Origin of the sequence: Actinoplanes sp. KI2 (assembly GCF_025630775.1) — a bacterium.
Classification (GTDB): Bacteria; Actinomycetota; Actinomycetes; order Mycobacteriales; family Micromonosporaceae; genus Actinoplanes.
Genome location: NZ_JAOSZE010000021.1, coordinates 1 through 56,135, shown reverse-complemented (window position 1 = coordinate 56,135; position 56,135 = coordinate 1). Strand labels below are relative to the sequence as shown.

Here is a 56,135-nt window from a genome sequence, read left to right as displayed (position 1 = left end):
GGCACCCACGTGACGGATCGACGGGTCCGGACATTCCGGGCGAAGCAGGTGCGGCTGCACTCGGACGGGATCGTCGCCTACGCGGACGGCGAACGGATCGGGCCCCTGCCGCTGGAGATCACCTGCGTGCCGGGGGCGCTCCGCCTGCTGCGTTAGCTTTGCGTCGGTAGCGGTTCGGTTGCTCCGGTGGCCTGCCGGTCAGATTGTTCGGGGGCGGCCGATCGTGAGGGTATGCCGATCAACTCGCTTCGTCAGTTCTCCGGCGCCGCCTCCACCGCCTACACCACCGCCCGCTCGACGTTCAAGGCGATGGCCGAGGCCGCGGTGCCGCCACCCGAAACGGCCGCCGCCACCGCTGAGGGGCTCGCGCCCGTCGCGCCGGTGCGACCGTCCGGGGATGCCCTGCGAGGGGCCGAGCGCACGCTCCTGGAGAAGCGCCGGGCGGGCGCTCGCAAGGGCGTCAGCCTCGACTCGTACGCGTAAGGCGGGCGCGGGCTTTCCGCGTACCCGCAAGGGTTGCTCTCAGGCCGGGCAACCGGCCAGGGTGAGCGCCGCGGTCAGCCCGTTGGGCCGGCCCGGTTCGGAGGCCGGCAGCACCAGGGCCGCCAGGCCCGCCTGCACCGCCCCCGCATCGGCGGGGGTGTCGCCCACCATCAGCGTCCGCTCCGGGTCGGCGCCCAGCATGCCGCAGGCGCGCAGGAAGATCGCCGGATCGGGCTTGGTGCGGCCCAGCTCGAAGCTCAGCGCGAACGCGTCGACCATCCGGTCCAGGCCCCAGGCCGCGAAGTGCGGGCGGATGTCGAAGCCGATGTTGCTGACCACCGCCACCTTGATGCCGGCCTCGTGCAGCGTGCGCAGGGTGGCCTCGGTGTCCGCGTAGGGCAGCCAGCCCTCCGGGCCCAGCAGCCGGTCGTAGAGGGCGTCGGCGAGGCCCTCCACGCTGGTCGCCACGGTCGCGGCCAGGCCTGTGTAGGCCGCGCGATGGCTGTCCGCATACAGATCACGGCCGGCCCAGTGCTCCGCCAGCTGGGGCGGCACCCGGGCCGGCAGCGGCCCCCCGGGCCGCCCCGCCATCACCAGCCGGTCGGCCAGCATCGTGGCCTTGGCCCGGTCGAGCTCGTGGCCGCAGGCCACCGCGGCCGCCTGCACCCACTGGATCGGATCCTCCACCTGGGCCAGCGTGCCGTGGAAATCGAACAACACGGCGTCGACCTGACGGGACGGCCGATGGGGAGGGTGATCGGTCGATTCCACGGCTTCCGGCACGGGTGCACCTTACCCACCCGGTCCGACAGTTCGAGACGCAACCGGCCGCGCTGCAACTTGTCACACGCTCGCATTAGCCTTGTGGTCATGACGAGTCCCGCCGAACGATATGCGGAATCGAAGCGGCGGGCGGCCCGGCAGGCCGAGTTCCCGGCGCTCGACGACTTCATGCTCGATGTCGGCTTCGACCTGGACGATTTCCAGCGGTCGGCCTGCGAGTCCCTCGAACGGGGCAGCGGCGTGCTGGTGTGCGCGCCGACCGGCGCCGGTAAGACGGTGGTCGGCGAGTTCGCCGTGCACCTCGCGCTGCGGGCCGGCGAGCGCAAGTGCTTCTACACCACCCCGATCAAGGCGCTGTCCAACCAGAAGTATCACGACCTCGTCGAGCGGTACGGCCCCGACAAGGTCGGCCTGCTCACCGGCGACAACGCGATCAACGGGGACGCCCCGGTGGTGGTGATGACCACCGAGGTGCTGCGCAACATGCTCTATTCCGGCTCGGCCTCGCTCAAGGGGCTGGCCTATGTGGTGATGGACGAGGTGCACTACCTGGCCGACCGGTTCCGCGGCGCGGTCTGGGAGGAGGTGATCATCCACCTCCCGGCGTCGGTGACCCTGGTCTCGCTGTCCGCGACGGTCAGCAATTACGAGGAGTTCGCCGACTGGCTGGTCACCGTGCGCGGCGAGACCCAGGTGGTGGTCAGCGAGCACCGGCCGGTCCCGCTCTGGCAGCACATGCTGGTCGGCCGCCGCATGTTCGACCTGTTCCACGACGCCGACGCGGCCCGCAAGCACGACGTGCACCCCGAGCTGCTGCGCTACACCCGCGAGATGGAGCGCCGGCTCGACCTCACCGACCGGTCCTACGGGCCCGGCAACCGCGGCCGGTCCCGGCGCTGGCAGCCGCCGCCGCGCGCCGAGGTGGTCGACCGGCTCGAGCGGGCCGGGCTGCTGCCGGCGATCCTGTTCATCTTCAGCCGGGCCGGCTGCGATGCGGCCGTCCAGCAGTGCCTCGCGGCCGGCCTGCGGCTCACCGACGCCGACGAGCGCGCCGAGATCCGCCGGATCGCCGACGCCCGGGTGGCCGGCATCCCGCGGGAAGACCTCTCCGTCCTCGGCTACTGGGAGTGGCTCGACGGCCTCGAGCGGGGCATCGCCGCGCACCACGCCGGCATGCTGCCCGCCTTCAAGGAGGCGGTCGAGGAGTGCTTCGTCCGCGGCCTGGTCAAGGCGGTCTTCGCCACCGAGACCCTGGCCCTGGGGATCAACATGCCGGCCCGCTGCGTGGTCCTCGAGCGGCTGGTCAAGTTCAACGGCGAGGCCCACGTCGACCTGACCCCGGGGGAGTACACGCAGCTCACCGGCCGGGCCGGGCGCCGCGGCATCGACGTCGAGGGCCACGCGGTGGTGCTGTGGAGCCCCGAGGTCGACCCGCGGCACGTGGCCGGGCTCGCGTCCACCCGCACCTACCCGCTGCGGTCGTCCTTCCGCCCGTCGTACAACATGGCGGTCAACCTGGTCGGCACCGTCGGCGCCGCGCAGGCCCGCGACCTGCTCGAGTCCTCGTTCGCCCAGTTCCAGGCGGACCGCTCGGTGGTCGGGCTGGCCCGCCAGGTGCAGCGCAACATCGACACCATGCAGGCGTACGGCGAGGACGCCGCCTGCCACCACGGCGACTTCGACGAGTACTTCGCGATCCGGGTCGCCATCGCCGACCGGGAGAAGGCGCTCGCCCGGCAGGGCGCCTCGGCGCGGCGGGCCGCGGCGGTGTCCTCGCTCGAGCGGCTGCGGGCCGGCGACGTGATCCGGGTGCCGCAGGGCCGGCGGGCCGGGCTCGCGGTCGTGCTGGAGGCGCCGGCCGGCGGGTTCGGCGAGCCGCGGCCGCTGGTGCTGACCCAGGACCGCTGGGCGGGGCGGGTCAGTCCCGCCGACTTCCCGGGGGAGGTGGAGGTGCTGCAGCGGATCCGCGTACCCAAGCACTTCAACCACCGCAGCCCGGCGGCCCGCCGCGACCTCGCCGCCCAGGTCTCCGCCACCGGTCTCGACCGGCACGGCGGTGGCCGGCGCGGCCGGCGGGCCGGCGCGCCGACCGGGGAGGACGCCGAGATCGCGCTGCTCAAGGTGCAGATGCGGCAGCATCCCTGCCACGCCTGTCCCGATCGGGAAGAGCACGCCCGCTGGGCCGAGCGGCGGCACCGGCTGCAGCGCGACACCGACGCCCTGCGGGACCGGGTGGCCGGCCGCACCGGGTCCCTCGCCCGGACCTTCGACCAGGTGTGCGCGGTGCTCGGCGAGCGCGGCTACCTGTCGCCCGAGGGCGAGGTGACCGACGCGGGCCGGATGCTCGGGCGGATCTGGTCCGAGGCCGACCTGCTGGTCGCCGAGTGCCTGCGGCAGGGCGTGTGGGAGGGGCTGGCCCCCGACGAGCTGGCCGCCACGGTGTCGATGGTGCTGTACGAGTCGCGCCGCGAGGGCGACGACCGGGCCTCGGTGCCGAAGGGGCCGATCACCGCGGCCGTGGACGCCTGCACGAAGCTGTGGGGCGAGATCGCGGCCGCCGAGGCCGACCACGGGCTGGCTCTGACCCGCGAGCCCGACCCGGGCTTCGTCTGGCCGATGTACCGGTGGGCGCGGGGCGAGCCGCTCGCCCGGGTGCTGGCCAGCGGGCACAACTACGACGCCGACATGCCGGCCGGCGACTTCGTGCGCTGGGCGCGGCAGGTGCTCGACCTGCTCGGCCAGGTCAAGGACGCGGGCGCCGCCTCGGAGGGGATCCGGGCGGTGGCGCGCAAGGCGATCACGGCGGTCAACCGGGGAGTGCTGGCCTACCAGGGTGAGCTGTAGGAGGTCCTGGTGCATACTCCTTACCCATGAGTAGCCGGGTATGGGGTACGCCGCAGTTCGTGCTGCGTGCGGCGATCGTGGTGTGCGGGGTTGTCGGGCTGCTGATCGGGGATCACCGGATCGTCTACTTCACGGCGCAGAGCAACCTGCTGGTGCTCGCGTACTTCGTGGGGGCGCTCTACTGGATGACCAAGCGGGCGACCGTGGAGCCGCCGGCGCCCCGGTGGCGCGGGGCGATCACGCTCTGGATCCTGATCACCTGCCTGATCTCGCATTTCCTGCTCAACCACGGCGAGAACCCGCTGCCGGGCCTCGCGGCGTCCGGCGCCGGGGTGGCGGTGGCGAACTGGTCGCTGTTCCTGGTGCACTACGTGGTGCCGGTGCTCGCGCTGATCGACTGGGTCGCGTTCGGCCCGCACCGGGTCGTCCGGTGGCGGGATGTTCCGCTCTGGATCGCCTACCCGCTCGGCTACGGGGTGCTGATCGAGGTGCGGGGCGCGCTGTTCCCGGCCGTGCCGACCAAGTACCCGTACTTCTTCCTGGACCCGGCCGGGCACGGATACGGCTGGGTCGGTGGGCAGTTCGTGCAGCTGGGGATCATTTTCGGCCTGCTGGGAGCAGCCGTGGTCGGCCTCGACCGTCTCGGAGCGGCGGCCGGACGGCGGCGCCGGGCGGTCGCTCCGGTCGCTCCGGTCGCTGAGAGCCTGCCCGAGCCGCGGCAGGCCGAGTCGTCCCTCGGCTGAGACCGAAAGAACCCTCGGTTGAGACCGAAAGAACCCTCGGCTGAGACCGAAAGAACCGGTGACGGCGGTTGCCGTCACCGGTTCCTCGGAGTGCGCGGTCAGACGCCGATGCGGCCGAACCGGACCTCCTTGGGACTCCAGATCTTCGCGAGGCGGATCCGGTCGCCCGGCTTGGGCGCGTGCCAGACCCGGCCGGCGCCGGCGTAGACCGCCACGTGGTAGGCGTGCTTCCCGGACACCCAGAAGACCAGGTCACCGGCGCGCGCCGCGCCGCTGCTGATCCGGCGGGCGGTGCGGTACTGCTGGTCGGCCGTGCGGGGCAGATGGATGTTGACAGCCCGGTAGGCGTAGCTGGACAGGCCGGAGCAGTCGAACGCCACCGGGCCCTGGGCGCCGCGGCGATACGGCTTGCCGTGCTGGGCGCCGGCCGCCGCGACGATGCGTGCGCCGCGTACCCGGGCGATCCGGATGGCGGCGGCCCGCACCGCGGCGGCGCGGGCGGCCGGGGAAGAGGCGACGGCGCCGGCCTGGTGCGTGGCGGCCGGGGCGGCGGTGGCCGCGTGGGCGGGGGTCGGGGCGGCGGTGGCCGCGTGGGCGGGGGTCGGGGCCTCCATCAGGCCGAGTATGGACATCAGGACGACAAACGCCCAGGTGAGAACGTTTTTGGGCAGCGCGGAGCGCACGTGGTGGGACACGACGATTCCTGATCCCTCAACCGCCTGCGAGGTTAGCTGTCGGGTTGGGCCTGAAGGCAGCCCGTCGCGTGTGCGACCTCACCCCAAAGCCGGCGTCGGAGCCGGACCGGAATGGTTCCCCCGCTCCCGCCCACTGAAGCTTCCTTGTCGGAGACATGGACCGCGCGCGGTGGGCGGGACTCGGCGTCCGCGGGCGGTGTGGCGGCCGGCCCGCTGTGACAGCCGGGGGGCAGCACCAGACCCCATCGGGGCCGGCTCGCGGGGCCATAGCGATTGCGGGTCTTGCTACCCGACGGCTACCCGTGAATCGGGGCGTCCAGCCCGGTCAGGGGCAGACCGGACCCGCCCCAGGCCAGCGAGATGATTTCGGCCGCAATCGCTACGGCGGTCTCCTCGGGCGTGCGGGCGCCGAGATCCAGGCCGATCGGTGCGGACAAACGTGACAGCGCCGCTTCGGACACCCCGGCCTCGCGCAGGCGGCGCATCCGGTCGGCATGGGTGCGGCGGCTGCCCATCACGCCGATGTAGCGGGCGGGAGTGCGCAACGCGACCTCGAGGAGCGGCACGTCGAACTTCGGGTCATGGGTGAGCACACAGAGCACGGTGCGCTCATCGACCGGCGTGGACTCCAGGTAGAGATGAGGCCATTGGACCACCAACTCGTCAGCGGACGGGAAACGCTTGCGGGTGGCGAACACCGGACGGGCGTCGCAGACGGTGACGTGGTAGCCGAGGAAGCTGCCGATCCGGGCCACCGCGCCGGCGAAGTCGATCGCGCCGAAGACGATCATCCGAGGTGGTGTGAGGTACGTCTGGACGAACACCTCGACATCGGCCATCCGCTGCTCGCCGTGCTCGCCGAGGTGGACCGTGCCGGTGGCGCCGGACGACAGCATACCGGCGGCGACCTGCTCGGCCGCCCGGTCGAGTCCGGCGTCGCCGAGCGAGCCGGCCACCCGGGACGGCCAGATGACGAGCTGGTTGTCGCCGAGCGAGACGGTCGCGACCGGGTGGCCGGCCCGGATCGCCGCGAGAACGTCGTCCAGGTCGGTCAGGGCCACCGAGGGCTGAATCATGACCTCGATCGTGCCGCCGCACGTGAGTCCCACTTCGAACGCGTCGCCGTCGCTCACGCCGTACGTCTGCTGCTGGGCCTTTTCGGTCTGGATGACCTCCTCGGCGGCGGCGTAGACGGCGCCCTCGACGCAGCCGCCGGAGACGCTGCCGAGGACCTCGCCGCGCTCGTTGACGGCCATCGCCGAGCCGGGCCGGCGGGGGGCCGAGTTCCAGGTGCGCACGACCGTCGCCACGGCGAAGGCGATGCCCTCGGCGCGCCAGGCGGCCAACCCGTCCACGATGTCCCGCACGGCCATACCTTCCGCGATCAAGAATGGCTCGTCAACGGCCAGTTAAGGCATCCCTTAGGTACCTGTTGACTTGGATCACGAGCCGCGCGAGATTCCTTCAGATTCTTGGAGGTGCAGCGTGCAGGTGCCGGCGCCGTTCGAGTACGAACGTGCCACCAGTGTGGACCAGGCCATCGGGCTGCTGGAACGTCTGGGCAGCTCGGCGCGGCTCGTGGCGGGCGGGCACAGCCTGCTGCCGATGATGAAGCTGCGGCTGGCGAACTTCGAATATCTTATCGACATCAACCCGTTGCACGATCAACTCGGCTACGTCCGGGTGGGCGGCGACGAGGTGCGGATCGGCGCGCTGACCCGGCATCGGGAGCTGCTGGAGTCGGACGAGCTGGCGGCCGCGTTCCCGATCTTCCGGGACGCCGAGCGGGTGATCGCCGATCCGGTCGTGCGCAACCGCGGGACGCTGGGCGGTTCGCTCTGCCAGGCCGACCCGTCGGAGGACCTGTCGGCGGTGTGCGCCACGCTGGACGCGCACTGCGTGATCCGCGGGCCGCGCCTCGAGCGGGTCGTCTCGATGGCGGAGTTCCACGTCGGGCCGTACGAGACGGCCGTCGGCGACGACGAGATGCTGATCGAGATCCGCGTTCCTCGCCGTCCCGGCTCCGGAAGCGCCTACGAGAAGGTCGAGCGGCGCGCCGGGGACTGGGCAGTGGTGTCCGCGGGCGCGGCTGTCTGGCTGAGCGAGGACGGAACGATCGCGGACGCTCGCGTCGGCCTGGCCGCGGTGGGTCCGAACACCACCGGAATCCCCGAGATCTCGGACGCACTCCGGGGGCAGGTGCCGGACGAACACCTCTACGAGCGGGCCGGGGAGATCGCGGCACGCAGCTGCGACCCGGTCACCGATCAGCGCGGCAGCGAGGAGTACAAGCGGCACCTCGCGGACGAGCTGACCCGCAGGACGTTGCGCACGGCTGTCGAGCGGGCGAGGAGCTGAACCGATGCAGGTCACGATGACCGTCAACGACGTCGAGGTCACCCGGGAGATCGAGGGGCGCCTGCTGCTCGTGCACTTCCTGCGGGACGAGCTCGGCCTGACCGGCACCCACTGGGGCTGCGACACCAGCAACTGCGGCACCTGCGTGGTCTGGCTGGACGGTGAGCCGGTCAAGTCGTGCACCGTGCTCGCCGCGATGGCCGGGGGCCACGAGGTGCGCACGGTCGAGGGCTTGGCGACCAACGGCGAGCTGGACCCGATCCAAGAGGGCTTCATGCAGTGCCACGGCCTGCAGTGCGGGTTCTGCACGCCGGGGATGATGATGACCTGCCGGGCGCTGCTCGACCGGAACCCCGACCCGACCGACGCGGAGATCCGGGAGGCCATCTCCGGCCAGATCTGCCGCTGCACCGGGTATTCGACGATCGTTCGCTCGGTTCGCTGGGCATCCGTGCACGAAGCGTCGAAAGAGGTCACGGCATGACCACGGTGCAGGATCCGAAGTTCACCGACTTCCACGACAACGACCAGAAACCGGTCGGCTTCGGCCGGATGTTGCGCAAGGAGGACCCGCGCTTCATCCGGGGCCGCGGGCGGTACACCGACGACATCCAGCTCCCCGGCATGCTGCACCTGGCGATTCTGCGCTCGCCGTTCGCGCACGCCCGCATCGTCAGCGTCGACACCAGCGCGGCCGAGGCGTCACCCGGGGTCAAACTCGTCGTGACCGGAGCGATGCTGGCCGAAAAGGGTCTGGCGTGGATGCCGACCCTCTCCAACGACGTCCAGGCCGTCCTGGCGACCGACAAGGTGCGCTTCCAGGGGCAGGAAGTGGCGTTCGTGGTCGCCGACGACCGGTACCACGCCCGGGACGCGCTGGAACTGATCGAGGTCGACTACGAGGTGCTCGAACCGCTGGTCGACGCCCGGCGCGCGCTCGATCCGGACGCGCCGCTGATCCGGGACGACCTGCAGGGCAAGGAGAACAACCACATCTTCGACTGGGAGACCGGCGACGAGGCGGCGACCGAGGCGGTGTTCGCCGCGGCCGACGTCGTGGTCCAGGAGGACATCGTCTACCCGCGGGTGCACCCGGCGCCGATGGAGACGTGCGGCGCGGTCGCCGACTTCGACGCGGTCGAGGGCAAGCTCAAGCTCTGGTCGACCACGCAGGCGCCGCACGCGCACCGGACCCTCTACGCGATCGTCGCCGGCATCCCCGAGCACAAGATCCAGGTGATCTCGCCGGACATCGGCGGCGGCTTCGGCAACAAGGTGCCGATCTATCCCGGGTACGTGTGCGCGATCGTCGGATCGATCCTGACCGGCAAGCCGGTCAAGTGGATGGAGGATCGGTCGGAGAACCTCATCTCGACCGGATTCGCCCGCGACTACATCATGCGCGGCGAGATCGCGGCCACCCGGGACGGCAAGATCCTGGCGATCCGCACCAACGTGCTCGCCGACCACGGCGCGTTCAACGGCACGGCCGCGCCGGTCAAATACCCGGCCGGCTTCTTCGGCGTGTTCACCGGCAGCTACGACCTGCAGGCCGCGTACTGCAAGATGACCGCGGTCTACACCAACAAGGCACCGGGCGGCGTCGCGTACGCCTGCTCGTTCCGGATCACCGAGGCGGTGTACCTGGTCGAGCGGATCGTCGACTGCCTCGCCGACGAGCTGGACATGGACCCGGCCGAGCTCCGGATCAAGAACTTCATCCAACCCGACCAGTTCCCGTACGAGACGAAGACCGGCTGGGTGTACGACTCGGGCAACTACGAGCCCACCATGCGCCTGGCCATGGACATGGCCGGGTACGCCGAGCTGCGCAAGGAGCAGGAGGAGAAGCGGGCCCGGGGCGAGCTGATGGGCATCGGCATCGCGTTCTTCACCGAGGCGGTCGGCGCCGGTCCGCGCAAGCACATGGACATCCTCGGCCTCGGCATGGCCGACGGCTGCGAGCTGCGGGTGCATCCGACCGGCAAGGCCGTGGTGCGGCTGTCGGTGCAGTCCCAGGGCCAGGGGCACGAGACCACGTTCGCGCAGATCGTCGCGGAGGAGATCGGCATCCCGCCGGCCGACATCGAGGTCGTGCACGGCGACACCGATCAGACGCCGTTCGGGCTCGGCACCTACGGCAGCCGATCGACCCCGGTCTCCGGCGCGGCGGCCGCGCTGGTCGCCCGGAAGGTGCGGGACAAGGCGCAGCTGATCGCGTCGGCCATGCTCGAGGTGTCGGTCGCCGACCTGGAATGGGTGAAGGGAGCGTTCCAGGTCAAGGGCGATCCCGGCAAGTCGGTGACCATTCAGGACATCGCGTTCCGGGCGCACGGCGCGGGCGACCTGCCGGACGGCGTCGAGGGCGGTCTCGAGGCGCAGATCTGCTACAACCCGTCCAACCTCACGTACCCGCACGGCGCGTACATCTGCGTGGTCGACATCGACCCGGGCACGGCGCAGGTGAAGGTGCGGCGCTTCATCGCGGTCGACGACTGCGGCACCCGGATCAATCCGATGATCATCGAGGGCCAGGTGCACGGCGGTCTCACCGACGGCGTCGGCATGGCGCTGATGGAGATGATCGCGTTCGACGAGGACGGCAACTGCCTCGGCGCGTCGCTGATGGACTACCTGATCCCGACCTCGCTCGAGGTGCCCGACTGGGAGACCGGCTTCACGGTCACGCCGTCGCCGCACCACCCGATCGGGGCCAAGGGCGTGGGCGAGTCGGCCACCGTCGGCTCGCCGCCGGCCATCGTGAACGCGGTCGTCGACGCGCTCAAGCCGTTCGGGATCCGGCACGCCGACATGCCGCTCACCCCGTCCCGGGTCTGGGACGCGATGCGCGGCCGGGCCACGCCCCCGATCTAGGACACTGAGGAGCCGGCAATGAGCATCTCCGCACGCGTGCATGAGCTGACCGGTCAACGTCGGCCGTTCGTGCACGCGACCGTGGTGCGCGCGCAGGCGCCCACCTCCGCGGTGCCGGGCGACGACGCGGTGATCCTCGCCGACGGGTCCATCGAGGGCTTCGTCGGCGGGGTCTGCGCGGAGACGTCGGTGCGGGCGGCCGCCCTGGACACCCTGCGCGACGGCAACACGGTGCTGCTGCGGGTCCTGCCGAGCGAAGCCGAGCAGTTCCCGTCGGTGCCGGGCGCCCAGGTCGTGGTCAACCCGTGCCTGTCCGGCGGGGCGATCGAAATCTTCCTCCGCCCGGTGTTCCCGCGGCCGCTGATCGGGGTGGCGGGCGAGTCGACGCCGATCGGCGCGGCGGTGGTCTCGCTCGCCGGCTTCCTCGATTTCGAGGTCACCCCGCCGATGGCGTACGCCGGAGCCGGCGCCGTCGTGGTGGCCGGTCTGGGGCGCGACGACGAGGCGGCCATCCGCGCGGCTTTGGACGCGGGGGTGCCCCTGATAGCGCTGATCGCCAGCCGGACGCGGGGCAGGGCGGTACTCGATTCCCTGGGGTTGACGCCCGACGAGCTCGCCCGGGTCCGCCCGCACGCCGGGATCGACATCGGGGCCCGCACCCACAAGGAGATAGCCCTCTCGGTGCTCGCCGAGATCGTTCGTGAGCTGCGGGGTCCGGGGCTCGAGACGGTGCAGCGCCGATCGATTCCGCTCACCGACGTGTCGCCGGCCACCGCGATCGACCCCGTGTGCGGGATGACCGTGGTGGTCGGGGACGAGACGCCGCATGCGGTGGTCGACGGCGTGGAGTACTGGTTCTGCTGTGCGGGGTGCCGGGATCGGTTCGCGGCGGCGTGATGACCGTCTGTGGGCTGGTGCTGGCGGCCGGCGGGTCGCTGCGCCTCGGCGAGGCCAAACAGCTGCTGCCGTTCCGCGGGCGTACCCTCCTGGACGCCACGCTGGACATGGCACGGGCCTGCGCGTTCGATCAGAACCTGGTGATGCTCGGCGGCTCGGCCGCCGAAATCCGTTCCCGAGCGGATCTGACCGGGTTCACCGTCGTGGACAACCCGGATTTCTCCAGCGGATGTGGATCCTCGGTGCGGTCGGCCGTCAGCCATGTCCGGGCCGATGCGCTCGTGCTGCTGCTCGGCGACCAGCCCGGAGTCGATCCGGCCGACGTGCGCCGGGTGATCGAAGCCCCGGCACCGATCGCCGTGTGCCGCTACGACGACGGGCTCGGGCATCCGTTCCGGTTCCGGCGTGCGTGTTTCGGATCGCTGGCCGAGCTGCACGGCGACAAGGCGGTCTGGAAGCTGCTGCACTCGGGAGCCTTCGCGGTGACCGAGGTCGCCGCGGCCGGCCCGGTCCCGATCGACGTCGACACCCGCGAGGACTACCGGCGGCTGCTCGCGGGGGAGAGCCGGTGAACGGGCCGGACGAGGTCCGATCGAGGCTCGACGCGGTCGACTATCTCGTCGACGACGGGCTGGCGATGGCCGTCTTCCTGGCGCTGCGACTGGGCAAGCCGCTGCTGCTGGAGGGCGAGCCGGGGGTCGGGAAGACCGCGGCGGCCAAGGCGCTCGCGCAGGCTCTCGACACGCCGCTGATCCGGCTGCAGTGCTACGAGGGGCTGACCGCCGGCGAGGCGCTCTACGAGTGGAACTACCAGCGGCAGCTGCTCGCCATCCGGCTCGCCGAGGCGCGGCGCGAGCGGCTGGCCGACGACGACCTGTTCACGGCCGAGTTCCTGCAGGAAAGGCCGATCCTGCGGGCCGTGCGCCATCGCGGGCCGACCCCGCCGGTGCTGCTGATCGACGAGATCGACCGGGCCGACGACGAGTTCGAGGCGCTGCTGTTCGAGTTCCTCGGCGAGGCGTCGGTGACGGTGCCCGAGCTGGGCACGTTCACCGCCGAGCGCCCGCCGATCGTGGTGCTGACCTCGAACCGCAGCCGTGAGCTGCACGACGCGCTGCGCCGCCGGTGCCTCTACCACTGGATCGAGTTCCCGGCGCCGGGCCGGGCCGCGGAGATCGTGCGGCGGGCCGTGCCGGGCGCCACCCACCCGCTGATCGCCGACGCGACCGAGTTCATCGGCCGGGTACGCCGGCTGGAGCTGGACAAGGCGCCCGGGCTGGCCGAGACCATCGACTGGGTGGCCGCGCTCGCCGCCCTCGGCGCCACCGAACTCGCCCCCGACGACATGCTGGCCACGCTCGGCACGATCGCCAAGACCCCCGACGACCGGCTCGTCGTCGCCGGTGCCGTCCACCAGGAGACGCCATGAAGATCACGAACGAGTTCACCGTGCACACCCCGCTCGAGCGCGCCTGGCAGGTGCTCACCGACCTCGAAGGCGTCGCGCCGTGCATGCCGGGGGCACAGCTCACCGGCGTCGAGGGCGACACCTACCGGGGCAAGGTGAAGGTCAAAGTCGGCCCGGTGGTCTCCGAGTTTGCGGGGACGGCCCGATTCGCCGAGAAGGACGAGGCCGGCCACCGCGCGGTGATCGACGCCAAGGGCCGGGACGCGCGGGCGGGCGGCAACGCCGCGGCCCTGGTCACCGCGGTGCTGACGCCGGACGGCGAGAGCACCCGGGTGAGCGTCGACACCGATCTGAAGATCAGCGGGAAGCTGGCCCAGTTCGGCAGCGGCATGATCAAGGAGGTGTCGGGGAAGTTGCTCGCCCAGTTCGTGAGCAACTTGGAGGCCAAGCTGGCCGCCGACGAGGCCGGGCCGGAACAGGCCGAACCCGACGAGCCCGAGTCGACAGTCGCCACGTCCGATCGGGTTGCGTCCGAACCGGTCGCGACGGTTCGAGACGCCGCCCCGGCCCCCGTAACGGCCCCCGTAACGGCCGCCGCGCCGGTGAGCACCGAGGAACCCGAGCCACTCGACCTGCTCGGTGTCGCCGGGAGCTCGATCTACAAGCGAGCCATCCCGGTCGTGGTCGGCGTGCTCGTGATCGGCGCGGTCATCGCCTGGGTCATCGCCCGGCGCTGAACCCGACCCGGCGCATCGAGTCATGACCGTTGAGCGGGGCGGTGCGCCGGCACCGTTGCTTCTGCGCGGTGCCGATCGGGCCGCGTTCGTCGTGGCGTTCGTCGAGCGGTTGCGATCGGCCGGCGTCGGTGCGGGGCTGACCGAAACGGACGACTTCGTGCGGGCGCTCGGGGTCAGCCCGCCGACCTCGCGGGAGACGCTCTACTGGACGGCGCGGATCGCCCTGCTGCGGCGGCAGGAGGACCTGATCCCGTTCGACCGGGTGTTCTCGGCCGTGTTCGATGACACCCCGCCGTTGCCGTTGACCCGCGCGGCCGAGCGCGCGGCGCGGCAGGGCGAGGCGAACGTCCCGGTTCGGGGCGGCGGCGATCGGTCGACCGTGCACGGCGGCGGGCTGCCGTGGGCGACGTTGCCGGCCGCCGGTGCCGTCGACGAGACCGAGAGCGGACAGGATCAACTTCGGCTGCCGGAGCTGCGGGCCAGTGGCCTGGCCGCGCTGGCCGAGCGGCCGTTCGAGGAACTGGACGCCGGGCAGACCGCGCTGCTCGGGGAGGCGTTGAAACAAGCGCTTACCCGGTGGCCCACCCGGCGGTCGCGGCGGCATGCGGCCGATCCGGCCGGCCGGCGGGTCGCGTTGCGGCCCACGATCGCGGGGGCGCGGCGGACCGGGTGGGAGGCGGTCACTATCGTTCGCGAGCGGCCGGTGCGGCGGCCTCGGCGGGTGGTGATGCTGTGCGACGTGAGCGAGTCGATGCGGCCGCAGGCGGCGGCCTATCTGCAGCTGATGAGGGCATTCGCGACCGTTGGTGAGGCGGAGGTGTTCGCCTTCGCCACCACGCTGACCCGGCTCACCCCGGCGCTGCGGCAGAGCTCGGCCCGCGCGGCGATCGAGCAGGCAACCACGGCCGTCGGCGATCGGTTCGGCGGGACCCGGATCGCCTCGAACCTGACCGCCCTGCTCGACTCGCACCACGGCAACGCGCTGCGGGGCGCGATCGCCGTCGTCGCCTCGGACGGGTGGGACAGCGAGCCCGCCGAGCGGATGACGATGGCGATGCGCCGGCTGCGCCGCCGGGCGTACGCGATCATGTGGTTGAATCCGCGCGCCGGCGCGCCTGGCTTTCGGCCCGATGTGGCGGCGATGGCCGCGGCCGCGCCGTTCTGCGATGCCCTGCTCCCGGCGGCGACCTTCGCCGACCTGATCGAGGTCGTGCACCGCGTGGGCGATCCGGCAAGCGCGGTCGGACCACGAGGAACCTCCCTCAGGGGTGCATGACCGCGCCCTTCACGACCTTGTCGACGACGTTGCGCGGGCCGTACACGGCCAGGCCGACCAGGTCGAGGCCGGCCGCGCCGACCGCCCGGACCGCGGCGCGGTTGTCCCGGTCGTTCCCGGTCGCGAACAGATCCGACGTGAAGACCGCGGTCGGCAGCGCGCGGCCGACCGCCCGCTCGTGGGCGGCCCGGAGCACCTCCTTGCCGGCCTCGAAGACCAGCACCGGCTGGCGGAACATCGGCAGGTACGGCACGTCGTCGGCGTCCCGGTACGGCGCGCCGATCACCTCGCCGACGGTGGTGCCCAGCCCGCTGACCAGGAAAGCGGTCACGTTCAAGCGTTGCCAGGTCAGCAGGTCGTCCCGCAGCAGGACGGCGATCTTGGTGTCGAAGCGTTCCATGGACCGATCGTGCGCGGACCGGTCCCGATCGTTCTTGTACGATTTTGACGTGTCGGGCGCCCAGTTCGCGGCGTGGCGGCCACGACTGGACGGCGTGGTCGAGGTGCTCAGCGCCCACTTCACCGGGCACGCCTACCCGATGCACGCGCACGACACGTGGACGCTCCTGATCGTCGACTCGGGCGCGGTCCGATACGACCTCGACCGGCACGAGCGCGGTTCGTTCGGCGAGGTGGTCACGCTGTTGCCGCCACACGTGCCGCACAACGGATCGTCGTCGCACCCGTTCCGCAAGCGGGTGCTGTATCTGTCGCCGGAACAACTCCCGCCCCGGCTGATCGGCGCCTCGGTCGACCGGTCCGACTTCCCCGACCGGCGGCTCCGGACGATGATTTCCACGCTGCACGAGCTGATCGGACAGCCGGGCGAGGAACTGGCGGCCGAGAGTCACCTGGCCGAGATCACCGAGCGGCTGCGGGACCGGCTCGGGCATCCCGAGATCACCGGGCGGGTCGACCGTACGCCCGCCCGCAAGCTCCGCGATCTCCTGGAGCAACGCGTCGTCCCGGGCATCTCGTTGCGGGAGGCCGCGGGCCTTCTGCATTTCCACCCGGCCTACCTGGTGCGCTCGTTCCGGGCCGAGTTCGGCATGTCGCCGCACCAGTACCTGATCTCCCGCCGGGTCGACACAGCCCGCCATCTGATCCTGGCCGGCCGCCCGCTCGCCGCGGTCGCTACCGAGAGCGGCTTCTACGACCAGCCCCACCTGATCCGTCATTTCCGTCGCATCCTGGGTGTCAGCCCGACGGGCTTCGCGCCGGCCCGTTGATCGTCTACTCTCTACCGGCCCGGCCTGACGTACGCCGGTCGATATCGGGGAGACGGAGAGTCGATGCAGGAAAAGCTTCAGACGCGCGCGTTCGGGATCGTCGCCGCGTCCCTGCCGGAGGGTGAGCGGCCGCTCGTCGCGGCGCGCGCGCTGGTCGGCAAGTTCGGCGCGAGCCGGATCGGCACCCTCGCCAGGAACAGCGCCGTCGCGGTCACCGCGGGTGCGGCCGGCGTCGCGGTGGCCTCGGCCGGCGGCAAACAGTTCGTGGTGGTCACCGACCGCCGGGTGATCTTCTTGAACCAGACCTTCATGGGCGGGCCGGGCCGGACCGTGATCGGCGCGCTCGCCCGCGATCAGGTGTCGCTGGCCGAGGCCAAGTTCGGCACGATCAGCGTGCTGCGGCTGGCGTTCGACGGCGGGGAAGGTGTGTCGCTGACGTTCCCGCGCATCGACAAGAAGAACGCCGAGCAACTCGCCGCGGCCCTGACGCCGGCCGGCTGACCGGTGCCCCGGTCCGATCGGTCACGGCGATCGGACCGGGACACCAAGCCGGGACACGAAGCCGCCGCGGTCGGATCGGGCCGGGGATCCTCAGCTCCAGAGCGTGACGTGCACCGACGGCCGGAAATGACCGACGTTGACCCCGGCGCCGCGCATCATCGCCTGGATCGCCCGCGGTGTCGCCGCGAAGCGCGCGAGCTCGGCCGCGGCGGTCGGCGGATCGGGCAGCGTCATCGAGTGCCACATCGTCTCCAGGCTCGCGTACGGTCCGGGCAACTGCACCAGGTGACCGCTTCTGACCTCGGGCGCGACCGTGAACGACAGCGCCGGCGCCACGCCCTTGCCCCGTTTCGCCTCCTCGAGCGCCGCCGCGTGACTCTGGAAGATCTGCTGGTGTCCCTCGGGTACGGCCAGCCGCCGCAGCATCGCCGGGATCGAACCCAGATCGGCCACCGCCGACGGGCCGAGCAGCCAGGTCTGATCGCGCAGCTGGGCGGCCGACGCGCGTACCCCCGCAAGCGGGTGATCCGGACCGGTCACGACGACCACCCGGAAGTTCATGACCGGCCGGCACACGAGGCTCGCATCGGCGGCCGGCCGCGGACCGATCGCGATGTCGACACTCCTGGTCATCAGCAGCGCCTCGAACGCCGACGGGCTGCGCACGCTGAGCTCCACGTCGAGATCGTCGGCGCGGCCCGCGAACAACTCGATCAGGCCGGGCGCGGCGTGCTCGGCGAACAGCGCGGACGCGCCGACCCGCAGCAGCCGGCGGCCCTTGCCGGCCGAGCTGACCTCCAGCACCGTGATGTCCTGCAGGCCCAGCATCTCGGCGGCCCGGCTGGCCAGCCGCAGGCCGCCGGGGGTGAACGCCAGCCCGACCGCGGCCCGGGTGAACAGCTGGTCGCCGAGCTCCTTGCGCAGCTGTCCGATGTGCAGCGAGATCGCCGACTCGGAGACCCCGAGCTCGGCCGCGGCCAGCTTCACCGACCCCAGCCGGACGACGGCCGAGTAGGCGCGGAGCTGCGTGGGGGTCATGTGTCGAGTCTGCCGCGCGGAACTACGGTTTGCGGCCGACGGCGGCCAGCATGCTGATCCGGCTCGCGTCCACGCCGTCGGTGCTCGCGGCGCCGCTCGGCCGCCACTCGGTGGCCAGCGCGACCCCGGGCGCCGCCAGCTCGAGCCCCTCGAACAGGGCCTCGAACTCGTTGCGGTCCCGCGGCCAGACGTCGCTGCGCCCGGCCGCGAGCATGCCGGCGTACCGCTCACGCTCCTCGGCCGGCAGGTAGTCCGTCGTGAAATGCGTCGCGGCGAGATAGCTGCCGGAGGGAAGGGCGTCGAGCAATTTCCGTACGAGCGGCTGCGCGGCCCCCTCGCCGGGGATGAAGTGCAGGATCGCCACGAGCATCAGGGCCACCGGCTCGCCGAGGTCGAGCGTCTCGCGCAGTTCGGGGGAGGCCAGGATCGTGGCCGGGTCGCGCAGGTCGGCCTCGATGTAGGTGGTGCGACCCCCGGGAGCACTGGTCAGCAGCGCCTGGGCGTGCACCATCACCATCGGGTCGTTGTCGACGTAGACCACGCGGCTGTCCGGGGTGATCCGCTGGGCGACCTCGTGGGTGTTGTCGGCGGTGGGCAGGCCGGTGCCGATGTCGAGGAACTGGCGGATCCCGGCGTCGGTGGCCAGGAACTGGACCATCCGGCCGAGGACGTCCCGGTTGGCGCGCACGCCGGCCCGCATGCCGGGGAACTTCTTCTCGATCTCGTCGCCGGAGGCGCGGTCGGCCGCGAAGTTGTCCTTGCCGCCCAGCCAGTAGTTGTAGCGGCGCGCGGGGTGCGCCACCGTCGCGTCGATGCCGGTCTCCCCGATGGTCATGATCGCGATTCTATTGTGGAAGCCATCCAGGTGTGCACCCCCTTCTTGACGCAACCGTGCGGTTGCTATAGCTTGAGTAGCAACCAAGTGGTTGCTATAGAAGGAGACATGTCATGGCATTTCCCGACCGGATCGAGCGCAAGCTGGAGCTGCCCCACCCGCCCGAGCGGGTGTGGGCGGCGCTCACCACCGCCGAGGGCCTCGGCACCTGGTTCGGCAACGAGGCGACGATCGACCTGCGCCTCGGCGGCCAGGCCACGATGACCTGGACCAGCGGCGACAAGGCCACCTTCACGGTCGAGCTGCTCGAGCCGCCGCGCGTGTTCGGCTACACCTGGAACATCAGCGGCCTGCCCGCCGACGACCCGCGCCGGACATACGTGGAGTTCACGCTCGAGCCGACCGGCGCGGGCACTACCCTCACCGTCGTGGAGAGCGGATTCGCACAACTGCCCGAGGACGCGCACGCCAAGGCGTTCGGCAGCAACAGTGACGGCTGGACGAGCGAGCTGGGCGAGCTGGCCGCGTACCTCGATGGCCTTTCCTGACCTCGAGGCGACGGCCCAGGAGGTCTTCGCCGCCCTGGCCGATCCGACGCGCCGGCAGATCCTGGCCGCGCTCGCGTCGGGCGGCCCGGCGACGGCGACCGACCTGGCCGGCCGTCTGCCGATCACCCGGCAGGCCATCGCCAAGCACCTCGGTCTGCTGGCCGAGGCGGGCCTGGTGGTGGCCGAGCCGGGGGAGCGGCGGCGGGTGCGCTACCGGCTCGACTCCGGCCCGATGAAGGTCGCCCAGCAGTTCCTGGCCGCGCTGGCCCGGGACTGGGACGGTCCGCTCGCCGCGCTGCGCGACCATCTCGGCACGCATTGATAAGCTTCGATTAGGTCAACCACAGTGTATTCATAGACTTCAATGTTCTCCTGCCTTCTTCCGACCAACGGCAGGAGGAAACAGACCCATGAACAACGAAGAGTACGTCCGGGAGGTCCACGACAAGGGGTTCCTGTTCGACCGGCGGCGCCTGCTCGGGCTGCTCGGCGGCGCGGGCGCGCTGGCCGTGGCCGGCGGCAGTGGGCTGCTCGCCGGCGGGGCCGAGGCCGCGGCCGCCGCGTGCGCCACCGAGGTGGAGTCGGAGACGGCCGGTCCGTTCCCGGCCGACGGCTCCAACGGCCCGGACGTCCGGGTGCTCAGCGGCATCGTGCGCAGCGACATCCGCCCGTCGTTCGGCACCTCGACCACCGTGGCGCCCGGCGTGCCGTTGCAGTTCAGGCTGACGGTCTCGAACCTGAGCTGCGCGCCGCTGGCCGGTGCCGCGGTCTACGCCTGGCACTGCGACCGGGCCGGGCGGTACTCGCTGTACTCGTCCGGGGTCACCAACGAGAACTACCTGCGCGGCATCCAGGTCACCGACTCCACCGGCACGGTGAGCTTCACCAGCATCTACCCGGCCTGCTACTCCGGCCGGTGGCCGCACATCCACTTCGAGGTGTACTCGTCGCTGGCCAACGCCACCAGCGGGGCCGGTCCGATCCGCAAGACGTCGCAGATCGCGCTCCCCGAAGCCATTTCCAAAACGGTGTACGCGTCGGCCACCGGGTACTCGCAAAGCGTGACCAACCTGAACCGGATCACGCTGGCCTCGGACATGGTGTTCGGCGACGATCTGGCGGCGCGCGAGATGGCCACGGTCACCGGCAGCGTCTCGGCGGGGTACGTGGCGTCGCTCGCGATCACCGTCGACCCGACGAAGACCGAGTCGGGCGGCGGGCGCCCGTCCGCGTGATCTTTCCCCGGTCGTCCCGCCCGGATCAATCGTCCCGGTCCGGGCGGGACGCCGCCGTCACCATCTCGTCCAACCTGGTCAGTGGGTCGGCCGTCATGCCACGCAGGTAGTCGTCGTGCCAGATCCGGAAGGCGGCCACCGAGCAGGCCACCAGCAGGCGCAGCCGCCAGTCGGGCTCGGCTTCCCCGCGGCGTGCGGCCAGTTGCCGGCTCAGTTCCAGCTCGCGTTCGGGCGGCACCCCCTGATGGGTGGCGCTCAGATGCGGCGACTGCCGGATCACCGCACGCAGGGCGCCGAGCCAGTCCCGGTGGTCGATCACGAAGATGCCCAGCTCGTGGATCGCCTTCCGGAGCGCCGCCGAGTCGGACATCTCGGGCGGCGCGGCGGCGATCTGCCGGGCGACCAGGCTGGTCATGTACCGCACCGGCTCGGCGATCACGTCGTCCTTGCCGGTGAAATAGCGGTGGAAGGTCCGCGGCGCGATCTCGGCGGCCGCGCAGATGTCGGCGACGGTCACGTTGTCGTACCCCCGCTCGATGAACAACCGCCACGCCGTCTCCGCGGTCAGTACGCGACTGCGCTCCCGCTTGCGGTCCCTCAGCCCGGTGATCGGCCCTCTCCCTCCGGCTCCGGGCCATCGTATGTGACCCCGGTCTCAGCGCGTCTCTCCGATGCCCAATGCGCAACTTTCTTGTGGCACCCTCTGCCTCGTGGCACATTCTGCCACCAAGAGAGGGAGCCCGATGTCGCAAGCCGTTGATCTGGCCGCGCCCGCCGAGGGCGCGGCGGGGGAGAAGAAGACCTGGACCGGCCGCCAGGTCGTGATCCTGCTGGTCATCGGCGTCGGCGCGCTGATGGTCTCGCTCACCCAGTCGCTGCTGGTTCCGGTGCTCGGCGAGCTCGCCGTCGACCTGCACACCGGCGGCGACGGCGTCGCCTGGCTGCTCACCTCGACCCTGCTGGTCGGCGCGGTCGCGGTGCCCGCCTTCGGCCGGCTCGGCGACCTGTACGGCACCCGCCGGATGGTGCTGGTGGCGCTCGCCGCGCTGGTCGTCGGCTCGCTGATCTGCGCGCTCTCCGACGACCTCACCTGGATGATCGTCGGTCGTTCGGTGGTCGGCCTCTCCGTCGCCACCGTCCCGCTGAGCATCAGCCTGATCGGCGTCACCCTTCCCAAGGAGCACGCGGGCGCCGGCATCGCCCTGATCAGCGCTATGCTCGGCGTCGGCGGCGCGCTCGGCCTGCCGCTGGCCGGCGTGATCGCCCAGTACGCCGACTACCACACGCTGTTCTGGGTCTGCGTGGCCGGCGGCCTGCTCGCCATCCCCGGCATCGTGCTGCTCGTGCCCGAGCCGATCCGCACCGCGACGGGCCGGATGGACCTGATCGGCACGGCTCTGCTCGGCGGTGCGATGCTCGCGTTGCTGCTCCCGCTGGCCCAGGGCGACTCGTGGGGCTGGACCGATCCGAAGACGCTCGGGCTGCTCGCGCTCGCGGCCGTCCTGCTGATCGTCTTCATCCTGGTCGAGCTGCGGATCAAGTCGCCGCTGGTCGACGTGCGCACCACCGCCCGTCCGTCCCTGCTGCTCACCAACCTCGCGTCGCTGTGCGTCGGCTTCGCCCTGTTCGCCACGCTGATCGGCACCGCCACCTACGTGCAGGCCCCGGCGGTCACCGGCTACGGCTTCGGCAAGTCCATTCTGGTCGGCGGCCTGTGCATGCTGCCGGGCGGCATCGCGATGCTGCTGCTCAGCCCGCTGTCGGCGAAGCTCCGGCCGCGCACCGCGCTCATCATCGGCTCGCTGATCATCGCGGTCGGCTTCGCCGGCCGCATCTGGCTCACCGGCAGCCTCTTCCAGGTCATCCTGGGCGCGACCATCGCGGGCGCGGGCACCGGCATCGCGTACGCCGCCATGCCCGGCCTGATCATCCATGCCGCGCCACGCTCCGAACTGGCCGCCGCCAACGGTCTGAACGCCCTGTTCCGCAGCGTCGGCAGCAGCCTGGCCAGCGCGATCGGCGGCGCCATCCTGGCCGCGAAGACGATCGACCTGGCCGGGCACGCGCTGCCGTCGCTGGGCGCGTACCAACTGCTGTTCGTGATCTGCGCGGCGTCCGCGGTCATGGCCGCGCTGCTCGCGATGTTCATCCCGGTGCACGCGAGCACGGCCGACGCCGCTCTGCCGGAGGAGTGACGTCGTGGCCACGTGGCTCATCCGGCGCACCTGAGCGCGGCCGACGCCGAACGAGCGACCCGTCCTCGAGGACGAGATCTGTGTGATCCGGGCCGAGCATTTCTTCGTCCGCGCCCGCCTGGTCATCCCGGTGACCGACGCCGACGAGGACTTCGTGTGGGGCGTCTGGGTCTCGCTGAGCCGGGCCAACTTCGGCCGTCTGCTCGACCTCTGGACGACCGAGGGGCGCGAGAGCGAGCCGGCCTACTTCGGCTGGCTCTCCACGACGCTGCCCGCCTATTCGGAGAGCACGCTGCGGCTGAAGTCCGAAGTGCACACCGATGTGGTGGGCACCCGCCCGCACGTCGTGCTGGAACCGACCGACCACCCGCTGGCGGTGGAGCAGCGCACCGGCATCACCGTGCACCGCGTGCACGAGATCGCCGACCGGATGACGCGGTAGTCGGCCGAACGCGGCGGCGATGCCGCCGCGTCGGGCAAACGGCATGTCGCCTTTGTTTGGTTGTCGCGCTCGGGCCAGGTGGCGGGCCCAGCGTCGGGAGGCACTGTTCCGCCTTCCCGGGGGTGACAAGTCATGTCCGAACTGTCCCGTAGAGAGTTTCTCGGCACGGCGGCCGCCGCGGCCGTCACCGCGTCGTTGTCCGGCGCCGTCGCGGGCTCCGGCGCCGCCGAGGCCGCGCCGCGAAAGCCCGGCTGCCACGGCGACCTGCGCGACATCAAACACGTCGTGGTCGTCATGCAGGAGAACCGGAGCTTCGACCACTATTTCGGGTCGCTTCGCGGCGTCCGCGGCTTCGGCGATCGGTCGACCATCCAGCTGCCCGGCGGGAAGACCGTCTGGGAGCAGCCGGCCGGCGAGGCGACGCAGTATCCGTGGCGGCTCAGCGGCGCCGAGGAGTGGGGCGGCGAGGCGCCGCCCAGCCCGGAGCTCGGCGCCGCGAACTACGGCGGGACCAGCCACGGGTGGGCCGACCAGCACGGCGCCTGGTACGGCGGGCTGATGAACGGGTGGTACGCGGCCAAGGGCGGGCCGACCACGCTGGGCTACCTCGATCGGCGGGACCTGCCGTTCCACTATGCGCTGGCCGACGCGTACACGATCGGCGACGCCTACCACTGCTCGGTGCTGAGCGCGACCGGTCCGAACCGGACCTATCTGTGGAGCGGCACGATCAATGCCGATCAGAAGCACGGCGACTTCATCGCCTACTCCGGCGGCGACGAGCTGGGCAGGTTCCTGCCCTGGAGGTCGTACGCCGAGCAGCTGCAGGCGGCCGGCGTCACCTGGCGGGTCTACCAGTGCGAGGACGACTACGGCGACAACGGGCTCGAATACTTCGACACGTTCGCGAGGCTCGACCCGGCCCAGGGCGGGACGGCCGCGCCCGGAAACGTCTACTACGACAACGGCGTGCGGAACGTGCCGGAACCGGTCACCGGTCTCGCCGGCAATGCCGACAACATCAACAACGCGATCCGATCCGACGTGCTCGCCGGCAACCTGCCGCGGGTGAGCTGGGTCGTGAACAACCAGTTCTTCTCCGAGCACCCGGTCACCGCTCCGAGCAACGGCGCGTACTTCCTGCGCGGCCTGCTCGAGGCCCTCAACGCCGATACCGAGGTGTTCGACTCGACGCTGGTCATTCTCAACTACGACGAGAACGATGGGCAGTTCGACCACGTTCCGCCGCCGGCGCCCGCCCCCGGGGAACCGGACGAGTTCGTGGCCGGCACCCTCGACGCGTACGGGATCACCGCGCCGGTCCCGGTCGGGCTCGGCTTCCGCGTACCGCTGCTGCTGATTTCGCCCTGGACGCGCGGCGGCTGGGTGACCTCGGAGGTCTCCGATCACACCTCGGTGATCCAATTCCTGGAGAAGTGGACCGCGGCGTTCGGCCGGCCGGCGATCAGCCCGAACATCAGCACCTGGCGGCGCCGGGTCTGCGGCGACCTGACGGCCGCCTTCGACTTCTCGGCGCCGGTCTACGGCATGCCTCCGCTTCCGCGGACCGGGGCCCTGGTCCCCGAGGTCGAGTACGACCCACTGCCCGGCGACAACGCGATGCCCGTCCAGGAGGGCGGGACGAAGCGGTCGCGTCCACTGCCGTACCAGCCGAACGCGAACCTGATCGGGTTCACCGGCTCGACCGCCCGGCTGGCGTTCAGCAACGACGCCCCGTTCGTGAGCAAGGCCAGTCACTTCGCGGTCTACGACAACCTCGCCGGGCTCCCGGCGCCGGCCGACTACCCGGCCGCGTTCCCCGGTCAGTACACGGTCGGAGCCCGGCGGACCGCCACCGGCGACGGGCCGCTGAACGGGACCGCCTACGACCTGACCGTGATCGGGCCCAACCGGTTCCTGCGCCGCTTCGCCGGGGACACCGCGAGCGCCGGCCGGGACCTGCGGGTGGCCGCGTCCTACTACGAGGGCCGCCCGGCCGGGACGCCGAAGCTGCGGCTGACGCTGCACAACGACTCGGCCGCGCCGGTGACCTTCACCGTCGCGCACAACCACTACATCACCGGGCGGCCGCAGACCGTACGGGTCGCCCCGCACAGCGCCCGCACCTGGAGCGCGGATCCGATCGAGCAGAGCCACGGCTGGTACGACGTGACGGTCACCGCCGATCGCGACGCCGGGTGGTCGCAGCGGCTGGTCGGCCACCTGGAGACCGGAAAGCCCAGCATCTCGGGCTGACGATCACCTGGCGTGCGGCCGCCGGCCCGTGGGTCTATACGGTGGGAGACGTGCCGAGTGATGTCTTCGTCCGGGCCGCCGGAGAGGCGGGCGTGCCGCCGGGCCCGCGCGAGGGGGAGGCCTGACCGGCGCCGGGGCGCCCGCCGCGCCCCGGCGGTTCGCCGCCCTGCGCAATCCGGATTGCCGCCCCTATCTGTTCGGCGCGGCGCTGGCGATGATGGCCGACAACATCGAGCACGTCATCACCTATTGGCAGCTGTGGCAGAAATTCCATTCGCCGGCCCTCGCCGGGTTCGAGGTGATCAGCCACTGGGTGCCGTTCCTGCTGTTCTCGGTGTACTTCGGCGGGCTCGCCGATCGGTTCGACTGCCGTCGGGTCATCCAGGCGGCGCAGGCGCTGTTCATGCTCGTCTCGGTGCTGTGGGGCGTGCTGTTCGTGACCGGCACGCTGCGGATGTGGGAGGCGTGCGTCCTGCTCGTTCTGCACGGCCTCGCGGGCTCGCTGTGGGGGCCGGGCGAACAGCTGATGCTGCACGATTTCGTCGGCGACGAGGAACTGCCCAGCGCGGTCCGCCTGAACGCCACCTTCCGCAGCCTGGGCGTGCTGTTCGGCCCGGTGGTCGGGTCGGCGTTGCTGCTCGGGCTCGGGCCGTCCGCCGGCATCTTCGCGAACGTGCTGTTCTACCTGCCGCTCATGCTTTTCCTTTTTCGTACGCGTTTCACCGGTCACACCCGGGACGGTGGCGTGGTGCAGCACGAACGGGTCGGCGTGCTCGGCTCGTTGCGCGTCCTGCGCGCGATACGCAGCAATCGCACGCTGGTCAGCATGATTGTGCTCGGCGGCCTCGGATCGTTCTTCGTCGGCGCGTCGATGCAGTCGTCGATGCCCATTTTCGCGCAGGACCTGGGCAGCGCGGGAACGGCGTACGGCATCCTGCTTTTCGCCAACGGCGCCGGTGGGGTTCTGGGCGGCCTCGTGCTGGAGGCCACCGGATGGATTCGGGCAACCGTCGGCGCCGCCGTCCTGAGCACCCTGGTGTACGGGGTGAGCACGCTTCTGTTCGCGGTGGCGGGTTCGTTTCCGATCGCCGTGCTGCTGCTGGTGATCGGCGGGGTGGCCAATCTGGCGTCGATGTCGATCGGTCAGACGGTCGTGCAGCTGCTGGCGCCGCCGGGCGACCGGGGCAAGGTGATCGGCGTGTACGGCGTGGCGGCCAACGGTCTGCGCTTCGGCAGCGGCATCACGGTCGGCCTGTTCGGCGCGGTGGTCGGGGTGCACTGGTCGCTGGGCGTGAGCGCCGCGGCCCTGTGTGCCTGCACACTGATCGTCGCCATCCCGGCGATGCGCCCGCACGTGGGCGGCTGATCAGGCGCGGTCGCGGCTCGCGTCGGTCACCGTGTTCGTCAAGCGGCGGACGATCTCGGCGGTCCGGGCCAACTCCTCGTCGCTGAACTCCGTCGCGGCGTCGTGCATCCGCCGGCCCAGCGGCACGAAGAACGCCGAGGCCACGGTCATGGCGGTCTCGCTCATCCGCACCGTCACGCGGCGGCGGTCCTGCGGATCGCGGGTGCGCCGCACGTGCCCGACCGCCTCGAGCCGGTCGACCAGCGCCGTCGCGGCCGCGGGGCTCAGCCGCAGCCGCTGGGCCAGCTCGCCGACCGTGATCGGGTCGCCGGTCGAGGTGCCGGTGCTGATCCACATGATCGCATTCAGATCGCTGCGGCCGAGGCCGTGCGCGCGGGCGAACACGTCCACGAAGACGTCGCTCTCGACCGTGAAGCGGCGCAGCGCGTCGATCAGGTCGTCCATGACCGTCTCGCGGTCCGGTTGCGTCGGCACGCCGCTCATTCTATCGTTTCCACGGTCGAATAATTCGCTCGTCGAAACATTGGGGAATGCCATGCTTGCCCGACTGCTGACCACCCGGCTCGGGGTCGTCGTAGTCCTGCTGATGACCGTCCTGTTCGCCGGTTTGGTCTTCGCGTTCTCCCCGGCACAGCCGGCCAAGAAACCCGCCGACGGCCTGCCCGCCGGCGCCCAGTCGACGGCGGTCACCGAACTGCGCGATCGCTTCGCGAGTGGCCGATCCAACAGCGCGGTCCTGGTCAAGGAGGGCAGCGACGCTGTCGCGGTCCTGACCGGGGCGGCGGAGACCCTCAGAACCGTTCCCGGCGTCGACGCGGTCGCCCGCCCGGTCGCCGCGCCGGACGGTCAGGCCGCGATCGTCGTCGTCCAGTTGCGGCCGGGCCTGACCGATGACGCCGAACACGCCACGATCGACCGGATCCGATCGGCGGTGCCGCAGGTCCAGGTCACCGGCGGCGCCGCGGTCGGGCGGGACATCTCGGCCGCCTTCGACGGCGCCGACTTCACGCTGCTGATCGCCACCGCCGCGGTGGTAGCGATCCTGCTGCTGGTCACCTATCGCAGTCCGATCCTCTGGATCGTTCCCCTGCTCGTGATCGGTCTCGCCGACCAGGTGACCGCGAAACTGCTGCCGTGGATCGCCCAGCTGGTGGGGGAGCGGACCGACGCCTCGGTGGCCGGCATCGTCTCGGTGCTCGTCTTCGGCGCCGGCACCGACTACGCGCTGCTGCTCATCTCCCGCTATCGCGAGGAGTTGCGGCGCGACTCATCCCCGGCCGAGGCGACGCGCCGGGCTGAGGCGATGCGCCGGGCCGCGGCGATGCGCCGGGCCTGGCGGGCGGCCGCCCCGGCGATCACCGCCAGCGCCGGTACCGTGCTGCTCGCTCTGCTCACGCTGCTCGCCGCGCAGGTCACCGCGAACCGCACGCTCGGCGTGGCAGCCGCGGCCGGCGTGCTGGTCGCCCTGCTGTTCGGCCTGTTCGTGCTGCCCGCGGCGATCGTCGCCCTGCCGCGCGGCGTCTTCTGGCCGAAGGTGCCGCGGGTGGGCAGCGCAGACCCGACCGCGACCGGATTCTGGGCGCGGGTCGCGCGAGGTGTCGGCCGGCGCCCGGGCACGGTGCTGGCGATGGGCCTCGGCGTCCTCGCCGTCTTCTCGGCCGGCCTGCTCACCATCGATGTCGGGCTGGACCAGAGCGAGCAGTTCCGGTCGCGGGTCCCGTCGATCGTCGCCCAGGAGACGCTCGCCCGGCACTTCCCGGCCGGTGCCGCCCAGCCCGCCATCGTGGTCACCGACGCGGCGCGGGCCGAGAGGGTGGCCGCCGAGCTGCGCATGACGACCGGGGTCGCCGGCGTGCTGCCCCCGGAACGGTCCAGTGACGGGAGCCTGGTTCAGTTCGGCGTTCAGCTGACCGATGCCCCCGGCACGCCTGCGGCCGACCGTACCGTGGAAAGGATCCGCAACGATCGGGAGGTGCTGGTCGGCGGGGAGCCGGCGACCGAGCTGGACAAGCGCGTGGCGAACCGGCGGGACGTGCGCGTGGTGATCCCGCTGATCCTGGCGGTTGTGCTGGTGGTCCTGATCGCGTTGCTCCGATCGCTCGTCGCCCCGGTCCTGCTGCTGAGCACGGTGGTCGCGAGCTTCGCGGCCAGCCTCGGCGCGGCGGCGCTGCTGCTGGACGGCCCGCTCGACGCGAACGTGCCGCTGCTGAGCTTCCTGTTCCTGGTGGCACTCGGCGTCGACTACAACATCTTCCTGATCACCCAGGCCCGGGACGAGGGTGTCCTGCGCGCCCTCGCCGCGACCGGCGGCGTGATCACCTCGGCCGGAATCCTGCTGGCCGCGGTCTTCGCGGTGCTCGGCGTGCTTCCGGTCGTGGTGCTCACCCAGATCGGCGTGGTCGTCGGCGTCGGGGTCCTCGTCGACACGTTGCTCGTGCGTACGGTGGTCGTCCCGGCGCTCGCCCTCAAGCTCGGTGACCGATTCTGGTGGCCGGCCCGTCCGGCGGCGGCCACCACGATGCGGGTCACGTCTGCAGCCTCCCGAAGGCGTAGCGGTCGTCGGCTTGGTCGCCGCTGCTCTGGCGGGGCGGCGTGAAGCCGGTGTTCGCACCGGGCGGCGGCGCCGCGTGGTGGTGACTGGGCGGCGGCGCCGCGTGGCGGTGACCGGGCGGCGGCGCTGCCGGGTGGTGGTGACCGGGCGGCGCTGCCGGGTGGTGGTGACCGGGCGGCGCTGCCGCGTGGTGGTGACCGGGCGGTGCTGCCGCGTGGTGGTGACCGGGCGGCGCTGCCGTGTGGTGGTGACCGGGCGGGGCCTGGCCGCCGCTCGGGCCGGGCGGGGTGTAGCCGTGGAAGTTGCCGCGCGAGAGGTAGCCGTCCGCGGGGTAGCCGCCGGATCCGGACGAGGCGGAGCCGCTGCCCCGGCCGGGCAGGTACCCGATCTCCGTGCTCGGCCCGGTGTAGTCGGCCGCCTGGCGGTAGCGGTCGTCCGGGCCGAGCGCCTCCGGCCGGCCGACCAGCGTGGTGAACGCGGCCCACGGCATCCGGTCGACCGGCTCGGCACTACCGGTCTCGGCGAGCTGCCGGTAGACCTGCGACGCGGCGCGCAGGGCGGCGAGCAGCGCGGCGACCGGGTGCAGCACCATGCGCACGCCGACCGCGGCGAGCTCCGCGTCGGTGGCGTCGGGACGGCCGGCGGCCGCTTCCGATCGGTGGAGCACGATCGGCACATCGGGGATCGCCGCGTGCAGGTCAGCCAGCTCCTTCGGATCGTCGACGCCTTCGGGAAGGACCGCGTCGGCGCCGGCCGCCGCGAAGGCGCGGCACCGGGCGATCACCTCGGGCAGGCCGGCCACGGCGTACGCGTCGGTCCGGGCGATCAGCGCGAGCTCCGGCACCTCGGTGGCCAGCGCCTTGATCTTGGCGGTCGCCAGGGCGGCGTCGACGACCTCCTTGCCGGCCAGGCGCCCGCGGTGCTCGGGGGCGACCTGATCCTCCAGGTGCAGGCCGGAGATCCCGGCACGGACGTACGCGTGACCGGTCCAGACCGCGTCCAGCGGATTGCCGTAGCCGGTGTCGGCGTCGGCGATCAGCGGCACCCCGTTCAGCGCCGGGACCAGGGTGGTCGCCCGGTCGGCGATCTGCGTGGCGTGGACGAAGTCCAGGTCGGGACGGCCCAGCATGAGCGCCGAGACCGCCGCGCCGGACAGATGCGCGATGCGGTGGCCGGCCTGCACCGCGAGCGCCGCGGTGACCGGGTCATAGATGCCGGGGACGTGGGTGACGTGGTTCGCTCGGAACAGTGCCCGCAGTTCGTCCGCGCCGGTCATGACGGGGCCTCCCTCTGCCGTGGTCGTGGTGGGCATTGTCCGCCGATCATGGCCGGGAGTGCACTGCGAAACCCCCTTCGACCGGTCGCCTTCAGATGGCGAGTCGGATCTGGCCGCCGAGATCGGGGTCGGCCCGTGCGGTGGGCACGGCTTCGTTCGGCCGTGGAGTCAGAGGATTCGGGCGACCGGGCGGATGCGGAGAAGTAGCAGCGCGAGGGCGAAGCTGCCCGCGATCGCCGCCGGCACGACGATCAGCAGCTTTGCGGTGGTGGGCAACGGGAGCGGGCGGAGAGCGAGCGCGAGGCCGACCAGCACCGGCGTTTGCAGGAGGTAGGCGCCGTAGGCGGAGCGGATCAGAGCGTTCGTGGTCCGGCGGGGGCGGACCGGTCGGAACAGGTCGACCACGACGATCGTGGCGGTCACGCTGATCAGACCCTCCAGCAGGGCTACCACGGCGGACTGCCAATGCGGGCCGCCGCCGGCCGGATCGGTGTGGTCGCCGAGAACGATCAGAAACGCCACGACGCCGAGGAAGCCGATCATGGCCAGCCAGGCGCAGGCGCGGCGGATCGCGGGCGGGATCGACGGGAGCCAGCCTTCGCGGCCGGCGACGATGCCCAGCGCGAACAGGCCGACGCACTGCCCCCACTGCCAGATGTGAGCGGCCCCGATCTGGTAGCTGTCGATGGGGAACGGCAGCCGGAACAGGAAGCTGGCCACGGCGATGAACGCCGCACAGGCGATCAGCGGGCGAGGGCGCAACGGACGCGGGGTGACCGGCGGGAGAGGTATCAGGGCGACGACCGTACTGAACACCAGCAGGACCCAGACGAACCAGAGCGGGCCCGGGTCGAGTTCGCGCACCTGATCGGACACGACGCCGCCGAAGGAACGGGGCGGGCCGGCGACCGCGTGCACGGTCCACACCACGATCGGGACCACGACCAGCACGAAGACCAGCAGCGGGAGACCCAGCCGGAGAGCCCGGTCGGCGATGAATCGGCGTGCGCCCTTGCGGGCCAGCGAACCGGGTAGGAAGGCGCCGGCGACGAAGAAGAACGCGCCCATGCCGAACAACGCGCCGAAGGCGATCGGAATCGTCACGGCGATGCGCACACCGTCGGGGAGAGCGCCCTCGTGATAGAACCACGACCCCGGGGCGCCGTAGGTGATGGCGGCGTGGGTGGCGATCACGCCCATGGTGAGGGCGACCCGCAGCATGTCGACGTGGGCGAGACGGGTCACGCCGTGATCATCGACGGGCGTGCCGGGGCGGCGCAATGGTCCGCCCGGCCGGGCCGCGCCCGGGTCCGCCGCCGATCAGCGGGCGCGAATCTGCGCGAGGACTCCGACCTGCGGTGTTACCGTTCACGGCATGCTGGTGGCTCGACTTCACGGCGCTGGGGATGTGCGGCTCACGACCGAGGGCGACCCCGTCCCGGCGGCCGGCGAGTCGCTGGTCGAGGTGACCAGTGTCGGGTTGTGCGGGTCCGATCTGCACTGGTTCACCGAGGGCGGGATCGGCGACGCCGTCGTGTCGCGGCCGCTCGTGCTCGGCCATGAGATGGCCGGCGTGATCCGTGGCGGCGAGCGGGACGGGACCCGGGTCGCGATCGATCCGGCGATCCCGTGCCTGCGGTGCGAGCCCTGCCTCGAGGGGGATCCGAACCTCTGCCTGTCCATCATCTTCGCCGGGCACGGCGGCTGCGATGGTGGCCTGCGGCAGCTCATGGCGTGGCCCAGCCACCGGTTGCACCCGATCCCGGACACCATCTCCGACGACGACGGCGCGCTGCTCGAGCCGCTCGGGGTCGCGTTGCACGCCTACGATCACGCCCACCAGCGCCTCGGCGCGACCGTCGCGGTGGTCGGTTGTGGACCGATCGGGCTGATGCTCGTCCAGCTTGCCTGGATCGCCGGGGCGACCCGGGTGTTCGCCGCCGATCCGCTGCCGCACCGGATGGCGGCGGCGGTCCGGCACGGGGCGGAACCGATCGAGGCTGTCGAGGCCGATCTGGTCTTCGAGGTCTCCGGCTCGGACGGGGCGGTCGAGACCGCGCTGCGGGCCGCGAAGCCGGGCGCCCGGGTTGTGCTGGTCGGTATCCCGGACGGTGATCGCACGACGTTTCCGGCCTCGATCGCGCGCCGGAAAGGGCTCACGCTGGTGCTCTCCCGCCGGATGGGTGAGGTCTATCCGCGTGCGATCGAACTGGCCCGGCAGAAGCGGGTCGATCTGGCCGCGCTGGTGTCGGCCGCTTTTCCGCTCGACCAGGTCGCGACGGCGATGACCACGGCGGCGGCGCGCGAGGGCCTCAAGGTCGTCGTCCACCCCTGACACCTGCCGGCCGGGCCTGCCCGGCGCCGGGGTCGGGGCTGTTGTTGCCGTCAGGCCGTCCGCTGCGCCGCGGACTTTGCTCTGGGTTCGTACCGCAAATGTTGCGTTCTTGATCGGTTGGCAAAACAAAGCTACGCACCGGTAGCTAAGCGAGGCATCGACGTTTTAACATCTATGAAATTGTTTCGCGTTCATGTCCTCCCAAGGGAACGCCCATGCGCCGAAGCCTCGCCGCCCTCGCGGCAACCGTCCTCACGACCGCGCTGGCGGTCGCGCCCACCACCGAAGCCCAGGCGGCGTATGCCACCAACGACTACTGCCTGGGCCAGTGCTCCGACATCCTGCCGCCCGGCCAGAACGGCAACGCCACGCTCGTGCAGATCCTGGCCTCGCAGGCGTTCGGCACGAAGCCGGCCCACTCCGACGATCAGCTCGCGCCGTACGCGAACCTGACCTACAACTACACCGGGCTCACCGGCGATCAGATCAACTCGTTCTTCAACGACAGCTCGTACGGCGTGGCCTCGGCCGACGTCGAGAGCACCACGTCGCCGCGCAGCGACGTCACGATCGTCCGGGACAAGAAGTACGGCATTCCGCACATCACCGGTACGACCCGGGCGGGCGTGATGTACGGCGCCGGATACGCCGGCGCTCAGGACCGGCTGTTCCTGATGGACCTGATGCGGCACGTCGCCCGCGGCAACCTGACCAGTTTCGCCGGCGGGGCCGAGGGCAACCGGGCGCTCGAGCAGAGCGTCTGGCGCAACTCGCCGTACACCGAGGCGGACCTGCAGGCGCAGATCGACGCGCTGAAGGCGTCGGGCACGCGCGGCGCCCAGCTCTACGCCGACGTGCAGGAGTACATCGCCGGGATCAACAAGTACATCGCCGTCTGCATGGCCGGCCGGAACTGCCCGGGTGAGTACGTGCTGACCGGTCACCTCGACGCGGTCACGAACGCCGGCGGACCGGTCAACTTCACCATGACCGATCTGATCGCGATCGGCGGCGTGATCGGTGGCCTGTTCGGCGGGGGCGGCGGCACCGAGATGCAGTCGGCCCTGGTCCGGATCGCCGCGCGGGCCAAGTACGGCACCACCGTCGGCGACCAGGTCTGGCAGCAGTTCCGCGAGCAGAACGACCCGGAGACCGTCCTGACCCTGCACAATGGACAGAGCTTCCCGTACGGGTCGGGCGATCCGAACGCGGCCGGCGTGGCGATGCCGGACGCCGGGACCGCGAGCCCGGAACCGATCGTGTTCGATCAGACCGGATCGGCGGCGAGCGCGACGAGCGGGACGAGCGCGATCGCCGACTCGCTGGGCACGCTCACCATCGACAGCGCGCAACGCGGCATGTCGAACGCGGCCGTCGTCTCGGCCGCGAACTCGGCCACCGGCCATCCGGTCGCCGTGTTCGGCCCGCAGACCGGCTACTTCGCGCCACAACTGCTCATGGCGCAGGAGCTGGAGGGCCCGGGGATCAGCAGCCGGGGCATCGCCTTCAGCGGTCTCAACCTGTACACGCTGATCGGGCGCGGTCCGGACTACGCGTGGAGCGCCACCTCCGCGATCCAGGACATCACCGACACGTACGCGGTGAAGCTCTGCAACACCGACGGCAGCGCGGCCACCCTGTCCTCGACCGGTTACGTCTATCACGGCACGTGCACGGCGATGGAGGCGCTGAGCCAGACCAACTCGTGGAAGCCGACGACCGCCGACTCCACCGCGGCCGGCTCGTATCGGCTGACCATGCAGCGCACCAAGTACGGCCTGGTCACCTGGCGGGGCCTGGTCGGCGGCGCGCCGACCGCGTTCACCAGCCTGCGCTCGACGTACCGGCACGAGGCCGACTCGGCGATCGGTTTCCAGATGTTCAACGAACCCGACCAGATGGGCACCCCGGCGGCCTTCATGAACTCCGCCTCGAACATCTCGTTCGCGTTCAACTGGTTCTACGTCAACTCGACCGACTCGGCGATGTTCACCTCGGGCGCCGAACCGGTCCGGGCGAGCGGCGCCGATCCGAACCTGCCGACCAAGGGCGAGCAGGCGTACGAGTGGCAGGGCTGGAACCCGGCCACCAACACCGCCTCGTACGTCCCGGCCTCGGGCCACCCGCAGGCGGCGAACCAGGACTACTTCGTCAGCTGGAACAACAAGCAGGCGGCCGATTTCGGCGCGGCCGACGGCAACTTCAGTTTCGGTTCGGTGCACCGCGGCGACCTGCTCGACAAGCCGCTCAAGGCGGGCATCGCGGCCGGCACGAAGTACGACCGGGCGTCGCTGCTGAAGGTGGTCGAGTCGGCGGCCACCACCGACCTGCGCGGCACCGACGTGCTGCCGGTTCTGCTCCGGGTGATCGACACGGCCACCGTGACCGACACGGCGCAGGCGGACGCGATCGCGAAACTGCGCACCTGGCTGGCGGCCGGAGCGCACCGGCAGGAGACGGCGGCCGGCAGCAAGACGTACGCGAACGCCGACGCCGTCCGCATCTTCGACGCCTGGTGGCCGAGGCTCGTGCAGGCCGCTTTCCAGTCCGGGCTCGGTGCCGATCTGTTCCAGTCGCTGGTGAACGCCATCCAGATCAACGAGTCGCCGTCCGGCGGGCAGACCGGCCCGGTGTCATCGCTGCCGACCAGCGCGAACGAGTCCCAGGCGCACAAGGGCTCGTCGTTCCAGTACGGCTGGTGGGGCTACGTCGACAAGGACCTGCGGGCCACCCTCGGCGACAGCGTGCCCGGCTGGTCGACCAGGTACTGCGGCGGCGGCGTGGTCGGCACGTGCCGCAGCGCGCTGCTGACCAGTTTGACCGCGGCGCTCGCCGAGCCGGCGAGCACCACGTACCCGGGCGACACCAACTGCTCGGCCGGGGACCAGTGGTGCGCGGACGCGATCCTCCAGTCGCCGCTGGGCGGCGTCGCGCACGATCTGATCGCCTGGCAGAACCGGCCGACCTACCAGCAGGTGGTGTCGTTCCCGGCCAAGCGCGGCGACGACATCTCCAACCTGACCGCGGCCAAGGCGGCCACCGCGTCCAGCACGCAGAGCGGACACCCGGCCTCGGCCGCGGTGGACGGGAGCTTATCGACCCGGTGGGCCAGCTCATGGGCCGACAACCAGTGGATCCGGGTCGACCTCGGCGCCACCGCACCGGTCGCCCGGGTGATCGTGCGCTGGGAGGACGCCTACGCCACCGCGTACCGGATCGAAACCTCCACCGACGGTACGACCTGGACCCAGGCCGCCGCGGTAACCGGGGGCAACGGTGGCCTCGACACGGTCACCTTCCCGGCGGTGAACGCTCGATATCTGCGCCTGACCGGTCAGACCCGGGCGACGTCGTACGGGTTCTCCATCTACGAGCTGGAGGCGTACTCGCACTAGCCCGCAGGTCGTTCTGGTCAGTCGCTGCCCTGCGCGGCGTCTGACCAGACGGCCAGGCCGCCGCCGGGCTCGGACACCACCTTGAAACCGTCCGGCCCGGCGACGGTCCATGCCTCGTAGTCGGGATCGGCCGAGACCAGCAACCGCGAGCCGTCCTCGAAGTCGATGCGCAAGCCACCGTCGTCGTCGGCCTGCGCGATGGTGACAACCCGGCCGATCAGATCGGGCAACTCGGTCTCGCCCGGCGTCACCTCGAGGTCGCCGCCGGGCCGGCGGAGCGAGAACGGCGTCTCGATCCGCGCCTCGTAGCCGTCGCCGAACGCGAGTGCGACGGTGTAGCCCGCGTCCTGCGCGGTCACGCGCTGCCCGGCAAACTTCAGATCCATGGTCACCAGCCATCCGGAACGGGGTAGGAACCGTCGGGCCCGATCGGAAGGTGCGTGTCCGAGTTCGGACCCGGCTTGCCGTTGAGCCCGATCGGCTGGCCCTGATCGTTGTAGTAACGAACGTATCCGTTCGGATACCTGGGCGTCGGGTCCATCACCCGCACCATATCAGCGTTCCCGGAAGATCCCGGTTTCTGATAGACGGTGCCCCTTCCGTTGTCGGCCGTCCGTGACGACCAGCCTTCCTTGACTCCGGTCGGATTGTTCGCGGTCGAGTCCTCCGCGCCCTCGGAAGCGCCGCCGCCCTCGGTGTCCACCGGCGACACATGGTCGTCGCCGGCCGCGTGCGCGCCCAGATCGCCGGCCGCAGCCATGGCCATCGTGCCGCCGAGCGTGATGCCGGCCGCCGACACGATGTTGAGCGGGACGCCACCGATCGCGCCGACGCCGGTCGCATCGAGCGCCACACCGAGCGCCTCGCCGCCGGAACTGAGCGCGGCCAATCCGATGCCGGCGGCGGCCAGGCCGACGTCGCCCGGGTGGTGGATCATCGCGTTGCCGAACGAGGCGGCCCCGTTCACGATGTGACCGCCGAGGTCGTGGAAGAAGTCGCCCACGTCGTCCAGCCAACCGGACTTCTCCGGCGCGAGCGAGGCCTTGTCGCGCAGCGTCCGGGCGGCGGCCGATCCCGAGGTGTGCACCTGGTTGCGAGCGTCCCTGAGCAGCGCCTGCGCCGAGTCGCGGCCGGCCGTGCCCGGATCGGTGAACGGCGGCTCGGATTGCCCGGCCTGCTGGGCGGCGGTGGCAGCGGCCGCGTGATCGTTCTTGGCCTGTTGCGTGGCGGCCTCCGCCTGATCCCACTGCCGGATCGCCTCGGTCGCCTGCTGCTGAGCCCAGCGCAGGGTCGCTACGTAGTCGTCCAGCGCGCCGGCCCCGCCCTGCATGGCGTCGCCCGCGGTGAACCAGCGGCCCGGCTCGTAGCTGAACTTGTCGTGGAACTTCTCGGCCGCGGCGCCGGTCCACGAGCCGCTGTCGATCTTGCGTAGGCCGTCGCCGGCGTCGGCGGCGTCCTTCGCACGGTCGCGAAGCGACCCGGCGTTGGCGGCGATCGCGTCCGGATCGCCGGGGATCAGCGCTCGGGGGTCGCGGGTCTCGCCCAGCTCAGCCATCGACCGCTCCGGTCGCCGGATCGGAGGTGAGCCGCTGTGCGGCCGCCTGGTCGACCGATCGGTATGCGTCTGCCACCCGCTTCAACGAGTCGCTGATCTTGCCGGCGTCGTCGGTCAGGATGTCGAAGCCGTCGTCCCAGCGGTGGCAATAGTCCGTCAACGCGTCGTGCAGGTCGTCGTCGCCGTACATCCCGGCCGGGCCCGGCAACTTGCTCAGCTCCAGCCGTTTCTGGTTGCCGATGGTCTCGGCGATGCCGGCCGACGCCTCGTCCAGGGTGGCGACGTCGACGTGAAAACCTGGCCCGTCCATCCGGACAACATAGCCCTCTCGGACAAACTCGTCGGGGCACGATCAGGACAGGCCGAGCCCGCGGCGGCCGATCTCGTTCAGGTCCTCGGCCCGGAAGCGGTTCGGCCACTCCCGCTCGTAGTGCTCGGCGGGAAAGTCGCTCGGGCTCTCGCCCTTCGCGAAGGCGTCGCGCACGCTTGCCGCGTACCGCTCGTTGCGGGCGCACCACGGCGCGGCGGGGATGTACATGACATTGCCCCAGCCCTTCTGCGCCTCGACCGGCGCGACGCTGTGGATCATGTCGCAGTGCCACCAGACCGAGTCGCCGGCGCGCACGTCGGGGATGCCGGCGAGCGCCTCCATGAGTGGCGCGTGCCATTTGTGGCCGGCCGGGAAGACCTGGTTGACGGTCACGCCGCACATGTCGTCGTCCGGCACGTCGGGCAGCAGCGGGCGCAGCATCAGGTAGGCCATCGCCTCGGGAATCGGGACGGTGTGCAGGACGCCCTGGTCGTGGTCCATGTCGGAGAGTGCCGTCCAGCCCTGGAAGGTGCGGAACGCCGAGCACATGGTGGTGCCGGGGTACTGCGGGCCGGCGGTGCGGTGGGCGGCGTCCCACGGGTCGTACTGCTCGACGCTGCCGTCGAAGAGGTGCCGGAACGCCTGCTGATAGGCGCTGGTCATCCACAGGTCGAGGGTGCCCGGGTCGAGGTGGGTGCCGAGACCGGCCGAGTCGGCGCCCTCGGGCCGGCGGCGGATGCGGTCGGGGTAGAGCGAGTCGCGATCGGGGTCGAACCACTGCACGCCGCCCGACTCGTGTTTCCACAGATGGTTCAGGAACGACTGGACGGTCGCCATCCGCGGGCTCTGCCGGGCCTGCATCTGCGCCGGTGACCAGTAGATCGGATAGATCTCCGGCTTCGAGCCGACGCTGCCGAAGAAGTCGTCGCCGGGGCCGCGGTAGTTCTCGAAGAAGTCGTTGCTCTCGACGTAGTCGACGATGTCGCGATCCCAGCCGAGCGCTTGGTCACGATCGAAGTGACCGCGCACGACCAGGCAGCCGCGGCGGCGCAGCAGGTCGAGCTGGGCCGCGGCGACGGCGCCGGCCTCGATGTCGGAGTACTCGATGACCGGCCAGATCGGTTCCGACCGCCGGCGTGCCGCGGCGATCTCGTCGACCGCGGTCTGGACGCGCTGCTCGACGACGGCGAAGACCTCCTCGACCGTGCGGCCGGAGGCGGCGATCTTCGCCCGGAGGGCGGCTTTGATCTCGCGGGTGGCGGCCTTGAGGTCGGTCGGCGTTCGTTCCCAATGCGGCAGGCTCACGGGGAATCCTTTCTGGGAATGTAGCCTTACTGGAAAGACTGTAGGCGCCGGCGCACCTTCAAGGCAAGGGGCTTGACTAATATCGGCACACATGGAGCCGACGAAGCCGTCGCAGGATCTCGTCCGGGCGCTCACCGACGAGCACGTGCTGCGGGCGCTGATGCGGCACCGGCGGCTGACCCGGGCCGAGCTGGCCGTCGAGATCGGCATCTCGAAGCCGACGGCGGGGGAGAGCGTCCGGCGGCTGACCGAGCGCGGGCTGGTCGCCGACACCGGCGAGCGCACGCCGGGCGGGCGTGGTCGCGGCCGGGTCGGGTCGTACTACGCGATCGCGCCGACCGCCGGGGTGGCGCTCGCGATCACGATCTCCCCGGCGGGCGTCGTGGCGGAGTGCATCGACGTGTACGGGGACACGGTCGCGCGCGCCGTCCGCCAGGTCGACCGGACGACCTGGCCGAGGCAGGTCGCCGCCGCCCTGCAGGAGACGGTCGCCGAGGCCGCACCAGGGCACTCCCCGGTGCGGCTGGCGGTGATCGGTGCGGCCGACCCGGTGGACCGGGCCACCGGCCGTCTCGTGCATCTGCCCGACTCGCCGTTCCTGGTCGGCGAGCTCGATCCGGCCGCCCTCCTCGCCCCGATCGACGTGGTGGTCGACAACGACGTGAACTGGGCGGCGCTGGCCGAACCGGAACATGCGCGCGACTTCGCCTACCTCTACCTCGGCGACGGACTCGGCTGCGCGATCGTGACCGACGGTGCGGTCCGGCGCGGCCACAGCGGCCTGGCCGGCGAGATCGGCCACCTGCTGACCACCGGGCCGGGCGGTCGATCGATGCCGTTCATCGAGGTCTTCGGTGCGTTGGGGCTGCGTCGGCCGAACTCGACCGCGATCGACGTCGACTGGCTGCGCTACGCCGATCAGAACGGGCGGGAGGCGATCGGCTTGGCGGTGTCCGGCGTGCTCGCGGCGATCGTGGCGCTCGTCGATCCCCGCGAGATCGTGATCGGTGGCACCTGGGGGCCGGCGCTGATCGATGAGATCGGCAAGGCGGCCGCCCGTATGCCACGACCGGTTCCGCTCCGCCCGGCGACCACCGGGATCGGCGATCCGGTCATGGCCGGGGTGCGGGCCGAGGCGCTCGACCGGTTGCGAGCATCGCTGACCGCCTGAAGCTCTTCCACGCTGTGGCCGCGGTCACTAACCTGAACCTCATTCATCTTTCCGCGGGAGGGTCGCGTGGGGTCGCTGTCAGGGTTTCCCGACGGGTTCGTGGTGGGCGTTTCGACCGCCTCGTACCAAATCGAGGGCGCGGTGCACGAGGCCGGCCGCGGCCCGTCGATCTGGGACACGTTCGCGCACACGCCCGGCCGCATCCTCAACGGCGACACCGGCGACGCCGCCTGCGACCACTACCACCGCTACGGCGAGGACCTCGACCTGATGGCGGAGCTCGGCGTCGACGCGTACCGCTTCTCGATCGCCTGGCCCCGCATCCAGCCGGACGGGCACGGCAAGCCGAACCCCGACGGCCTCGATTTCTACGACCGCCTGATCGACGGCCTGCTCGCGCGCGGGATCGCCGCCCTGCCCACCCTCTTCCACTGGGACCTGCCGCAGGCGCTCGAGGACCAGGGCGGCTGGCTGAACCGGGACACCGCGCTGCGCTTCGGCGAGTACGCGGCGGTGGTCGCCGACCGCCTCGGCGACCGGGTCCACCGGTGGATCACGCTGAACGAGCCGATCGTGCACATGGCGCAGGGCTACGCGTTCGGGACGCACGCGCCGGGCCGGCAGCTGATGATGGACGCGCTGCCGGTCGCCCACCACCAGCTGCTCGGGCACGGGCTCGCGGCCCAGGCGATCAAGCGGGCCACCGGGGAAGCCGGCGAGGTGATGATCACCAACAACTGCACGCCGGTCGAGGCCGCCTCCCCGTCCGAGGAGGACCAGGCCGCCGCGATGATCTACGACGCGTTCCACAACCGGCTCTTCAACGATCCCGTCCTCAACGGGACCTATCCGGAATTTCTGGCGGCAGGCCTCGAGGGCCTGATCCAAGCCGACGACATGGCGACAATCCGGTCGAACCACGACGCGCTCGGCATCAACTACTACAACCCGACCAGAGTACGGGCCGCCGAGGGTGATCTCCCGTTCGAGATGCTGCCGATCGAGGGCGTGCCGACCACCGCGTTCGGCTGGCCGGTCGTGCCGGACGGCCTGCACGACCTGCTCACCGGCCTGAAGGCGACCTACGGCGACGACCTCCCGCCGATCTACATCACCGAGAACGGCTGCTCCACCGTCGAGGGCCTCGACGACCGGTTCCGCATCGACTACCTCGACGGCCACCTCGCCGCCGTCCGCCGCGCGATCACCGACGGCGTCGACGTCCGCGGCTACTTCGTCTGGTCGCTGATGGACAACTTCGAGTGGGCCGAGGGCTACAGCCAGCGCTTCGGCCTGGTCCACGTCGACTTCAAAACCTTTGCGCGTACGCCGCGGGACAGCTACCGCTGGTTGCAGTCCGCCCTGCGGGACCGTGGATGACCACGGCCGTCACCGAGCGGGTCGGTGCCCGCTGGATCGCGCTGCTGTCGCTGGCCAACCTCGGCCTGTGGATGGGCTACTTCGGTCCGCTGCAGGTGCTGCTGCCCAACCAGATCCAGGACATCGCGGGCCAGGACAAGGAGACCGCGCTCGGCGTCATCACCGCCCTCGGCGCCCTGGTCGCGGTCGTCGTCGGCCCGCTCGCCGGCGCGCTCTCCGACGTGACCACCGCCCGTACCGGGCGACGACACACCTGGATCGTGGCCGGCGCCCTGATCGGCGGCGCCGCGCTGGTTTTCCTGCACGGGCAGCACACCCTGGTGTGGGTCGGCATCGGCTGGTGCCTGGCCCAGGCCGGCCTCAACACGCTGCAGGCCGGGCTCACCGCGGTGGTTCCCGACCAGACCCCGGTCAACCAGCGGGGCCTGGTGTCCGGCTGGGTCGGCCTCACCCAGTCGGTGGGCGTGGTGGCCGGCGTCCTGCTGGTGACCGCGGTCGGCGGCGGCTACCCGGCGATCGCCCTGGTCGTCGTGCTGACCGCGGTGCCGTTCGTGCTGGCCACCCGCGACCCGGCGATCGAGCGGGCCCCCCGCTTCTCGGCGTTCAAGTTCGACGCGTTCCGCGACCGCGACTTCTCCTGGGCGTTCGCCACCCGGTTCCTGGTGCAGCTCGGCAACGCGATGGCCACGCTCTACCTGCTCTACTTCCTGCGCGACCGGGTGCACTACGCCAACGCCGACGACGGTCTCGCCCTGCTGATCGTCGTCTACACGATCGCGACCGTGCTGACCGTGGTGGTCGGCGGCGTGATCTCCGACCGCACCGGCCGCCGCAAGCCCTCGGTGATCGTCTCCGGCTACGTGATGGCGGTGGCCGCCGCGATCCTCGCCTTCTGGCCGACGTGGACCGGTGCGATCGTGGCGGCCGTCATCCTCGGCTTCGGCTTCGGCGTCTACCTCTCCGTCGACCAGGCCCTGATCACCCAGGTCCTCCCGGCGGCCGAGGACCGGGCCCGCGACCTGGGCGTCATCAACATCGCCAACTCGGCGCCGCAGGTCCTCGGGCCGGCGATCGCCTTCCCCCTGGTGTCCTACCTGGGCGGCTACCCGGCGCTCTACCTGGCCGCCGCCGCGGTGACGGTCCTGGGCTCGGTCCTGGTCACCCGCATCCGTGGCATCGACTGAAGGCGGGGCTTACTCCGAGCGGTTCCCTTCCGCTGCTTTTCCCGTACGAGCGTCGGCCGAGTCCCCGGCGTGCCAGGGCCGCCGGCTGCTCCATCGGCTCCGCGCCCGGCCGCCGGGTGGGCCCGACCCAAGACCACCCGTAGCGCCCGGCCGGGCCAAGTCGAACGAGCACGCCGGGCCTGCGCAAAGCGCGGGTAGCGGAGTCAGCGGGCCGGTTTGCTCGGCGCCAGGAAGTCGAGCAACGCCTTGGCGACTGAATCAGGCGCCTGCTCCGCCTGGTGGTGACCGCTGTTGATGACGCGGTGGCGAAGTGGATGGGCGAGCCAGGGCATCCAGATGGCGGCAGGATCTCCGTGAATGTCGAGGTCGTCGTCAGAAGATTCCAACAGCAGAGTCGGGCAGACGACTTGCCGCTTGGCCGCCCGGTCGGCTTCGTCGTGATCACGGTCGATGCCCAGGCCGGCACGGTAGTCCTCGCACATGCCGTGGACGACCGCCGGATCACGGAGGGCTTGCCAGAGATCAGCATGATTACCCACGCCCATCTCGGCCGGCCCGGGGGTGTGGTACCACGCGTCCGCGTCGGCGCAGATCACGCGTTCCGCGGGCTTGTCGGTCTGGCCGAGGAACCACCAGTGCCACCAGGCGCGGGCGAAGGTGGCATCCGTCCGCTCAAGGTGTTCAATCACCGGTAATCCGTCCATGACCACCAGATGCGATACCAGGTTCGGATGATCCATCGCGGTGCGGAACGCAACCAGAGCCCCACGATCATGCCCGACCACCGCGAATCGCTGATGACCAAGGTGGGACATCAGCAGCACGACATCGCGGGCCATCGCGCGCTTGCTCGATTGCGCATGGTCCGGTGCATCTGGCGGAAGCGTCGACCCGCCGTATCCGCGCAAGTCGGGTGTCACCACGAAGTGGTTCTCCGCCAGCCGGGGAGCCACCTCATACCAGGTGGTGTGCGTGCGGGGATGACCATGTAACAACACGACCGGTGCGCCGACACCACCGTGCCTGACTCGCAGCGTGACTTCACCCAGGTCAACGTGATCAAGACGGAAACGGTCGAACATCGATCGAACGCTACCCGCCGGCTGGGCAACCGGCAGCATTACCGCGCCCACATCCGCTCCTCAGCAGATCCACGCATCCACGAGCCTCGCCGAAGCCATCATCGACAACGCGAACATCCGAGTCGATCGAGATCGAGGGCGTCGTCGACGTCCTGGCCGAGCTGACGCGACTCGTCCGCATGGCCATCGTGACGACGGCGAAACGCGCGGATTTCGACCTCATCCATGAGAAGCGCGGGATCCGGCAGTTCATGGAGTTCGTCCTCGCCCGTGAGGACTATGCGAACGCCAAGCCGCACCCGGAGCCGTACCTGACCGGTTTGCGGCGCTTCGGCGTCACCGCGGACGAGGCTCTGGTCGTCGAGGATTCGGCCCGCGGGCTGAAATCGGCCGTGGCGGCCGGAATCGACTGTGCCGTTGTCCACAACGAGTTCACCAAGGGGCAGGACTTCGCACGGGCCAGCTATCGGATCGGCACGCTCGCCGAGCTGACCGACATCATCGAACGGTTGGCCGCGCGGTCCGTTACAGCAGCCCCAGCTGGCGGGCGCGCACGACCGCCTCGCGTCGTCGTGTCGCGCCGAGCTTGCGGTAGATCGCCCGCATGTGCGCCTTCACCGTGTTGACCGAGATGCCCAGGCTGGCCGCGATCTCGTTGGCGGTCAGCACCGTCGGCAGGAAGCGCAGCACATCGAGCTCCCGCTCGCTCAGCGGCTCGGCCAGCGCGACGGCCTCGGCGCGCGGCGGCTTCTCGAACACGACCGGGCCGGTGGTGTCGTCCTCCTCCAGCCAGCGCTGCCGGCCGATCAGCACCGCGATCCGGGCCGGGTCGAAGCGGCGGAACGGGCGGCGGATCCCGTTGCGGCGGCCCAGCGTGCCGGCCTTCGACATGGCGTCGATCGAGCGGCTCACGTGCCCCTGCGCCTCGGCGAGCAGGGCCAGCGCGATCCAGGCGGTCACCGCCGCGACCATGTCGGGGCTGTTGCCGGCCCGGGTGAGCAGCTCCTCGGCGGAGGGGTAGTCGCCCAGCGCCAGGTAGGCGCGGCCGAGGCAGACCTGTTCGGCCGGGCGCAGCGCCGGCTCGGACCGGTACATCGCCACCACCCGGTCGGGCTCATTGAGGGCGAGCGACACGTCGCCCTCGGTGAGCCGCAGCCAGCGGTCGAGCCGCGGGGCGTCGAGCGAGGGCGGTGCGCCGTCGCGGGCGGCCTTGAGCAGCGCGCGGGCCGCGGCCGGATCACCGGCCGACAGCAGCAACTGCGCACGCACCAGTGAGGTGAGCATCGCGGTGATCGCCTCGGGCGGGTCGATGTCCGAGTGCAGGGCCCGGCGCAGCGCCGACTGGGCCTCGGCTGTGCGGCTGCGCTCCACCTCGACCAGGGCGATCACCAGGTGCGCCATGGCCGCCTGCGGGGCGGACGCCGCGCCCAGCCGGTCGGCGAGCTCCTCGGCGGCGGCCGCGTGCTGCTCGGCCTCGGTCAGCGAACCCTGCAGGTAGGCGACCAGCCCCAGGTAGCCCTGCGCGTTGATCTCGACCAGCGGCACGCCCGTGGTCCGGGCCGCCGCCATCCCGGCCCAGAAGTACTGGTCGGCCTGGTCGAGCGTGGCGGTCCACAGCAGGCCGACACCCTTGTTGGTCAACGCCAGGGCGCGGAATTGGAGCATGGCCGGCACCTGGTCGAGCCGGGCTGGGCGCAGCGTCTCGAGGAGGCCGGTGGTCGCCGCGGTCAGCCAGGGCATGTCGCCGCTGACCCGGATCACCGCGGCCGCCTCGAGAGCGGCGAGCGCCGCGTCGATGGCCAGCCGCTGTTCCGGGTCGCGGCCGTCGAGCAGGCGCCGGGCGCGCAGGATCTGACCCCGGATCCCCGGCTGGTTGCCGCCGTCCACCATCAGCAGCGCGGCGCAGAGGCAGAGCTCGGGGGTCGTCGGCAGCAGGTCGGCCGGGATCCGCCGGAGTGTGTCGAACAGTTCCCGGCTGTGCGCCGAGACGAGCAGGACGATCGCCTGCTCCGCGACGACCCGGCCGACGTAGGCCCAGTCGCCGGCGAGCCGCGCGTGCCGCAACGCCTCGACGGCCATCCGCTCCTGCGCGTACCAGCGGGCGATCAGGCCGTGCAGCGCGGCCGTCGCCTCCGGCTCGTCCACTTCGAACTGCCGGCGCAGGGCGTCCCGCAGCTGGTGGTGGTAGCGGTACCAGCGCGGGTCATCGGCGCAGCGGCGCACGAACCCGGTGCCGCGCTCGAGATGGTCGAGGATCTGCTCGCCGTGCGCCTCGCCGGTGAGCGCGGCCGCCAGGTCGGCGCAGATCAGGTCGGGGAAGCTGGTGCGCAGCAGGAAGCTGCGCACCGGCGGCGGCTGCGCGTCGACCACCTCGCGCAGCAGATAGTCGCGGGCGGCCTCCTCGGGGCGGCGGGCCTCGACGGCCAGCCGCATCCCGAGCGGCCAGCCCTCGGTGCGCTCGATCGTCGCCGGATCGAGGCCGGGCGCCTCGTCGGCGGTGAACGCCAGGTCGGCGGCGCCGATCTCGGTGAGCTCGCCGGCCGCGCGCAGCCGGTGCAGCGGCAGGGCCGGCTCGGTGCGGCTGATCAGCAGGAACCGCAGCCAGGCGTGCCGGTTGTCGACGAACGCGGCCAGGTCGGCGGCGGCCGGCGAGCCGTCGAGCACCTGCAGGTCGTCGAGCACGAGGGTCACGGGCTGCCGCGAGCCCTCGGCGCAGCCGTCGTCGACCTGCACGCCGGCCGGCTCGAGGACGCCGGCCACGGCGGTGCGCAGGACGCTCACGGCACGGTGCCGGGGAGTCAGGGAGAGCCATCCGTACGCGCCGGGCCGGCCACCCACCCAGTAGGCGACCGATGTCGTCTTGCCCCAGCCCGGGCCGGCCTGCACCACGGTCACCGGCCGGCGTGCGCCGTCGTCGAGCAGAGCGAACAGGCGGGGCCGGGGCACGATGACGCCTCGGCCGGGAGCACTCGCCGGCTCGCTCATCACACTCCCAACCCGTCGGCCGTTCTCCCGTCACACAGGCAGATCGCTACCGCACGGCCGGAATCATAAATTGGCGTCGATCGGTGGGCGCTCGATCGTCGGCGGCGAGTCGATAACGGGGTTTTCCGGGCGCGATCGGCAACGGCCGATCGGAACGCCACTGTACCGGAAAGGGCGAGGCGGGCGGAGCCCGCGAGCCCGGGTCGCCCCGCGGGAACAGCCCGGCGGCCGGGCGCGGAGCGTTGGTCACGCTCAGCGGCCCGGCTCGCCGGGGACTCTTGCGTCCCGTACCGGAAAATGGTTTTGCACAACGACCCGCCGGCAGCTGGCTGCGCTGCCGGCGGACCCCCGATGGTTTTCTAGTTGTTCTTCAGCGGGAAACCGGGAATGGCCTTGGTCTTGCCGCCGGTGGGGCTGACCGCGAACCATTTGCCATTGATGCCCTGGCCGTTGATGTCGCCCGGTTTGGCGTCGGCGATGAAGTAGTAGACCGGCCAGCCGTTGATGGTGACCTGGCAGGTGTGGTCGGCCCGCTCGACGTATCCGATGAGCTTCGGGTCGATTCCGCTGGGGAAGATCTTGCCGGGGGACTTGATGAGCAGCGGCGGCCAGGCCGTGGCGCACGAGCCGTTGCAGTTCGACTTCGGCGGCTTGTTGGTGTCGTTGTCGAAGCGGTAGAGGGTGCGCCCGGCGCCGTCGGTGACATAGGTGCCGATCTGGGCGTTGTCGGTCGCGTTGAGCTCGACCGTGTGGCTGCCCTTGGTCTTGTCGGCGTTCGGCTTGATGTCGGTCGTCGACGGGCCGCTGAAGATCTTGACCCAGCGCTGGGTCTTCGCGACGGTCGGCGTGACGTCGGGAGCCGTCTCGCCGCCGCCGGAACCCTGACCGGTCGCGGACGCGTTGGGGGAATCCGAGGCGCTGGGGGACGGGGTAGCCTCGGACGCGTCCGCGCCGGTCAGGTCGCCGGGACCATCGGTGTTCGGGGGAGCGTCGGGTGACCGGGTCAGCGCGATCGGGAGCTGGATCGCGTCGGTCGACGGCGCCTTCTGGCTGCCGCAGCCCGCGAGGCCGGTCAGTCCGGCCAGCGTGACCACGATGATCGTCTTGGTCCCGGGCGTCATCATGGCTGCCTCTCCTTCCACCGCCCGGCTGGATCCGGGCCTGCCATCCACACGACCCGATGGCAAGGGCGGTTCACTCCGGTGTGCCAAAGTCTCAAGATCTTTGATCCGGCTGGCCGACCTGGTCGTATCTCCAGTAGCCGCGGCGCAGTACGTTCTTCGATGTCGCCTTCGGCGAGTCCGCCGGTCCGGAAAAGTTGGGTCGGCGGACCCGTACCGAAACGGCACCGTTGGTGCCGCGGAAGAAAGAGACTCGATGTCGTCACCGAGGACCAGACCGCGCCGGGAGGTGGCCGATGAAGCACTGGTCAGATCGTTGTGGAACGAACACGGCCGGGCCATGCTCGCCTACGCCACGCAGCTGACCAGGGACCGCGCGGCCGCCGAGGACGTGGTCCAGGAGGCGCTGGTGCGCGCCTGGCGCCACCCGGACAGCCTGGACAGCGGGAAGGGCTCGGTGCGCGGCTGGCTGTTGACAGTCGTCCGCAACATCGTGCTTGACCAGATCCGCGCCCGGAACCGGCGACCCCCGGAGGTGCGGGAGAGCCCGCCGGACGCCGCGGTCGAGGGCGACCACGCCGACCACGTGGTCAACTCGATGGTCGTGGTGGACGCGCTCAGCACCCTCTCCGCCGAGCACCGGGCGGTGCTCGAACAGGTCTACCTCAAGGGCAACACGGTCACCGAGGCAGCCGAGGCGCTCGGCATTCCGCCGGGAACGGTGAAGTCCCGGTCCTACTATGCGTTGCGGGCCCTACGCGAGGCCGGCAGAGAACGGTTGGCATCATGACTACGCCGGAGAGCACGAACCCGACCAACGACCACGTCGACCTGGCCGGATATCTGATGGAGATGCTGACGCCCGACGAGAAGCAGCGGGCCGACTCGCACCTCTCGGGTTGTGCTGCCTGCCGCGAGGAGATCGAGTCGCTGCAGGAGTGGTCCTCGGCGCTGCGCGACATCCCGGACGAGATGCTGCTCGACGGCCCGCCGGAGGATGCCGACCTGGTGCTGCAGCGCACGCTGCGGCAGGTGCGGCAGGAGGCGTCGGGCGGCCGGCTGCGCCGGGTCGCGGTGCTGACCACCGCCGCGGCGGCGATCATCGCGGTCGCGGTGGGCGGTGGGATCATTCTCGGCCGGGGTACGGCGCCGGGCGGGCCCACGCCGCAGGCGCAGGGCTCGGTGTCCGCCTCGACGGTGCCGCCGGGCACCCAGGTGGTGGCCGCTGCTGATCCGCGGACCGGCGCGCACATCAACGCGACGATCACGCCCGCGATGGGCTGGGTGCGGCTCAGCGCCACCGTCGGGGGGATCCCGGCGGGCGAGAAGTGCCGGCTCGAGGTGGTGGCGAAGGACGGGTCCGCGGTGCTGGCCGGATCGTGGCTGGTGTCCCCGGCGGGGGAGGCCAACGGGACCACGCTCAACGGCAGCGCGCTGATCGAGCCGTCTCAGGTCGCCTCGGTGCGGGTGGTCAGCACGGCCGGCGAGCAGTACGTCAGCGTCAACGTCTAGGTCAGACGTAGTCGCCGAGGACGCCGGCCAGCACCTCCGTCGCGTCCTGCACGTCGACCTCGGTCATCTGCAGCGGGCCGCCGGTCTCGACGTACTTGGCCGTGTCGGCGCGCCCGGCGAACACCGGTGCGAAGCCCAGATCGCGGATCAGCTTCGACGCCGTCAGCCGCGCGTCGACCAGGTCGGTGCAGACGAACTCGGCCAGCAGCGGGTCGTGGCCGCGCCGCCGGGTCAGCACGCTGGCCGGGAGCGTGTTGAACGCCTTCACCCAGTGCGCCTCGGGCGCCCAGCTCATCAGCGTCTCCAGGCCGCTGACGCCGCCCGGGGCGGCGGCCGGCGGGTTGGTCGCATCGATCACGACCTTGCCGGTCAGTGCCTTGCCGGCCATGTCGATCGCCTCGCGCGCGGCGGGCCAGCCGGGGGCGAACAGGACCGCGTCCGCATACTTCGCCGTCTCGTCGACGGGCATCGCCATGCCGTGCTCGCCGAGCCGCTCGACCAGGCTGTCCAGCCGTTCCGGGTGCCGCGACGTGATGGCCACGTCGTGCCCGCTCTCCACGCACCACTCGGCGAGGGTCGCGCCGAGCTTTCCTGCCCCGATCACCCCGATATGCATTCCCCCAGCGTGCGCGTTCGCCCACCCGAGGGGCGGGCGAACGCGTATTTTGCTCTCAACAACCGAGGTGGCGGATCCCCACGCTGCCGGCGACGACCATGGGCACCGCCCAGGCCGGGTCCATCCGTGTGCGCAGGGTGGGCGTCCAGCCCGCGTCCGGCGTGAGGTCGGGGTCGTACGCGGCGTTGTAGGCGGCCACCAGATCGACCGGCTGGACCCTGTTGCCGACCTGGACAAGCGACCCGAGCGCGGTGATCTTCGTGCCCTTCCAGTAGTGGATGATGTCGGCGGCGGGGACGTCCGCGCTGAGCCTGAAGTAGTTGTTCTCGGCGTAGATGCTCGACTCGACCCCGACGCCCAGCGAGTACTGATAAAGATCGTCGGTGGCCACGTAGAGGTTGTCGTACACGTCGACCTGGCCGAACCGGACCCGCGGCGCCCGCTGCAGCACGTTGCCGAACCGGTTGTGGTGCACGGTCACCCGCAGCTTCCCGACGTCCACGCCCGGGGTGTCGGTCGAGCCGATCAGCATGGTCTTGTCGTGGTCGTAGTAGTCGTTGTACGAGACCGTGACGTAGTCGGAGGCCTTGATGATGTCCGTCGCCCCGTCGTGCACCTGGTACGGCCGGCCGAAGTAGAGCGGCTGGTCCTCGTCGTGGTTGTTGCCGTCGCTGAGCGTGTTGTGGTCGACCCACACGTTCGTCGCGCCGGACAGCGAGATCAGGTCGTACAGCGAATTCCAGTTGCCGGCCGAGCCGTCGGTCGGGTCCCACGCCGGGAAGCAGTCGGCCGCGTCGGTCACCTCGACGTTCCGGATGATCACGTTGTTGACGCCGGTCAAGGCCAGGCTGCCATGGGTCAGCCGGCCGCCGTTGATCCCGACGATCGTGGTGTTGCTGCCGACGTTGATCTTCACGGTGGCGCCCTGGTTCTTGGCCGAGCGGGCGCGGGCGTCCTCGAGCGGGCCGCTGGGCTTGGTCGTGGTGCCCCAGACGGCCGGGTCGTACGCGGCGAGGAACGCGTCGAGGCGGTAGTCCGGGTCGGCGAAGGCATCGCAGCCGACCGGGTTGCCGCCGGCGTCCACCCGCAGGTCGATCTTCCCGCTGACGTACACGATCTTGGGGGTCGCGTTCGTGGTGTTGGTGGCGTTGTCGCCGCCCAGCGCGGCGACCAGCTCGGCGCGGTTGTGCACGACCGTGACGTGCGCGTCGTCGGCCGTGGAGCCGCCGCTGGTGCCGGTGCCGGCGGCCGCCCAGCCGTCGTTGGCCGGCAAGGTCTGGCGGCCGATCGCGAGCGCGGCGGCGGACGGGCCCGAGGCCGGCCCCGCGCCCGTTAGCCCGGTCGGGCCGCCGCGGAGGGCGGCCCGGGTGAGCCCGGAGGTGGCCGGGGTGAGCCCGGAGGCGGCCGGGGTGAGCCCGGAGGCGGCCGGGGTGAGCCCGGAGGCGGCCGGGGTGAGCCCGGAGGCGGCCGGGGTGAGCCCGGAGGCGGCCGGGGTGAGCCCGGACAGGGCCGCGGTCACCCCGGCGGGCGCGGCGAGGGCGCCCGCCGGGGGAGCGGCGCCGGCCTCGGCGACCGGCGGGCCTGCCATCCCCAGCGCGGCGACAGCGACGAGGACGGCGGCGGAAGCAATGGAGGGCATGGCATCTCCCTTGAGCGGCCGGTGGCGGCCGCGAAGAATGCAGGAAAGCGCTTGCCTGGAACACTCACATGGAGGTCGAGCGCAGTCAATGCCACGAACAACGCAGAAAATTTGCAGTGGGAACCGGGAAGTCCAGCGGAAACAAGGGGCCGCGGCGGCGGCCGACTTGCCTGGATCACTTGCAGGATTGCGGACGCCACCCGTCGGTGCCGCGCAGGAAGGCGGCCATCGTGTACTCGGCGGCCTGCGCATCGGTCAGTTGCGGCCGGTCCGGTGACGGGATCGCTCCGGGGCCCCGGTTGTGGTACTCGGCCAGCCGCGCGTCCCGCCACGACCACGTCCCGAAGTCGCTCCACGCCGTGGCCCCGATGTGCGCCCCGATCCACGAGTCGCGGATCAGCGTCATGCCGATCGCGTTCGGGTCGTTGCTCGGGTGCCACGGCCGGCCCAGGAACACCGTTCCGGCGGGCGCGTCCGAGGTGAGCATGCAGCGCTGGAGGAGCAGCCCGTACGGGTTGCCGACGTCGGTGCTCGGCGCGGTCACGTACCCGTTGGGGCTGGAGTTGCGGTTCAGCGAGTGGACCCGGCACCGGTCGAGGACCGCGGTCGCCCGTCCGAAGAGGAAGTCCACGTCGCCCTCGACGTAGCACATGCGGAAGTACGCGCGGGCGATCACCCCGGCCGCGCTGCTGTTCACGTAGAGGGTGTCCTGGTTGCCGAGGAAGCGGACCCGGTCGAACTCGACCCGGTCGGCGCGGGTCAGCACCGCCACCGCCTGCTTCGAGGTGATCTCGGGGTGGGCGGCCTCGTCGAACAGGTTGGCGAAGGTCAGGTTGCGGGCCCGGAAGCCGGCCCCGTCGACGGTGACCGAGGCGCTGCCGGAGGTGCCCCAGGGGGTGCCGTCCGGCTTGAACGTGCCGTTGGCCCGGTTGTCCGCGATCACCACGGCGTCCGGCCCGGGGCCGAGCCCGGCGACGGTGACGAACGGCTTGTCGGACGGGATCTTGACCGGGCCGAGATAGGTGCCGGGCCGCACCGCGATGGTGAGCGGGGCGGCATTCCCGGACGGCACGGCGTCGACCGCGGCCTGGACGGTGCTGAAGTCGCCGGTGCCGTCGGCGGCGACGACGGCGAAGGCGGGGGGAGCGGCCCGGGCGGGCCGGGCGACCGTCGCGGTGAGCGCGGTGCCGGCTATCCCACCCCCGGCCAGCTCGAGGAACCTGCGTCTGCGCATGATGTGGAACCTCCTAAGGAAAGGCCTTTCCTGCGGAAGCTAGAACCATCGATGCGCGCCGTCAATAGGGGCCGGCCCGACCGCCCGCGTCAGGAAGCCGGCACCGCACGGAACGCCTAGCGGGCCCAGGTGCTTTCCCGCCGGACCAGCGAAGCGGGGATGTGCTCCACCCGCGGCTCGTCGCCGGCCTCGCCCAGGGCCAGTCGCATGGCCCGCTCGCCGAGCTCGGTCAGCGGCAGCCGCACCGAGGTCAGCGACGGGGTGACGTCCCGGGCGATCGGCATGTCGTCGAACCCGATCACGGCCACCCGGCGGCCGGCCTCGCGCAGCGCGGCGAGGGCGCCGACCGCCATCGAGTCGTTCAGCGCGGCGATCGCCGTGACCTCGGGGAACTCCGCGAGGATCCGCTCGGTCGCGGCGAACCCGCCGTCCCGGGTGAAGTCCGAATGGACAATCCGCTCCTTCGGCAGCTTCTGCCGATATTTCCGGACGGCCCGCCGCACCCCCGCCAGCCGATCGAAGGTCGTCGTCAAGGCGGTCGGTCCGGCGATGACGGCGATCGACGCGTGCCCGAGCTCGAACAGGTGCGCCGCCGCGAGGAACCCACCCTCCTCGTTCTCCGGCAGCACCGCGTCGCCGGTGTGCTCGTGCCGGCCGATCACCGCGATCCGCCCGCCGGTGGCCTCGAACGCGCGCAGCCGGTCGTCGAGCCGGGCCGCGGTCGTCGCGTCCAGGTAGCCCGACCCGGCGATCACGATCGCCGCCACCTGGTGCGCGTGCAGCAGGTCGATGTACTCCAGCTCGCGGTCCGGCTGCCGGTAGCTGTTGCAGATGATCGCCAGCCGGCCGTCCGCCTCGGCGACCCGCTGCAGCCCCCGGGTGATCTCCGCGAAGTACGGGTCGGACACGTCGTGCACGATCACCCCGACCGCGCTGCGATGCGACCGGGCGAGCATCTGGGCGTGCGCGTTCGGCACGTACTTGAGCTCGGCGACGGCGGCGAGCACCCGGGCCCGCAGTGCGTCCGCGACCGGCTTCGGGCTGCCGTTGATGATCCGGGAGGCGGTCGCGGTGGACACTCCCGCGTGCCGTGCGACGTCCGCCAAGGTGGCCATGACCGGGGAGGATACCGGTGCCGGTCTTGCCCGCGGGGCGGCGCGCCCATTACGGTCTAGGAAAGCGCTTACCTCAATGGGTTTCGTGGGAGGACCTGGACCATGGGTCGAACGACGATCGGAATCGTGCTCAACGGCGTCACCGGGCGGATGGGGCTGCGGCAACATCTGCTCCGCTCGGTGCTCGCCATCCGCCAGGACGGTGGCCTGCCGCTCCACGACGGGACGGTGCTCTGGCCCGAGCCGGTGCTGGTCGGCCGCAGCGAGTCGAAGCTGCGGGACATCGCGGAGCGGCACGGCCTCACCGACTGGACCACCGACCTGCCGGCCGCGCTCGCCCGCGACGACGTGCGGGTCTACTTCGACGCCCAGGTCACCTCGGCCCGGGTGAAGGCCCTGCAGATGGCGATCGACGCGGGCAAGGACATCTACACCGAGAAGCCGGTCGCCGAGACGCTCGAGCAGGCGGTCGAGCTGGCCCGGCTGGCCGACGCGGCGGGCGTGAAACACGGCGTGGTGCAGGACAAGCTCTACCTGCCCGGCCTGCGCAAACTCGCCCGGCTGATCGAGGGCGGGTTCTTCGGCCAGGTCCTGTCCGTACGCGGGGAATTCGGGTATTGGGTCTTCGAGGGCGACTGGCAGAGCGCGCAGCGCCCGTCCTGGAACTACCGGGCGGCCGACGGCGGCGGCATCGTGCTGGACATGTTCCCGCACTGGCACTACGTGCTCGAGCAGCTGTTCGGGCCGGTCCGTGCGGTGACCGCCCGCGCCGTCACGCACATCGGCACCCGCTGGGACGAGGACAACGCCGCCTACGAGGCCACCGCCGACGACGCCGCCTACGGCATCTTCGAGCTGGACGGCGGCGTGATCGCGCAGATCAACTCGTCGTGGGCGGTCCGGGTCAACCGCGACGAGCTGGTCGAGTTCCAGGTGGACGGTACGCACGGCAGCGCGGTCGCCGGCCTGCACCACTGCCGCATCCAGCCGCGGGCCGCCACCCCCAAGCCGGTCTGGGACCCGGACGTGCCGACCGACCAGCGGTTCCGCGAGCAGTGGCAGGAGGTGCCGGACAACGACGTGTTCCCCAACGGCTTCCGCGCCCAGTGGGAGCAGTTCCTGCGCTACGTCGCCGAGGACGCGCCCTATGCCGGCGACCTCTGGGCGGGCGCGCGCGGCGTGCAGGTGGCCGAGCTCGGCCTGCGGTCGTCCCGGGACGGCCGGCGCGTGGAGATCCCGGAGCTGGACCGATGACCATTACGTTCAGCGGCCGGGGCTTCCCGTCGGAAAAGATCAAATTCCACAGCCGGATCGCGTACGCCGCGGCGCCGGTCACCGCCGATCAGCACGCCGAGAACATCCCCGGCGCCCCGGCCGTCCTGGACTGGGCGGCGACCCTCCGCTTCCGGCATCATCTGTGGTCGCTCGGCTTCGGCGTGGCCGAGGCGATGGACACCGCCCAGCGCGGGGCCGGCCTCGACTACCCGGCGACCCGCGAGCTGATCCGCCGCAGCGCCGCCGAGGCCCGCTCGGTGGGCGGCGCGATCGTGGCGGGCGTCGGCCCCCACCAGCTGCCCCCCCGGCCCCCCCCGATCGACGACATCCGCAAGGCGGACGCGGAACAGC

The 56,135-nt window shown here is 71.4% G+C and carries 52 protein-coding genes, 1 pseudogene and 1 riboswitch (1 of these 54 running past the window's edge); of the genes and pseudogenes, 32 read left to right on the top strand and 21 right to left on the bottom strand.

All coding sequences use genetic code 11. The annotated features are described in order from the left end of the window. Together ODJ79_RS22565 and ODJ79_RS22560 are read left to right on the top strand one after the other, a co-directional pair. Positions 1–156, top strand: partial view of a diacylglycerol/lipid kinase family protein gene (locus ODJ79_RS22565; protein ID WP_263025524.1) — the 3' portion only. The gene continues 744 nt to the left of window position 1, outside the view; only the last 156 of its 900 coding nucleotides appear in the window; its start codon lies beyond the left edge, outside the window; the stop codon is at positions 154–156. 75 nt (positions 157–231) lie between these two features. Further along, positions 232–483: a hypothetical protein gene (locus ODJ79_RS22560; RefSeq protein ID WP_263025523.1), complete on the top strand. Its 252-nt coding sequence runs from the start codon at positions 232–234 to the stop codon at positions 481–483. A 39-nt stretch (positions 484–522) separates the two neighbouring features. On the opposite strand, the gene ODJ79_RS22555 is transcribed toward ODJ79_RS22560, so the two are convergent. Further along, positions 523–1,254 carry an HAD family hydrolase gene (locus tag ODJ79_RS22555; RefSeq protein ID WP_263025635.1) on the bottom strand — a complete coding sequence of 244 codons (732 nt, stop codon included), beginning with the start codon at positions 1,252–1,254 and terminating at the stop codon, positions 523–525. 99 nt (positions 1,255–1,353) lie between these two features. Here ODJ79_RS22555 and ODJ79_RS22550 point away from each other — a divergent pair, with 99 nt between their 5' ends. Further along, positions 1,354–4,110, top strand: a complete 2,757-nt coding sequence (locus tag ODJ79_RS22550) for a DEAD/DEAH box helicase (RefSeq protein WP_263025522.1) — start codon at positions 1,354–1,356, stop codon at positions 4,108–4,110. Between the two features lie 26 nt (positions 4,111–4,136). After that, positions 4,137–4,853: a Pr6Pr family membrane protein gene (locus tag ODJ79_RS22545; RefSeq protein WP_263025521.1), complete on the top strand. Its 717-nt coding sequence runs from the start codon at positions 4,137–4,139 to the stop codon at positions 4,851–4,853. Between the two features lie 98 nt (positions 4,854–4,951). Here the strand turns inward: ODJ79_RS22545 and ODJ79_RS22540 are convergent, their stop codons facing one another. Both ODJ79_RS22540 and ODJ79_RS22535 read right to left on the bottom strand, forming a co-directional pair. Further along, positions 4,952–5,467 (bottom strand): C40 family peptidase, encoded by a 516-nt coding sequence (locus tag ODJ79_RS22540; RefSeq protein WP_263025520.1) that lies wholly within the window; start codon positions 5,465–5,467, stop codon positions 4,952–4,954. An 87-nt stretch (positions 5,468–5,554) separates the two neighbouring features. Continuing rightward, positions 5,555–5,714: riboswitch (cyclic di-AMP (ydaO/yuaA leader) on the bottom strand. Between the two features lie 130 nt (positions 5,715–5,844). Next, on the bottom strand, positions 5,845–6,915 hold the full coding sequence (locus ODJ79_RS22535; protein ID WP_263025519.1) for an XdhC family protein: 1,071 nt from the start codon (positions 6,913–6,915) through the stop codon (positions 5,845–5,847). A gap of 118 nt (positions 6,916–7,033) precedes the next feature. Between ODJ79_RS22535 and ODJ79_RS22530 the strand changes: the two genes are divergently transcribed. From ODJ79_RS22530 to ODJ79_RS22495, 8 genes are read left to right on the top strand one after another with little or no spacing between them, the layout of a single operon-like run. Then, positions 7,034–7,906, top strand: coding sequence for an FAD binding domain-containing protein (locus ODJ79_RS22530; protein ID WP_263025518.1), 873 nt, complete (start codon positions 7,034–7,036; stop codon positions 7,904–7,906). A 4-nt stretch (positions 7,907–7,910) separates the two neighbouring features. Further along, entirely contained in the window at positions 7,911–8,390 is a 480-nt protein-coding gene (locus ODJ79_RS22525; protein ID WP_263025517.1) for a (2Fe-2S)-binding protein, read from the top strand. Continuing rightward, the gene (locus tag ODJ79_RS22520; protein WP_263025516.1) at positions 8,387–10,780 is read left to right on the top strand and encodes an aerobic carbon-monoxide dehydrogenase large subunit; all 2,394 of its coding nucleotides are present in this window, start codon (positions 8,387–8,389) and stop codon (positions 10,778–10,780) included. The genes ODJ79_RS22525 and ODJ79_RS22520 overlap by 4 nt, the downstream gene beginning before the upstream one ends. A gap of 18 nt (positions 10,781–10,798) precedes the next feature. After that, positions 10,799–11,677 carry an XdhC family protein gene (locus ODJ79_RS22515; protein ID WP_263025515.1) on the top strand — a complete coding sequence of 293 codons (879 nt, stop codon included), beginning with the start codon at positions 10,799–10,801 and terminating at the stop codon, positions 11,675–11,677. After that, entirely contained in the window at positions 11,650–12,249 is a 600-nt protein-coding gene (locus ODJ79_RS22510) for an NTP transferase domain-containing protein (protein WP_263025514.1), read from the top strand. The genes ODJ79_RS22515 and ODJ79_RS22510 overlap by 28 nt, the downstream gene beginning before the upstream one ends. Beyond that, on the top strand, positions 12,246–13,106 hold the full coding sequence (locus tag ODJ79_RS22505) for an AAA family ATPase (RefSeq protein ID WP_263025513.1): 861 nt from the start codon (positions 12,246–12,248) through the stop codon (positions 13,104–13,106). The genes ODJ79_RS22510 and ODJ79_RS22505 overlap by 4 nt, the downstream gene beginning before the upstream one ends. Further along, complete coding sequence (locus ODJ79_RS22500; protein WP_263025512.1) at positions 13,103–13,822, top strand: SRPBCC family protein; 720 nt, start codon at positions 13,103–13,105, stop codon at positions 13,820–13,822. The genes ODJ79_RS22505 and ODJ79_RS22500 overlap by 4 nt, the downstream gene beginning before the upstream one ends. 22 nt (positions 13,823–13,844) lie before the next feature. Next, positions 13,845–15,098 (top strand): vWA domain-containing protein, encoded by a 1,254-nt coding sequence (locus ODJ79_RS22495; RefSeq protein WP_263025511.1) that lies wholly within the window; start codon positions 13,845–13,847, stop codon positions 15,096–15,098. On the opposite strand, the gene ODJ79_RS22490 is transcribed toward ODJ79_RS22495, so the two are convergent. Next, complete coding sequence (locus ODJ79_RS22490; protein ID WP_263025510.1) at positions 15,085–15,498, bottom strand: DUF2000 domain-containing protein; 414 nt, start codon at positions 15,496–15,498, stop codon at positions 15,085–15,087. The two genes, ODJ79_RS22495 and ODJ79_RS22490, sit on opposite strands and share 14 nt — an antisense overlap. On the opposite strand from ODJ79_RS22490, the gene ODJ79_RS22485 reads away from it, so the two are divergent. Then, positions 15,497–16,327 (top strand): AraC family transcriptional regulator, encoded by an 831-nt coding sequence (locus ODJ79_RS22485; protein ID WP_411267358.1) that lies wholly within the window; start codon positions 15,497–15,499, stop codon positions 16,325–16,327. The genes ODJ79_RS22490 and ODJ79_RS22485 overlap by 2 nt on opposite strands. 63 nt (positions 16,328–16,390) lie before the next feature. Next, a complete protein-coding gene (locus ODJ79_RS22480) occupies positions 16,391–16,828 on the top strand; it encodes a hypothetical protein (protein WP_263025508.1) in 438 nt (145 codons plus the stop codon). A 90-nt stretch (positions 16,829–16,918) separates the two neighbouring features. On the opposite strand, the gene ODJ79_RS22475 is transcribed toward ODJ79_RS22480, so the two are convergent. Both ODJ79_RS22475 and ODJ79_RS22470 read right to left on the bottom strand, forming a co-directional pair. Then, positions 16,919–17,866 (bottom strand): LysR family transcriptional regulator, encoded by a 948-nt coding sequence (locus ODJ79_RS22475; protein WP_263025507.1) that lies wholly within the window; start codon positions 17,864–17,866, stop codon positions 16,919–16,921. 22 nt (positions 17,867–17,888) lie between these two features. Further along, positions 17,889–18,701: an SAM-dependent methyltransferase gene (locus ODJ79_RS22470; protein ID WP_263025506.1), complete on the bottom strand. Its 813-nt coding sequence runs from the start codon at positions 18,699–18,701 to the stop codon at positions 17,889–17,891. A 113-nt stretch (positions 18,702–18,814) separates the two neighbouring features. Between ODJ79_RS22470 and ODJ79_RS22465 the strand changes: the two genes are divergently transcribed. From ODJ79_RS22465 to ODJ79_RS22455, 3 genes are all read left to right on the top strand, one after another. Beyond that, a complete protein-coding gene (locus ODJ79_RS22465) occupies positions 18,815–19,249 on the top strand; it encodes an SRPBCC family protein (protein WP_263025505.1) in 435 nt (144 codons plus the stop codon). Continuing rightward, a complete protein-coding gene (locus ODJ79_RS22460) occupies positions 19,236–19,571 on the top strand; it encodes an ArsR/SmtB family transcription factor (protein ID WP_263025504.1) in 336 nt (111 codons plus the stop codon). The genes ODJ79_RS22465 and ODJ79_RS22460 overlap by 14 nt, the downstream gene beginning before the upstream one ends. Before the next feature lie 88 nt (positions 19,572–19,659). After that, on the top strand, positions 19,660–20,484 hold the full coding sequence (locus ODJ79_RS22455; RefSeq protein WP_263025503.1) for an intradiol ring-cleavage dioxygenase: 825 nt from the start codon (positions 19,660–19,662) through the stop codon (positions 20,482–20,484). Positions 20,485–20,509: 25 nt separating this feature from the next. On the opposite strand, the gene ODJ79_RS22450 is transcribed toward ODJ79_RS22455, so the two are convergent. After that, positions 20,510–21,052 (bottom strand): TetR/AcrR family transcriptional regulator, encoded by a 543-nt coding sequence (locus ODJ79_RS22450; protein ID WP_263025634.1) that lies wholly within the window; start codon positions 21,050–21,052, stop codon positions 20,510–20,512. Between the two features lie 175 nt (positions 21,053–21,227). Between ODJ79_RS22450 and ODJ79_RS22445 the strand changes: the two genes are divergently transcribed. The 4 genes and pseudogenes from ODJ79_RS22445 (at position 21,228) to ODJ79_RS22430 (ending at position 26,743) form a co-directional block, all read left to right on the top strand. After that, entirely contained in the window at positions 21,228–22,679 is a 1,452-nt protein-coding gene (locus ODJ79_RS22445) for an MFS transporter (protein ID WP_263025502.1), read from the top strand. Between the two features lie 64 nt (positions 22,680–22,743). Continuing rightward, a pseudogene (locus tag ODJ79_RS22440) lies at positions 22,744–23,121 on the top strand (DUF2199 domain-containing protein); the annotation flags it as partial. Between the two features lie 132 nt (positions 23,122–23,253). Further along, the gene (locus ODJ79_RS22435) at positions 23,254–25,377 is read left to right on the top strand and encodes a phosphocholine-specific phospholipase C (protein WP_263025501.1); all 2,124 of its coding nucleotides are present in this window, start codon (positions 23,254–23,256) and stop codon (positions 25,375–25,377) included. A 121-nt stretch (positions 25,378–25,498) separates the two neighbouring features. Continuing rightward, the gene (locus tag ODJ79_RS22430) at positions 25,499–26,743 is read left to right on the top strand and encodes an MFS transporter (RefSeq protein WP_263025633.1); all 1,245 of its coding nucleotides are present in this window, start codon (positions 25,499–25,501) and stop codon (positions 26,741–26,743) included. On the opposite strand, the gene ODJ79_RS22425 is transcribed toward ODJ79_RS22430, so the two are convergent. Beyond that, the gene (locus ODJ79_RS22425) at positions 26,744–27,226 is read right to left on the bottom strand and encodes a MarR family winged helix-turn-helix transcriptional regulator (protein WP_263025500.1); all 483 of its coding nucleotides are present in this window, start codon (positions 27,224–27,226) and stop codon (positions 26,744–26,746) included. A gap of 52 nt (positions 27,227–27,278) precedes the next feature. Here ODJ79_RS22425 and ODJ79_RS22420 point away from each other — a divergent pair, with 52 nt between their 5' ends. Next, positions 27,279–29,339 (top strand): MMPL family transporter, encoded by a 2,061-nt coding sequence (locus ODJ79_RS22420; protein ID WP_263025499.1) that lies wholly within the window; start codon positions 27,279–27,281, stop codon positions 29,337–29,339. Here ODJ79_RS22420 and ODJ79_RS22415 read toward each other — a convergent pair. Next, positions 29,269–30,570, bottom strand: coding sequence for an isocitrate lyase/phosphoenolpyruvate mutase family protein (locus ODJ79_RS22415; RefSeq protein WP_263025498.1), 1,302 nt, complete (start codon positions 30,568–30,570; stop codon positions 29,269–29,271). The two genes, ODJ79_RS22420 and ODJ79_RS22415, sit on opposite strands and share 71 nt — an antisense overlap. Before the next feature lie 168 nt (positions 30,571–30,738). Further along, positions 30,739–31,815, bottom strand: a complete 1,077-nt coding sequence (locus ODJ79_RS22410; RefSeq protein WP_263025497.1) for an acyltransferase family protein — start codon at positions 31,813–31,815, stop codon at positions 30,739–30,741. A 130-nt stretch (positions 31,816–31,945) separates the two neighbouring features. Here ODJ79_RS22410 and ODJ79_RS22405 point away from each other — a divergent pair, with 130 nt between their 5' ends. After that, entirely contained in the window at positions 31,946–32,905 is a 960-nt protein-coding gene (locus tag ODJ79_RS22405) for a zinc-dependent alcohol dehydrogenase (protein ID WP_263025496.1), read from the top strand. A gap of 215 nt (positions 32,906–33,120) precedes the next feature. Continuing rightward, the gene (locus ODJ79_RS22400) at positions 33,121–36,300 is read left to right on the top strand and encodes a penicillin acylase family protein (protein WP_263025495.1); all 3,180 of its coding nucleotides are present in this window, start codon (positions 33,121–33,123) and stop codon (positions 36,298–36,300) included. A 17-nt stretch (positions 36,301–36,317) separates the two neighbouring features. On the opposite strand, the gene ODJ79_RS22395 is transcribed toward ODJ79_RS22400, so the two are convergent. The 4 genes from ODJ79_RS22395 to ODJ79_RS22380 are packed head-to-tail and all read right to left on the bottom strand — an operon-like array spanning position 36,318 to position 39,470. After that, positions 36,318–36,686, bottom strand: coding sequence for a DUF6188 family protein (locus tag ODJ79_RS22395; protein ID WP_263025494.1), 369 nt, complete (start codon positions 36,684–36,686; stop codon positions 36,318–36,320). 2 nt (positions 36,687–36,688) lie between these two features. Continuing rightward, positions 36,689–37,855: a WXG100 family type VII secretion target gene (locus ODJ79_RS22390; protein ID WP_263025493.1), complete on the bottom strand. Its 1,167-nt coding sequence runs from the start codon at positions 37,853–37,855 to the stop codon at positions 36,689–36,691. Further along, complete coding sequence (locus tag ODJ79_RS22385) at positions 37,848–38,165, bottom strand: hypothetical protein (protein ID WP_263025492.1); 318 nt, start codon at positions 38,163–38,165, stop codon at positions 37,848–37,850. Before ODJ79_RS22385 ends, ODJ79_RS22390 begins: the two co-directional genes overlap by 8 nt. Positions 38,166–38,207: 42 nt before the next feature. Then, positions 38,208–39,470 carry a DUF1479 domain-containing protein gene (locus ODJ79_RS22380; RefSeq protein WP_263025491.1) on the bottom strand — a complete coding sequence of 421 codons (1,263 nt, stop codon included), beginning with the start codon at positions 39,468–39,470 and terminating at the stop codon, positions 38,208–38,210. A gap of 91 nt (positions 39,471–39,561) precedes the next feature. Between ODJ79_RS22380 and ODJ79_RS22375 the strand changes: the two genes are divergently transcribed. The 3 genes from ODJ79_RS22375 to ODJ79_RS22365 all read left to right on the top strand — a co-directional run bounded on the left by ODJ79_RS22375 (position 39,562) and on the right by ODJ79_RS22365 (position 43,205). Further along, positions 39,562–40,641: an ROK family transcriptional regulator gene (locus ODJ79_RS22375; RefSeq protein WP_263025490.1), complete on the top strand. Its 1,080-nt coding sequence runs from the start codon at positions 39,562–39,564 to the stop codon at positions 40,639–40,641. A gap of 66 nt (positions 40,642–40,707) precedes the next feature. Continuing rightward, positions 40,708–42,021 (top strand): GH1 family beta-glucosidase, encoded by a 1,314-nt coding sequence (locus tag ODJ79_RS22370; RefSeq protein ID WP_317620689.1) that lies wholly within the window; start codon positions 40,708–40,710, stop codon positions 42,019–42,021. Further along, complete coding sequence (locus tag ODJ79_RS22365) at positions 42,018–43,205, top strand: MFS transporter (protein WP_263025489.1); 1,188 nt, start codon at positions 42,018–42,020, stop codon at positions 43,203–43,205. The genes ODJ79_RS22370 and ODJ79_RS22365 overlap by 4 nt, the downstream gene beginning before the upstream one ends. 203 nt (positions 43,206–43,408) lie before the next feature. On the opposite strand, the gene ODJ79_RS22360 is transcribed toward ODJ79_RS22365, so the two are convergent. After that, the gene (locus tag ODJ79_RS22360) at positions 43,409–44,287 is read right to left on the bottom strand and encodes an alpha/beta fold hydrolase (protein ID WP_263025488.1); all 879 of its coding nucleotides are present in this window, start codon (positions 44,285–44,287) and stop codon (positions 43,409–43,411) included. 2 nt (positions 44,288–44,289) lie between these two features. On the opposite strand from ODJ79_RS22360, the gene ODJ79_RS22355 reads away from it, so the two are divergent. After that, positions 44,290–44,913: an HAD-IA family hydrolase gene (locus ODJ79_RS22355; protein WP_317620691.1), complete on the top strand. Its 624-nt coding sequence runs from the start codon at positions 44,290–44,292 to the stop codon at positions 44,911–44,913. On the opposite strand, the gene ODJ79_RS22350 is transcribed toward ODJ79_RS22355, so the two are convergent. Next, positions 44,813–47,272, bottom strand: coding sequence for a LuxR C-terminal-related transcriptional regulator (locus ODJ79_RS22350; RefSeq protein WP_263025487.1), 2,460 nt, complete (start codon positions 47,270–47,272; stop codon positions 44,813–44,815). The two genes, ODJ79_RS22355 and ODJ79_RS22350, sit on opposite strands and share 101 nt — an antisense overlap. A gap of 359 nt (positions 47,273–47,631) precedes the next feature. Further along, entirely contained in the window at positions 47,632–48,396 is a 765-nt protein-coding gene (locus ODJ79_RS22345; RefSeq protein WP_263025486.1) for a hypothetical protein, read from the bottom strand. Positions 48,397–48,649: 253 nt separating this feature from the next. On the opposite strand from ODJ79_RS22345, the gene ODJ79_RS22340 reads away from it, so the two are divergent. Together ODJ79_RS22340 and ODJ79_RS22335 are read left to right on the top strand one after the other, a co-directional pair. Then, positions 48,650–49,183: a sigma-70 family RNA polymerase sigma factor gene (locus ODJ79_RS22340; RefSeq protein WP_263025485.1), complete on the top strand. Its 534-nt coding sequence runs from the start codon at positions 48,650–48,652 to the stop codon at positions 49,181–49,183. After that, positions 49,180–49,905 (top strand): anti-sigma factor family protein, encoded by a 726-nt coding sequence (locus tag ODJ79_RS22335; RefSeq protein WP_263025484.1) that lies wholly within the window; start codon positions 49,180–49,182, stop codon positions 49,903–49,905. Before ODJ79_RS22340 ends, ODJ79_RS22335 begins: the two co-directional genes overlap by 4 nt. A 1-nt stretch (position 49,906) precedes the next feature. Here the strand turns inward: ODJ79_RS22335 and ODJ79_RS22330 are convergent, their stop codons facing one another. The 4 genes from ODJ79_RS22330 to ODJ79_RS22315 all read right to left on the bottom strand — a co-directional run bounded on the left by ODJ79_RS22330 (position 49,907) and on the right by ODJ79_RS22315 (position 54,509). After that, positions 49,907–50,521 (bottom strand): NADPH-dependent F420 reductase, encoded by a 615-nt coding sequence (locus tag ODJ79_RS22330; protein WP_263025483.1) that lies wholly within the window; start codon positions 50,519–50,521, stop codon positions 49,907–49,909. Positions 50,522–50,576: 55 nt separating this feature from the next. Then, entirely contained in the window at positions 50,577–52,160 is a 1,584-nt protein-coding gene (locus ODJ79_RS22325; RefSeq protein WP_263025482.1) for a pectate lyase, read from the bottom strand. Positions 52,161–52,335: 175 nt separating this feature from the next. Further along, on the bottom strand, positions 52,336–53,394 hold the full coding sequence (locus ODJ79_RS22320; RefSeq protein WP_263025481.1) for a pectinesterase family protein: 1,059 nt from the start codon (positions 53,392–53,394) through the stop codon (positions 52,336–52,338). A 116-nt stretch (positions 53,395–53,510) separates the two neighbouring features. Further along, entirely contained in the window at positions 53,511–54,509 is a 999-nt protein-coding gene (locus tag ODJ79_RS22315; protein WP_263025480.1) for a LacI family DNA-binding transcriptional regulator, read from the bottom strand. Between the two features lie 102 nt (positions 54,510–54,611). Between ODJ79_RS22315 and ODJ79_RS22310 the strand changes: the two genes are divergently transcribed. Together ODJ79_RS22310 and ODJ79_RS22305 are read left to right on the top strand one after the other, a co-directional pair. Continuing rightward, positions 54,612–55,763 (top strand): Gfo/Idh/MocA family protein, encoded by a 1,152-nt coding sequence (locus ODJ79_RS22310; RefSeq protein ID WP_263025479.1) that lies wholly within the window; start codon positions 54,612–54,614, stop codon positions 55,761–55,763. Continuing rightward, positions 55,760–56,135: dihydrodipicolinate synthase family protein (locus ODJ79_RS22305; RefSeq protein ID WP_263025478.1), on the top strand; the 376-nt coding region annotated here is incomplete at its 3' end. The genes ODJ79_RS22310 and ODJ79_RS22305, both read left to right, overlap by 4 nt.

Coding starts and splice junctions, on each gene's coding strand:
- ODJ79_RS22560 (WP_263025523.1), top strand. CDS start 232: ATGCCGATCAACTCGCTTCGTCAGTTCTCCGGCGCCGCCTCCACCGCC.
- ODJ79_RS22550 (WP_263025522.1), top strand. CDS start 1,354: ATGACGAGTCCCGCCGAACGATATGCGGAATCGAAGCGGCGGGCGGCC.
- ODJ79_RS22545 (WP_263025521.1), top strand. CDS start 4,137: ATGAGTAGCCGGGTATGGGGTACGCCGCAGTTCGTGCTGCGTGCGGCG.
- ODJ79_RS22540 (WP_263025520.1), bottom strand. CDS start 5,467: ATGGAGGCCCCGACCCCCGCCCACGCGGCCACCGCCGCCCCGACCCCC.
- ODJ79_RS22525 (WP_263025517.1), top strand. CDS start 7,911: ATGCAGGTCACGATGACCGTCAACGACGTCGAGGTCACCCGGGAGATC.
- ODJ79_RS22520 (WP_263025516.1), top strand. CDS start 8,387: ATGACCACGGTGCAGGATCCGAAGTTCACCGACTTCCACGACAACGAC.
- ODJ79_RS22515 (WP_263025515.1), top strand. CDS start 10,799: ATGAGCATCTCCGCACGCGTGCATGAGCTGACCGGTCAACGTCGGCCG.
- ODJ79_RS22500 (WP_263025512.1), top strand. CDS start 13,103: ATGAAGATCACGAACGAGTTCACCGTGCACACCCCGCTCGAGCGCGCC.
- ODJ79_RS22495 (WP_263025511.1), top strand. CDS start 13,845: ATGACCGTTGAGCGGGGCGGTGCGCCGGCACCGTTGCTTCTGCGCGGT.
- ODJ79_RS22485 (WP_411267358.1), top strand. CDS start 15,497: ATGGACCGATCGTGCGCGGACCGGTCCCGATCGTTCTTGTACGATTTT.
- ODJ79_RS22490 (WP_263025510.1), bottom strand. CDS start 15,498: ATGGAACGCTTCGACACCAAGATCGCCGTCCTGCTGCGGGACGACCTG.
- ODJ79_RS22480 (WP_263025508.1), top strand. CDS start 16,391: ATGCAGGAAAAGCTTCAGACGCGCGCGTTCGGGATCGTCGCCGCGTCC.
- ODJ79_RS22475 (WP_263025507.1), bottom strand. CDS start 17,866: ATGACCCCCACGCAGCTCCGCGCCTACTCGGCCGTCGTCCGGCTGGGG.
- ODJ79_RS22470 (WP_263025506.1), bottom strand. CDS start 18,701: ATGACCATCGGGGAGACCGGCATCGACGCGACGGTGGCGCACCCCGCG.
- ODJ79_RS22465 (WP_263025505.1), top strand. CDS start 18,815: ATGGCATTTCCCGACCGGATCGAGCGCAAGCTGGAGCTGCCCCACCCG.
- ODJ79_RS22460 (WP_263025504.1), top strand. CDS start 19,236: ATGGCCTTTCCTGACCTCGAGGCGACGGCCCAGGAGGTCTTCGCCGCC.
- ODJ79_RS22455 (WP_263025503.1), top strand. CDS start 19,660: ATGAACAACGAAGAGTACGTCCGGGAGGTCCACGACAAGGGGTTCCTG.
- ODJ79_RS22445 (WP_263025502.1), top strand. CDS start 21,228: ATGTCGCAAGCCGTTGATCTGGCCGCGCCCGCCGAGGGCGCGGCGGGG.
- ODJ79_RS22435 (WP_263025501.1), top strand. CDS start 23,254: ATGTCCGAACTGTCCCGTAGAGAGTTTCTCGGCACGGCGGCCGCCGCG.
- ODJ79_RS22425 (WP_263025500.1), bottom strand. CDS start 27,226: ATGAGCGGCGTGCCGACGCAACCGGACCGCGAGACGGTCATGGACGAC.
- ODJ79_RS22420 (WP_263025499.1), top strand. CDS start 27,279: ATGCTTGCCCGACTGCTGACCACCCGGCTCGGGGTCGTCGTAGTCCTG.
- ODJ79_RS22415 (WP_263025498.1), bottom strand. CDS start 30,570: ATGACCGGCGCGGACGAACTGCGGGCACTGTTCCGAGCGAACCACGTC.
- ODJ79_RS22405 (WP_263025496.1), top strand. CDS start 31,946: ATGCTGGTGGCTCGACTTCACGGCGCTGGGGATGTGCGGCTCACGACC.
- ODJ79_RS22400 (WP_263025495.1), top strand. CDS start 33,121: ATGCGCCGAAGCCTCGCCGCCCTCGCGGCAACCGTCCTCACGACCGCG.
- ODJ79_RS22395 (WP_263025494.1), bottom strand. CDS start 36,686: ATGGATCTGAAGTTTGCCGGGCAGCGCGTGACCGCGCAGGACGCGGGC.
- ODJ79_RS22390 (WP_263025493.1), bottom strand. CDS start 37,855: ATGGCTGAGCTGGGCGAGACCCGCGACCCCCGAGCGCTGATCCCCGGC.
- ODJ79_RS22385 (WP_263025492.1), bottom strand. CDS start 38,165: ATGGACGGGCCAGGTTTTCACGTCGACGTCGCCACCCTGGACGAGGCG.
- ODJ79_RS22375 (WP_263025490.1), top strand. CDS start 39,562: ATGGAGCCGACGAAGCCGTCGCAGGATCTCGTCCGGGCGCTCACCGAC.
- ODJ79_RS22365 (WP_263025489.1), top strand. CDS start 42,018: ATGACCACGGCCGTCACCGAGCGGGTCGGTGCCCGCTGGATCGCGCTG.
- ODJ79_RS22360 (WP_263025488.1), bottom strand. CDS start 44,287: ATGTTCGACCGTTTCCGTCTTGATCACGTTGACCTGGGTGAAGTCACG.
- ODJ79_RS22350 (WP_263025487.1), bottom strand. CDS start 47,272: ATGAGCGAGCCGGCGAGTGCTCCCGGCCGAGGCGTCATCGTGCCCCGG.
- ODJ79_RS22345 (WP_263025486.1), bottom strand. CDS start 48,396: ATGATGACGCCCGGGACCAAGACGATCATCGTGGTCACGCTGGCCGGA.
- ODJ79_RS22340 (WP_263025485.1), top strand. CDS start 48,650: ATGTCGTCACCGAGGACCAGACCGCGCCGGGAGGTGGCCGATGAAGCA.
- ODJ79_RS22335 (WP_263025484.1), top strand. CDS start 49,180: ATGACTACGCCGGAGAGCACGAACCCGACCAACGACCACGTCGACCTG.
- ODJ79_RS22330 (WP_263025483.1), bottom strand. CDS start 50,521: ATGCATATCGGGGTGATCGGGGCAGGAAAGCTCGGCGCGACCCTCGCC.
- ODJ79_RS22325 (WP_263025482.1), bottom strand. CDS start 52,160: ATGCCCTCCATTGCTTCCGCCGCCGTCCTCGTCGCTGTCGCCGCGCTG.
- ODJ79_RS22320 (WP_263025481.1), bottom strand. CDS start 53,394: ATGCGCAGACGCAGGTTCCTCGAGCTGGCCGGGGGTGGGATAGCCGGC.
- ODJ79_RS22315 (WP_263025480.1), bottom strand. CDS start 54,509: ATGGCCACCTTGGCGGACGTCGCACGGCACGCGGGAGTGTCCACCGCG.
- ODJ79_RS22310 (WP_263025479.1), top strand. CDS start 54,612: ATGGGTCGAACGACGATCGGAATCGTGCTCAACGGCGTCACCGGGCGG.